Raw genomic sequence first — 57671 nt, 5'->3', positions numbered from 1 at the left:
CGGTTTCTATCGATCGGTGAATGCATGGTGGAACTCTCGCAGGCAGGTGACGGCCTGCTGCGCAAAGGTTTCGCCGGCGATACGTTCAACACCGCTTGGTATGCCCGCGCCTGCCTTGCCGCCGACTGGTCGGTCGATTATTTCACCGCCCTCGGCGAGGACGCCATGTCGGATGAGATGGTGGCCTTCATCGACAAGGCAGGCATCGGCACCAGCCTTATTCACCGCATCAAGGGCAAGACGCCCGGCCTTTACATGATCAACCTGAAAAACGGCGAGCGCTCCTTCAGCTACTGGCGCGATAATTCGGCTGCCCGCAGCCTCGCGGCCGACCCGGATCGCCTGCGTGAGGCGGTGGAAAGCGCTGATGTCGTCTATTTCTCCGGCATCACCCTTGCCATCCTGCCGCCGGAGGATGCCACGACGCTGCTCGCCGAAATCCGCCGCGCCAAGGCCGCCGGCAAGCTGGTGGTGTTCGACCCGAACATCCGCCCCCGCCTGTGGTCGAGCTATGACATCATGCACACGACGATCAGCGAGGGCGCTCGCTCGTCCGTGCTCGTGATGCCGAGCTTCGACGACGAGGCCGCCCATTTCGGTGATGATTCCATCGAGGCGACGATCCACCGCTATCACGGACTCGGCGCCGCCGACGTCGTCGTCAAGAACGGCGCGGATGGGGTGAGATTGAACTTTGCCGGCGAAGAGAGCTTCGTTCCGGCCGAAAAGGTGGAGAAGGTGGTCGATACCACCAGCGCGGGCGACAGTTTTAACGGCGCCTTCCTCGCACACTATCTTGAAACAGAGGACGCAACCGCAGCAGCCGGCTTCGCCGCAGGCGTTGCAGCCCACGTCGTCAGTGAACACGGCGCGCTGGTGGCAAAGGACAAGCTTGGATTGAAGGGCGGCTGACCCGCACGCGCAAGCGCGCTCGCCTGTTGAAGTTTTTGCCCCGGGTTGCGGGGATAAAAAATCAGGACTTCGTCGGCCGATCGGACTCGCGAACCGCCTCGTCATGATACCAGCAGCTGTCAAGCGCTGCGTCGCAGACGTCGGCTGCCTCGCGTTCCATCAGTCGGGCGCGTTCGAACCGATTGGCGGTCCGCGTCGGCTTAACGGGAAACTGGTAGATCGTTGCAGATTCACGGTGGAAACCGGTGGGCATGAGATCGCCTCCATTCAGTTCGGCGCATCAACATTCAAGGCTACGACCATAACACGGTGCCCATAGTTTATGCAAATTGCACAAATTATATGCATCAATATATTATGATTGATCGATATGCTGTCTGCGCCGAGAGCGTCCGCCTATTTGTTCAACACTTCATCACTCCCAAGCTAACGCCGAAATTTTCATCCGGTTCCGCAGCGAAAAACTCGGTTTCCTGCTGATGATACGGCCTTCCCCCGTCAAAACGGGGTGGTTTCGGCAAAAGAAAACGCATGTTGGCCTGCCGATTTGCGATTTTTTCTTCTCCCTCAGCCAAACTGGCACGCTACGTGCTTTTAAAGTGTCATCCCCTGGCGGTCGGATGCGCTTTACGCGCCGAAATCGCTTCCGGATTTGCTCACCTTTGTCGCATTGAGAGAGTCACGATGACAAAATATAAGCTCGAGTATATTTGGCTCGATGGGTACACTCCGGTACCGAACCTGCGTGGCAAGACGCAGATCAAGGAATTCGACGTATTCCCGACGCTGGAACAGCTTCCGCTCTGGGGCTTCGACGGTTCGTCGACCATGCAGGCCGAAGGCCGCAGTTCCGATTGCGTGCTGAAGCCCGTCGCCATCTATCCCGACCCGGCCCGCACCAACGGCGCGCTCGTCATGTGCGAAGTCATGATGCCCGATGGCGTCACGCCGCACTCGAGCAACGCTCGCGCAACCATTCTCGACGATGAAGATGCCTGGTTCGGTTTCGAGCAGGAATACTTCTTCTACCAGAACGGCCGTCCGCTTGGCTTCCCCGAGCAGGGCTACCCGGCTCCGCAGGGTCCATATTACACCGGCGTCGGCTATTCGAACGTCGGCGACGTCGCCCGTGAAATCGTCGAAGAACATCTCGACCTCTGCCTCGCTGCCGGCATCAACCACGAAGGCATCAATGCCGAAGTGGCCAAGGGCCAGTGGGAATTCCAGATTTTCGGCAAGGGCTCCAAGAAAGCCGCCGACCAGATCTGGATGGCTCGCTACCTGCTGCAGCGCCTGACCGAAAAGTACGGCATCGACATCGAGTATCACTGCAAGCCGCTCGGCGACACCGACTGGAACGGTTCGGGCATGCATTGCAACTTCTCGACCAAGTTCATGCGCGAAGTCGGCGGCAAGGCCTATTTCGAAGCGCTGATGGCGCAGTTCGAAACGAACCTGATGGACCACATCGAAGTCTACGGTCCCGACAACGACAAGCGCCTGACCGGCAAGCACGAAACGGCACCGTGGAACAAGTTCTCCTACGGCGTTGCCGACCGTGGCGCTTCGATCCGCGTCCCGCACTCCTTCGTCAAGAACGATTACAAGGGCTATCTGGAAGACCGCCGTCCGAACTCTCAGGGCTGCCCCTACCAGATCGCTTCGCAGGTTCTGAAGACGATTTCGGAAGTTCCGACTGCAAGCTCGGCTTCCGCCGCCGCTTAACCTTCCAAACGGCGCCGGTCCACGACCGGCGCCGTCGTTCGTTCCGCACGAAAGCCGCGATCGACCGCTGACATAATCGCGGGAATCCGGCGGCTGAAAGCCCTGCAACCGCTGGCATGCGGCTGTAATATTTCCATCATGATCATGCCTCAAAATAGGCAGGCGGGAATCGCCGTTCCGGAACCCCGCTTTGGGGCTAAGCGTTGCATATCGAGGCAACGCGGATGGAAATTGTGACATGCTGCAACGTCCAGCAAACACTCATCATGGCGAGAGCTGGGCCAATGCTACAGCCGCCGGCAACCTGCCCGAACGTCTGGTGATCGTCACAGATGCCTGGCATCCGCAGGTCAACGGCGTCGTGCGCTCGATCGAGAACACCAACCGCGAATTGGCGACGATGGGCGTTGCGGTTTCGATGGTCACGCCGGAGCGCTTCAACAGCATCCCCTGCCCGACCTATCCCGAAATCCGCCTGTCGATCGCCAATTACCGCCGCATCGCCCGCGAGATCGAAAAACACAATCCTTCCTATGTGCATATCGCCACCGAAGGCCCGCTGGGGCTGACCGCTCGCCGCTGGTGCCTGCGTAAGGGCATGCCCTTCTCCACCAGCTATCACACGCGCTTTCCCGAATATGTTTCCGCCCGCTTGCCGATACCGCAGAGCTGGCTTTATGCCTTCGTACGCTGGTTCCATAATGGCGGCGCTGGGTGCATGGTCGCGACGCCGAGCCTTGCTCGCGAGCTTGCTGCACGCGGCATCAAGAACCTCATGCCCTGGACCCGGGGCATTGACGCCACGCAATTCCATCCGATGCCTCTTGAAGAGAAGCCATTCGGCCTTCCTCGCCCGATCTTCATGACGGTCGGCCGCGTGGCCCTGGAAAAGAACCTGCCGGCCTTTCTTGATCTCGACCTGCCGGGTTCGAAGGTTGTGGTGGGCGAAGGCCCGGCACGCGCCGAGCTGGAGCAGCGGTATCCCGAGGCGCACTTTACCGGCGTGAAATTCGGCGAGGATCTGGCGAACGCCTATGCCCAGGCCGATGTCTTTGTCTTTCCCTCGCTCACCGACACTTTCGGCAACACCATCCTCGAAGCGCTGGCATCGGGCGTGCCGGTCGCAGCCTATCCGGTCACCGGCCCGCTCGATATCATCGGCGAAGACAAAGACGTCGGCGCGCTGGACCAGGACCTTCAGGCCGCTTGCCTTGCCGCGCTTTCCGCCTCGCGCGGCAAGGCGCGCGAGCTTGCCATGCAATATTCCTGGGAAGCGGCGACGCTGCAGTTCATCAACAACATCCGCGCTGCCAACGGCGTCATCACGCCGAAATGGAAGAAGGCTTGGCAATTTGCCAAGTCACTTCCAAGAAGCAGAAAGCCCGGCGAAACCGCCGGGCCTCTCCCCTCCGCGGACTAATCCGTCCTACTTGTGCAAAGCGTTGCGAAGCGTGTCGTTCGCAACCGCAATCGCGCTGCGTGCAGCAGGCGTTTCGGCAATGGCGTTCAAGAGCACGAAATCGTGGATCGTGCCGTTGTAACGCATTGACGTGACTCGGACGCCAGCCTGGCTGAGTTTGCGGGCATAGGCCTCGCCCTCGTCGCGCAGCACGTCGTTCTCGTCGACGATGACGAGCGCCGGCGGCAGGCCGTTCAACTGCTCCAACGAGGCTTGCAGCGGCGAAGCCGTCGGCTCCTTGCGCTTGGCTTCGTCGGGCAGGTAGGCGTTCCAGAACCACTTCATCGCTTCCTTGGTCAGCCACGGGCCATTGGCGAACTGGTTATAGGAACCGTTGTCGAAATTGGCGTCCGTGACCGGGTAGAACAGCACTTGCTGGTCGATGGCGGGACCGCCGCGCTCCTTGGCAAGCAGCGTCACCACCGCCGCCATGTTGCCACCGACGCTGTCGCCTGCGACCGCGAGCCTGCCGGTATCGACGTTGAGCTCCTTGGAATGCTCGGCGACATATTTGGTTGCGGCATAGGCCTGCTCGATGGCAACGGGATAACGGGCCTCCGGCGAGCGTTCGTAATCGACGAAGACGACGGCGGCATTGGCGCCGTTGGCGATCTCGCGCACCAGCCGGTCATGCGTATCCGCATCGCCGAGCACCCAGCCGCCGCCATGGAAATAGAGGATGACCGGCAGCGTGCCATTGGCCTGTTCCGGGCGGACGATACGCAGCTTGATGCTGCCGGTCGGGCCTGTTTTGATGACCTTATCCTCTTCCTGCGCCGCAGGCTTCTTCACATCGCCCTTCTGCGCGCCGGCCAGAACATTGCGGGCATCGGTCGGCGATAGCGTATAGATCGGCTTGCCGCCGGCAAGGCCATCGATGAACTTCTGCGTTGTCGGCTCGAGTACCGGATCAGCAAGCGCGCCGGCGGCGGAGGCTGCCAGGAGTGCTGCTGCGGAAACTGCGGTCTTGATGGTCGACATTGTCTTGTCCTCTCGGTTCCGTGTTCGGCGTAAACACGGCTTTTGTATCGCGCACGACTATTTATTACACAATCTACATATCCGCATATCTGCCATGCCAAAAAGACGCTTGCGATTATTTATCGTACGATATAAACTCGCTCAGTTCTGGAGATGACCATGCAGGATCAGCTGAAGCTCGACGATTTCATCTGCTTCGCCGTCTATACGGCAAGCCATGCGCTGAACCGCGTTTACAAGCCGCTTCTCGACGCACTCGGCCTCACCTATCCGCAATATCTGGCCATGGTCGCGCTGTGGGGACAGGACGGCCAGACCGTCGGCGGCCTCGGCGAAAAGCTCTTCTTGGAATCGAGCACGCTGACCCCTCTGCTCAAACGCCTGGAAAGCGCCGGCTATATCAGGCGCGAACGCAGCCGCGAGGACGAGCGCGTCGTCGTCATCCGCCTCAGCGAAGAAGGCAAGCGGCTGAAGGAAAAAGCGACTGGCATACCGGGCTGCATCGCCGAGGCCAGCGGTCGCGATGCAGCGGATCTTACTCGGCTACAGGCTGAGATCGTGGCGCTACGCGAGGCGCTGAATAAGAGCGTGGCTTAGGTTCAAGACGATCGAGATAGGTCGTACCTGGGGTTACCCCCTCTGCCCTGCCGGGCATCTCCCCCACAAGGGGGGAGATCGACTCGCGGATAGCATCTCCCCAAACAATTGATGCTGGAGCGAGCGGGTCCGCCCAGCCGATCTCCCCACCTGTGGGGGAGATGCCCGGCAGGGGTAACCCCAGGCACGACGCGAACGGATATTCCACAAACGCCAACTGGCGCCCCAAGAACCCCTACGTCCGCCTCTTCTTGCCTTCAAACGGATTCTCAGCCGAACGGAAATGAATACGGATCGGCACGCTCGGCATGTCGAAATCGGCACGCAGCCCGTTAATCAGATAACGCGTATAGGATTCCGGCAGCGCGTCGGAGCGCGTGCAGGAAATCATGAAGGCCGGCGGGCGAGCCTTGACCTGCGTCATGTACTTCAGCTTGATGCGGCGGCCGGAAACGGCCGGTGGCGGATGCTGGATCTGTTGCGTTTCCAGCCAGCGATTGAGCTTCGCCGTCGAAATGCGCTTGTTCCAGATCATGTCGGTGTCGATGATCGACTGCATCAGCTTGTCGAGGCCCCAGCCGGTCTGGCCGGAGATCGGCACCGCGCGGATGCCCCGTGCCTGCGGCAGCAGCCGATCGGTCTTTTCGCGAAGGTCCGCAAGCACCGCCTGCCGGTCCTCGATCATATCCCACTTGTTGAAAGCGAGAACGGCCGCGCGGCCCTCGCGCAGCACCAGGTCGACGATCTGCAGATCCTGCTTCTCGAAGGGGATCGTCGCATCGAAGACGATCACCACTGTCTCAGCGAAACGGATGGCGCGCAACGCGTCGGCGACAGAGAGCTTTTCCAGCTTCTCGATCACCCTGGCCTTGCGTCGCATGCCTGCCGTATCGAACATCTTGATGGTGCGGCCGCGCCAATCCCATTCGACCGAGATGGAATCGCGAGTGATGCCCGCCTCCGGCCCGGTCAAAAGCCGGTCCTCACCGAGGAAACGGTTGATCAGCGTCGACTTGCCGGCATTCGGCCGCCCGACGATCGCCACGCGCAAAGGCTTGGTGTCGTCATAGGCAGGCTCTTCGTCCTCATCGCTGCCCTCGCCTTCAGACTGAGGAATGTCGACGTTGGTGACGGCGACCTCCTCCTTCGCCGGATAAGCCCGGTCCTTGCCGATAGCCTCGACGATCGCATCACGCAGATCGAGCATGCCCTCGCCGTGTTCGGCCGAAATCGGCGTCGGCTCGCCAAGCCCGAGCGTGTAGGCGTCGTAGAAGCCGCTGTCGGAGCCGCGCGCCTCGGATTTGTTGGCGACGAGAACCACCGGCTTGCCGCGCCGGCGCAGCATTTCGGCAAGATCGGTATCGACGGGCGTCAATCCGCTCTTAGCGTCGACGATGAAAAGCGAAAGATCCGCCTCGTCGATCGCCGCTTCCGTCTGGGCGCGCATCCGGCCCTGCAGGCTTTCCGCGTCGGCCTCTTCCAGACCGGCCGTGTCGATAATGGTGAAGGTCAGGCCCATCAGCCGCGCATCACCCGGACGGCGGTCGCGGGTCACACCCGGCGTGTCATCGACGAGCGCCAGCTTCTTACCCACCAGGCGGTTAAAAAGGGTCGACTTGCCGACATTCGGACGACCGACGATCGCGACCGTGAAACTCATTCTTTTTCCTTAAAACTCAGCCCTGCGCGGCGGGCGCCTTGCCGGATGCGGTGATGAGATCAAGCATCATGTGGGCGCGATTGGCAACATTGCGCGGGCTGTCGGTATCATCGACGATCGACTGGAACCACTGCCGAGCCTGCGCCATGTTGCCGCCCTTAAAGGAAGCAAGGCCGAGCGCTTCGCGTGCCGAATGGCGGAAAGCGTTGCCTGGGACGGCCATTTCCTCGATCGCGGCCGAAACCTGTTCGTAAGAGCCGTTTTCGATGAGCAGCCAGCCGGCCCGCATTTTGGCGGCATCGCGCACGGCGGCCGGAACACCATTGTCCTTGCCGATCTCGTTGAAGGAAGCGATCGCCGCAGCGGTATCGCCCTTCTGGACTTCGACAGTCGCGGCCCGCATGCGCGCCAGCACCGGATAAGCGCCGTGGCCTTCCTTTTCGAGCTTGTCGAGCGCGGCCAGCGCCTCGTCATTCTTGTTCTCGTCGGCAAGCTTCATCGCCGCCAGGAACTGGTCACCGGCGCCCGAGGAGCGGGTATCGTCCCAATATTCGAAGAGAACCTTGCCGGCGGTGCCGGCGACGATCAGGATGGCGACGACGATGATATAGCGGCCGAACCGGCGCCAGACGCCCTTCATCTGGTCGGAGCGCAATTCCTCATTGACTTCACGGATGAAGCTGTCGTCGTTGAATGCCATTCTCGTCTCCGGCCGCGGAAATACCTATACGTTGTGCAAAACGCACATTGTCGGGCCTTCTACTCCATTTTGCCGCCGTTGTAAGGGGGATATGAAAGATTAGAGCGCCGCGCGTCTTTTCAGACGCGCCAAGGACGCTCTAACACTTTGAATCCGCGTATAATCCTTTCCAAAAATCGGAATCGATTTTCGGGGGTATGCGCAGGTCACATGGCGAGCGGCGAAACGCCGATCAGCCATTCGTGCAGCTTCCAGATGATCAGCGCCCAGACGACGATGCCGATGATAACGGCATAGAGGTCGTATTTGGCCGAGACGAAGGGCCGAAGCACGATCTCGCCCGCCCGCTGCCGTCTTTTCAGCGAGATGCGCAGGATGACGCCCCAGGCGAGGAAGGCCGCAAACAACAGCACCGACGACGTCTCACCATTGGCGAGCAGATGGGCAAGCGCCCAGATTTTCACCGACAGCACCATCGGATGTTTGGTCTTGGTGGCGATATGCCCCGCCGGCAATAGCGAGGCGACGAGACAGATCATTGCGATCAGCATCAGCGTGATCGTGATATGCGCCATCCAGACCGGCGGATTGTAAAGCATTCCGGTTACTTCACGCGCCCGCCCGAAGCCGTAGATCAATAGGATCAGCGTCGCCAGACTCGCGATGGAATAGGCCGCCCGCCACCCCTTTTCGCCGAGGCTTGCGATCATCGAACGGCGGAAGCCGGGCGATACCACCCGCACCAAATGCACCCCGAGGAAAAGTATAATGCCGACGATAAGCAAAGTCATTGCGGGTCCCTTCCGTGCCGTTTGTCATGGCTTACCGGCTGGCGTGAAAAAATGCCAGTAAGACCGCAGCTTCGCCGCAATTCTATCGGAGGGAAATCGCGAACAAATTGTCGCGGTGTCCATGTCTCGTCATCTCCTCTCCACCTGTCTGGCTGTGTCGTTCCTCCTGCCGACGATGGCAGAGGCGGCCGACCGGCCGAAACAGCTGGTCATCATTTCGTTCGACGGCGCCCACGACAATGCGCTCTGGCTGAAGAGCCGCGAGATGGCCGCGAAGAACGGCGCCCACTTTACCTATTTCCTCTCCTGCACTTTCCTGATGAACGAGGCGGCGAAGAAGGCCTACCAGGCGCCGCATCAGAAGCGCGGCAAATCCAATGTCGGCTTCGCCCAGAGCGACGACGAGATCCGCGAAAGGCTCGGCAATATCTGGCACGCCCATCTCGAAGGCCACGACATATCGAGCCATGCCTGCGGCCATTTCGATGGCCGTCTCTGGAGCGAGGCCGACTGGTCGGCCGAATACGCCACCTTCCACGCGACTTTGAAAAATGCCTGGACAAGCGTCGGCCTCCAGGAGCCGGCCGGCTGGCGGGATCTGGTCGACCATGGCATCAAGGGTTTTCGCGCACCCTATCTTTCCGCAACGGCGGGCGCCGATATGATCGCCGCCGAAAAGAAGGCGGGTTTCAGCTATGACGCAAGCCTCGTCACCAAAGGTCCGGCCATGCCGGTCGAGGAAGACGGCATCATCCGCTTCGGCCTGCCGCTGATCCCCGAGGGCCCGAGCGAAAAGCCGATCATCGGCATGGACTACAATCTCTTCGTCCGCCATTCCAAGGGTGAAGAAGACAGAGTGGACAGCGCTGCCTTCGAGGAGCGCGCCTATTCGGCCTTCAAAGAAGCTTTCGACAAACAATATGCCGGCGGCCGCACCCCCCTCCAGCTCGGCTTCCACTTCGTCGAAATGAACGGCGGCGCCTACTGGCGCGCCCTCGACCGGTTGGTCGGCGACGTCTGCCATCGCGCCGACGTCGCCTGCGTCAGCTATTCCGAAGCGATCTCGCTGATCGAGGCCCGCGGGAAATTGCAGCAGTCGTCAGGGCTGTAATAAGTTATTTTTGGAATGAGGTGTGGTGCCGTGTGGGGCCCTCATCCGGCTGCCGCCACCTTCTCCCCGAGGGGAGAAGAGACAAGCAGCGGCGCCTCGACTCCCTCTTCTCCCCGGCGGGGAGAAGAGGGCCCGCAGGGTCGGATGAGGGGCCGCACGGCATGCCGTCATCGAATGCCCACGTGCCCTTCCCCATCCAGGCAGCCCCACTCATCAACCGTCGGCGTGCACGACACCAGCATCACGCTCCAGATAACGCTGGTCGATATCCGGCAGCGGCTCATCGTCGATTGCTGCCTCGAAGGCCTTGAGGCGTTTGTGGATGGAGAGCAGTTCGATGATCGTTGTCCAGGAGTTGACGAGATACTGGAACGAGTTGCTGACCTGCCCGAAGGCGGTAGAGATCTGCTGGAAGATACCGTAGGTGATAGTGCCCGCCACGATCGTCGGCACCAGCATGAAGACCACGAAGAGTGCGTCGGCCTGGATATAGAAATAGCGGGCGACATTGAAATACATGTAGTGGAAATACATGCGGTAGTAGTTGCGGCGAACGTTGCCGAAGAGTTCGGTGACGGTCAGCGGCTGAGCCCGTTCCGCATGGTCCTCGCCATAGACCAGTTCTTTACGATAGGCCGCTTCGACGCGCTGGTTGCGGAAGTTCAGGCCCGGCAGCTTGACACCCGCGACCGCCAGCAAAACCGTTCCGAACGCCGACCAGAAGAGCGCCAGCCAGAAGAGCGAATTCGCCACCGGCCCAATGAACGGTAGTTCCGTCACATAATGCGACAGCGCCAGAAGGATCGGAAGGAATACCACGAGCGTCATCACCGAGTTGATGAGGCTGATGCCGAGACCTTCGAGCGTGCTCGAAAAGCGCATCGTGTCTTCCTGAACGCGCTGCGAGGCGCCTTCGATGTGCCGCAGCTTTTCCCACTTCGACATGTAGAAATTGTTCATCGCCGTGCGCCAGCGGAAGATATAGTGGCTGGTGAAAAAGTCGGTCATGATCGACACGAACATGCTGAGGAACGCGATCTGACAGAAGACCCACATTAAGCTATAAAAATTGTCGACGGAAATGCCTGGCTGCTTCGACAATGCGTTCTGCAGCAGGTCGCCGAATGGCCGGCGCCAGTTGTTGATCACGACGCTGATCTGGACGCCGAAATAGGTGACGAAAATAATCAGCGCCGAACCCCAGATCGACCACAGCTTCCAAGGGTGGTGCAGCGCCTTCAGATGCCATGCGCCGCAGAAGATCACCGCCGTAAGGAAGAAATAGCTGTAGAACCAGACATTTTCGGGCAGCAGGAAGAACGACAGGTCGATCGGCTGCTGTTCCTCGGCGACCGGCGCATAGCCGAGCGATGCACCGAGATTAGCGGCAAAGAGATACCAGCCGGCGATGGAAATCAGCGTCCAAACAACAAGCGAGGTAAAGAACGCCTTCGGCTGCGGAAAAAAGGAATGAAACACGGGGAGCTTTGCTTTCCTGAACTGTGAGTCTCGGGAGTGTCACGGAACACTGATTTTGCCGGAAACTAAGGCAGTTCGAAGGAAGCAGCAATGGGTTCGGCCCATTGTTACGGAGATGTAACGGGTTAGAGCAATTCCAGGAAAAGTGGGAAGCGGTTTTCCGTCCGGAATTGCGTAGAGACAAAATTATGGAGCAGTTCTGCGAAGCTGAATCGCTCTATGCGATTTTCTTGATCACCGGCATCACCAACGCTGCGCAGGCAACAAGGGCGATGGCGGCGATCACTGTTGGGGCGGTGAAATTGCCACTGCGCTCGGCGATCCAGCCGGCAACAACAGGCCCGACGATCTGGCCGACACCGAAGGCAGCCGTCATCATCGCCAGTATCCGCCGCGGGCTTTCCGGCGAAAGCTTGCGGCCGATCTGCAGCCCGTAAGCCGTGATCGCCAGGAAGGTCGCCCCGAACAGCGCACCGCCGACCAGCGGCGCGGCGGAATGCGGCAATGCCACAGTCGCAAGCACGCCGGCCGCCTCGATCAGAAGGGCTGCGACATAAACGCCGCCAAGCCCGAGCCGCCTGACAAGCGGCTTCCAGGCAAACAGCGCCACCGCCGACGTCAGCCCGGCGATGAACCAGCAAAGGAATTCGACCAAGGGTCCTGTCGCCGAAAGGCGCGCGATGGTGACGAGGAAGGTCGCGGTGATGACGTAGCCGAAGCCGAACAGGCCGTAGGACAACGTTAGCAGCACCATCGGTCGGCTCCAGACAAGCGCCGGCTCCTTGCCCGATTGCGCCGATTGCGCCGGGGCTGACGGCAGCAACAGGAAGACGACGACGAGGCTTGCCGCGCAATAGAGCGCTCCGCCGATCCAGTCGGCCCGCCAGCCGCCCGGCCCGTCGTGATAACCAAGGCCGATGAGAAACACCATGACCGAGGATAGTGCGATACCCGCCCCCGGCCCGCCGAAATGCGCCGCCTGCACATGGTCATTACCGGCAGCAGCCCCGTGGCTGAGCACGATCGACGAGGTGAAGACCATCGCAAAGGCGCTGGCAAGGCCGGCGAGGAACCGGATGACAGCAAAGACCGCGACGGATTGGGTGGCGGCCATGGCCGCAAGCAGGATCGCGGTCGCCAGCAGCGACAAAAGCGCCACCAGTCGTTCGCGCCCCGCAGCCCAGCCATAGGCGGCAAGCACAGCGCCGACGAGATAACCGAGGAAATTCGCCGACGCGATGAAGCCTGCATCCGCAGCCGAAAGCGGCACGCCGCTGATCATGCCGGGCAGGATCGGCGTGTAGGAGAAGCGCCCGAAGCCCATGGCGGCGGCCATAGCGACGGCGCCGGCAGCGGCGGTGGAAACGAGGTTCGGCGGGGAGTGACGGATGCGCTCGAGCATGCAGCGCTTATCGCGCCGCAGCATCTGCATCACAATCAAGTAATTCTGATCGATCGATCAATTTCCGGAAACATGAAAAATTCCTCGCTTCCCTTGAAAAAGGCTATCTTACGATATATGTTTTACGACATAACCAACGATATATCTGCTGATGAAAGGAAAACTCATGAGAGGTTTTAAAGGCGGCATGTTCGGCGAAGCTTTCCGCATGGGCCGCAAGTTCGCTGCCGGCGATCTGCAGCTCGTCATCCTGGCGCTGCTCGCTGAGCAACCGCGCCACGGTTATGAATTGATAAAGTTGCTGGAGGAGCGCTCTGGCGGCTTCTATGTACCGAGCCCCGGCGTCATTTATCCCGCGCTCACCTATCTCGAGGAAACCGGTCTTGCCGAAGTGGAGGCCGAGGGCACCAAGAAGCTCTATCGTATCACCGAGGCCGGCCGTCGCCGCGTCGAGGAAAACCGCGACATGATCCTGCACACGCTCGCCAAGCTCGAGCGCATCGGCGAGAAGATGGCCTATGTGAAGCGTGTGTTCGAAACCGACCGCCACGGCGCCGACGAGGGTGATGACGGCGATTTCATGCAGGACGGCGGCGATATTCGCGCTGCCCGCATGCTACTGCGCTCGGCCCTGCGCATGCGTTATCCCTGGTCGAAACCCGAAGCCGCCCGCATCGCCGGCATATTGGAACGCGCCGCCACCGAAATCCTGCAGGGCGGCAAGCCGGAAACGCGCGGTTGAGGACGAGGTTGGTGCTCGGCCCGTCCGATGAATGCAAGGAGCAGCGTTGCGGCGTGCTTCGAGGCTCCGCACTATGGGCTGCGCACCAGCTGCGCCCTACGCCCGCCCATCCGGCAAGGTCAGCACCACCGGCCCGTAGCGCGTTGCAACCACCGTATGTTCATATTGCACCGTTGGCGCCTTTGGATCGGCATAGAGCGTCCACGCATCGTCGCCGCCTTCCGCCCATGTCGCGCCGAGCGACAGGAACGGTTCGACGGTGAAGACCAGACCTTCCGTCATCATGCGTTTTTCTGAAGGGTCCGGCCAGGTCGAGAGCTCGGCCGGCTCCTCGTGCAGAGAGCGGCCGACGCCATGGCTCGCCAGATTGGCGACCAGGGTGTAGCGGTTCTTCTGCGCGAACGCGCCGACGGCGGTGCCGATCTTTGCGAGCGGCTCGCCCGATTTCACCTGGTTGAGGCCGGCCCAGAGCGCCCGCTTGCCGTCGCGGCAGAGCCGCTCGATCTTTTGCTTGACGGGCGGCATCGCGAAGGAGGCACCGGTATCGGCGAAGAAGCCGTCCTTCTCGGCCGAAACGTCGATATTGATGAGGTCGCCGGCGCGGATGACGCGTGGGCCGGGAATGCCATGGGCGATTTCCTCATTAATGCTGATGCAGGTGGCGCCGGGAAACTGGTAGCAGAACTCCGGCGCCGAGCGCGCGCCCGAATCCTCGAGTACCTTGCGGCCGATCCGGTCGAGTTCCAGCGTCGTCATGCCGGGCTCCATCGTCGCCGCCATCACCTGGATGGCGTTGGCGCAGATGCGGCCGATCTCCTTGAGCTTCGCCAGTTCGTCGTCGTTTGCGATAACCATTCGTCTGTTCCGGCCTTGCGCAGAACGGCCACGGCCGCCTCAAGCTGTGGCTTTCGCCCCTTCGCCGCTTTCAGTCAACGCCTTTCTGACGATCGGCGCGACTTTCGTCCCGTAGAGCTCGATGCCGCGCATGATCTGCGCATGCGGCATCAGCCCGATCGCCATCTGCAGCAGGAAGCGGTCGTTTTTGAAGAGTGCATGATGGGCGATGATCTTTTCCGCGACCGCCTCGGCATCGCCGACGAAGAGCGCCCCGCTCGGCCCGCGCGACATGTCGAACTGCGCCCGACTCGTCGCCCCCCAGCCGCGCTCGCGCCCGATGCGGTTCATCACTTCGGCCTGCGGCCCGTAAAACTGGTCGGCCGCAGCCTGCGTCGTATCGGCGACGAAGCCATGAACGTTGATGCTGGTCTTCAGCTTTGCCTGGTCCTGCCCTGCCCGGCGCGCCGCCTCGCGATAGAGATCGAGGAGCGGCGCAAAACGGCGCGGCTCGCCGCCGATGATCGCCAGCGCTACCGGCAAGCCGAGCGCGCCGGCGCGCGCCACCGACTGCGGCGTGCCACCGACCGCGACCCAGAGCGGCAGCCGATCCTGCAACGGCCTGGGATAGACACCGCGCCCGTTAATCGCAGCGCGAAGCTCGCCCTTCCACTCCACCACTTCGCTATCGCGCAACGCCAGCAGCAGATCGAGCTTCTCTTCGAAAAGCTGGTCGTAGTCCTCGAGGTTGTAGCCGAATAGCGGGAAGGACTCGATGAAGGAGCCGCGCCCCGCCATGATCTCGGCCCGGCCGTTGGAAATCAGATCGAGCGTCGAAAACTGCTGGAAGACGCGCACCGGATCATCGGAAGAAAGCACGGTGACCGCACTTGTCAGCCGGATATTCCTCGTCCTGACGGCCGCCGCCGCCAGCACGACCGCGGGAGCCGACGCCGCGTAATCCGGCCGATGATGTTCGCCGAGTCCGAAGACGTCGAGCCCCACCTGATCGGCAAGCTCGACCTCCTCGATCAGATGCTTAAGCCGCTCGGCCCCTTCCGCGCCCTTGCTGCGGGACGGGTTGGGATTGACGTCGGCGAATGTATAAAGGCCCAGTTCCATTGTCGGCATCCTGTTGAATTCTGCCCGGAGATAAGGATCGCCGAGACGGAGCGCAAATACAAACTCTGGAACGGAATGTTCGAAAAATTCGATAGTGGCATGATGTCTTTGCCCTGCTTCGGCAGACATCAAGGGACAGAACCCACCCACAAATTCGAATCTGAATTCAACGACTTCGAAGCCACGGCGGAATCATTTTCCAAGCTGCTTCATGCCGCGCTTGAGTAGCGCCAACGCCCGCGCCGTTCACATCTTCGCCAACAGCTCCGCCAGTTGCTCAGCAGCCTTGCCCCATCCCTCGTGGAAGCCCATCTTCTCGTGCGTTTCCTTATCCTCGGCGCGCCAATGCAGCGCCTTCGCCGTATATTTCGTGCGCCCATTGCCGAGATCTTCGAGCAGGATGACGCCGGTGAAGAAAGGTTTCTCGGCAGGCACCCAGGCGCTGGTATAGGCATCGGTGAAGACGATCTTCTCGTTCTCGACGATCTCGAGATAGACGCCACGGTTCGGATACTGATTGCCCTCGGGATCTTGCATGACGATGACACTGGACCCGCCGGGGCGGACGTCGAGCGTCGCTTCCGCCACACCCCAGGGGCGCGGCACGAACCACTGTTTCATGAGGTCGGGATCGGTCCATGCCTTGTAGATCTTCTCGCGCGGCGCGTCGAATTCGCGAACGAGGACGAGTTCATGTTGCGTGCTGGCGGTCATTCGGCATCTCTCCAATTGAATGAAACCTGCTTCCCAGGTTGTAGCAAGGACGTATCGAAGTTTGCCTTTCCGACAGCGTGCCGATTTTTCCTGATTATTTTGCGGTCGGCTGCGTCGCCTCTTCCTGCATCTTGTCGATCTGCCGGCGGATATGAGCCGCTTCAGCCGCCGAATGGGCAAGCGCAATGGCGCGGTCGAAGGCTTCGCGCGCCTGGCAGGTCAAGCCAAGCTGCTTCAGCAGCCCGCCGCGCAGGCCGTGATAGTAGAAATAGCCGCCGAGTTTTTCGCCAAGCGGATCGATGAGATCGAGCGCATCCTGCGGTCCGCGCAGTTTGGAAACCACGACAGCGCGATTGAGCGTCACGACAGGAGACGGCTGGAGACGCTCCAGCGCGCGGTAGAGCAGATCGATCTCCACCCAGTCGGTATCCCCGGCACGTTTTGCCCGAGAATGGATCGCGGCGATGGCCGCCTGTAGCTGATAGGGGCCGGGTTGGCGGTGTCGCAGCGCCTTGTCGAGCAGCGCCAAAGCCTCGTTGATGAGGGGCTGGTTCCAGCGCGCGCGGTCCTGATCTTCGAGCAGCACGATCTCGTCCTCGGCGCTGAAGCGCGCCGGGCGGCGCGAGATCTGCAGAAGCATCAGTGCAAGCAGCCCCATCAACTCCGGTTCGGACGGGAAGATATACAGCATCAGGCGTGCCAACCGGATCGCCTCGTCGCTGAAGGCCGCAGCCTCATGCTTCGGGTCGGCCTGGCTATAGCCCTCGTTGAAGATGAGATAGATCATCGTGCTGACGATCGACAGCCGTTCGGCCCTTTCCCCAGGGCTTGGCGTTTCGAAAGGCACGCCGGCCTTCGCCACCCGTGCCTTGGCCCGGGTGATGCGCTGCTCCATGGCGCTTTCCGACACCAGGAAGGCACGGGCGATCTGCGGCACCGAAAGCCCGGAGACGATGCGCAGCGCCAGCGCGATCTGCTGGGTCGCCGGCAGATCCGGATGGCAGCAGATGAACAGCAGCCGCAGGATATCGTCGCGATAGTGGGAATCGTCCAGTCGCTCGGCGATGTCGCTTTCGGCATCCTCGGTATCGGAGATGACGTCCTCATCCGGCAAGGCCTGGAGCTTCGTCCGCTTACGCACCGCATCGATCCCGCTGTTTCGGCCGACGAAGATGAGCCAGGCCGCGGGATCACGCGGCGGCCCTTTCTCCGGCCATGTCCGGATCGCCCTCAGGCATGCCTCTTGAAACGCCTCTTCCGCAGTATCGAGAGTACGGAAATAGCGCAGCAGGGCGCCAAGGGCTTTCGGGCGGGCCGAGGCAAGTGCAAGGTCGATCCAGGCAATATCGGTCATGATGAAGCATCTCCCGGCCTGAAGACGTAGAAAGGCCGAATTTCGTAAGAGGTGGAACCTGGATTGACCGACGAAAGCTGTTTCGAGAAGGCGATCGCCTCATCGAGCGTTTCGAAGTCGACCACGTAGAAGCCGAGAAGCGCCTCTTTCGTTTCTGCAAATGGGCCGTCGATGACCAAAGCCTCGTCCTTGCCCTTGCGCACCGTCGTCGCCGCCGTCGTCGGCATCAACCTGCCGACGGGGCCGAGCTTGCCGGCTGCGGCAAGCGGCTCCTGCACGGCATAGAGCTTCTCCATGACGGCAGCCTCCTCCTCCTTGGTCCAGGCAAAGACGGTTTCCTCATGGGCGTAACAAAGGATTGCATAAAGCATCGGGTCACTCCTCTTTCCGAATGACGAAGGAGTAACCGCTTAGCCGACAGGCCGCATCAAAATTATTGGGGGAAATTCGTGATCTTGCAGAGCACGGCGATGCCGCAGCTGGGCATTTTGCCGGAGCGAACGAAGCTATATTGCGGCGCTGATTGCCCTCACCCTTCGCTCAGCGTTCGCTTGACCGCATTCTTCCAACCCTTGAGCTTTGCCGCCCGTACCTTCTCCTCCATGGCGGGTTCGAATCGCCGGTCCCGCTTCCACGTCGCCGAAAAGCCGTCTCTGTCCGGCCACACCCCTGCCCGGCTGCCGGCAAGCCATGCGGCACCCAGCGCCGTCGTCTCCAGGATCACCGGGCGGTCGACCGGGGCATCGAGCAGGTCGGCAAGACGCTGCATTGTCCAGTCGGAGGCGACCATGCCGCCGTCGACGCGCAGCACGGTGTCGTCGCCGCCATTCTTCCAGTCCTTCTGCATGGCATCGAGCAGGTCGCGGGTCTGGTAACAGACCGCTTCGAGCGCTGCCCGCGAGAGTTCCGCCGGACCGCTGTTGCGCGTCAGTCCGAAGATCGCGCCACGCGCATTGGCATCCCAATGCGGCGCGCCAAGCCCGGTGAAGGCGGGCACGAGATAGACCTCCTGGGTCGGATCGGCTCGTTCGGCAAGCCCGTTGGTCTCGGCGGCGCTGCCGATGATGCGAAGCCCGTCACGCAGCCATTGCACCGCCGCGCCAGCGATGAAGATCGACCCCTCAAGCGCATAGGTCGTCTGGCCGTTCAGGCGATAGGCGATGGTGGTCAGCAGCCGGTTTTTCGAGCGCACCATATCGGCGCCGGTGTTAAGCAGCGCGAAACAGCCGGTGCCGTAGGTCGATTTCAGCATGCCCGGCTGAAAACACGCCTGGCCGATGGTGGCCGCCTGCTGGTCGCCGGCGACACCGAGGATAGGGATTGCAGCACCGAAGATCGCGGGATCGACCGTGCCGAAATCGGCGGCACAATCCTTGACCTCCGGCAGCATGGCGGCGGGCACCCTCAGAATATCGAGCAGATCCTCGTCCCACGCGTTTTCAGCAATGTTGAACATCAGCGTGCGCGAGGCGTTGGTGGCATCGGTGACGAAACTCTTGCCATTAGTCAGCCGCCAGATCAGGAAGGTGTCGATCGTGCCGAAGCAGAGGTCGCCCCTTGCAGCACGGGCCCGTGCGCCCTTCACATTGGCGAGCATCCAGGAAAGCTTGGTGCCGGAAAAATAGGGATCGAGGATCAGGCCGGTCTTCTTCGTGAAAAGCCGCTCCAGATCCTGTCGTTTAAGATTATCGCAATAGCTTGCCGTGCGCCGGTCCTGCCAGACAATGGCATTCTGGATCGGCCGGCCCGTCTCGCGCTCCCAGACGACGACAGTCTCGCGCTGGTTGGTAATGCCGAGCGCCGAAATATCCTTGGCGGTAATCCCCGCATCGCGCAGTGCCATATTGACGGTGGAGACAACCGAATCCCAGATTTCCTCAGGATCGTGCTCGACCCAGCCGGAGCGCGGATAGATCTGGGTGAATTCCTTCTGGCCCTTGCCGGCGACATGCATGTCGCGATCGAAGACGATCGCCCGCGTCGATGTCGTTCCCTGATCGATCGCCAGTACAAATCCACCCATGAAAATCCCCCCGCTAAAGCAATTCCAGCAAAAGTGTGCAGCGGTTTTGCGTCCGGAATTGCGTGAAAAAAGAGATAGAGCATTTCCGTGATTCGAAGAAAAACGGAAATGCTCCGGCATATGATTATCGTGACAAATCAATAGGACACCGATGCGGGCGAGAAAAGCGAATAAAGCGGAATTGCCAGCCCGCCGGCTTTGGGCATAACCTCGCCACTAACGTTGCAACGCAGCATCGCGCCTTTCACGGGAGAACAGCATGAGCAGAACAGTCGTCGTCACCGGGTCCACCAGCGGCATCGGCCTTGCGATCGCCACTGCATTCGCCGACACGGGCGACAACGTCGTCATCAACGGTTTCGGAAAGACTGATGAAATCAAGGCGATCGTCGAGCGGCTTGAATCATTGTCTAAAGGCCGGGCGCTCTATCATCCGGCCGACATGACCAAGCCCGCCGAGATCGCCGACCTGATTGAAACGGCGGCGAAGTCCTTCGGCACCGTCGATATCCTCGTCAACAATGCCGGCATTCAGCATGTTGAGAAGATCGAGGATTTCCCGATCGACAAATGGGACCAGATCATCGCCATCAACCTGTCGAGTTCCTTTCACACCATGCGCGCCGCCATCCCGCTGATGAAGGCGAAAAAACACGGCCGCATCATCAACATCGCCTCGGCCCACGGCCTGGTCGCCTCTCCCTTCAAATCCGCCTATGTCGCGGCAAAACATGGTATATTGGGCCTCACCAAAACCGCGGCACTGGAGCTTGCCGAATTCGGCGTGACGGTGAACGCCATCTGCCCCGGTTACGTGCTGACGCCGCTCGTCGAAAAGCAGATACCGGATACCGCCAAGGCCCGCGGCATGACCGAGGAACAGGTGAAGAGCGAGGTCATCCTCAAGGCGCAGCCGACCCGTGAATTCGTCAAGGCCGAGGAAATCGGTGCGCTGTCGCTTTACCTCGCCAGCGACGCCGCCCGCCAAGTGACCGGAACGCACATCTCGATTGACGGTGGCTGGACGGCGGCTTAACCATTTGGAAAAAACAACCGGGAATATCATGAACGACAGCATCCGCTTCATCCTGAATGGCCAGGACATCGCACTCACCGATGTCGGGCCGACCGAGACGCTTCTCGATTTTCTGCGGGTGAGGCAACGGCTGACGGGCACCAAGGAAGGATGCGCCGAAGGCGATTGCGGCGCCTGCACCGTGCTCGTCGGGCGGCTCGCGGACGGCAAGCTCGCCTATGAATCGGTCAATGCCTGCATCCGTTTCTTAGGTTCGCTGCATGCCACACACGTGGTGACCGTCGAGCATCTGGCCGGCCGGGACGGCGCACTGCACCCGGTGCAGCAGGCGCTGGTCGACTGCCACGGCTCGCAATGCGGCTTCTGCACCCCGGGCTTTGTCATGTCGCTCTATGGTCTGTGGTTGACGAAGGAAAAGCCTGGCCGCCAGGAAATCGAAAAGGCCTTGCAAGGCAATCTCTGTCGCTGCACCGGCTACGAGCCGATCGTCAAGGCTGCCGAGCAGGTGAGCCTGATGCGGCCGAGCGCGCTCTTCGACCCGCTGGAGCGGACACGTTCGGAAATCGTCGCGCGGCTCTGGGCCATGCAGGCGAGCGGCACCATCAGGATTACCAGTGGCGAAGACCGGCTGATCGTGCCTGCTTCCATCCAGGCGCTGGCCGAAGTCCTCTCGCAGGAGCCCGACGCGATCGTCGTCGCCGGCGCGACCGATGTCGGCCTCTGGGTGACGAAGCAGATGCGACGGCTGAACCCGGTCGTCTTCATCAATCATCTGAGCGAATTGCAGTCGGTCACGGAAGGCGAGGACGGCGTCACCATCGGCGCCGGCGTTAGCTACAGCAGGGCCTTCGCGGCGATTTCCAAGAAAATCCCGGCGCTTGGGCGGCTGATCGACCGCATCGGCGGCGAGCAGGTGCGCAACATGGGGACGATCGGCGGCAATATCGCCAACGGCTCGCCGATCGGTGACAGCCCGCCGCCGCTGATCGCGCTCGGCGCGACGCTGACGCTGCGGTCGCTGCAAGGCCAGCGCAGAATGCCGCTCGAGGATTTCTTCATCGGCTATGGCAAACAGGACCGCGAGCCGGGCGAATTCGTCGAGAGCATCTTCGTGCCCTATCCCGCCGATACGAGCCATTTTGCTGCCTACAAGATCACCAAGCGCCGCGACGAGGATATCACCGCCGTGCTCGGCGCCTTCTTGCTGACGCTCGACGAGGCCGAGATGATCACCGAGATCCGCATCGCCTTCGGCGGCATGGCGGCAACACCGAAACGCGCCAGCACGGTCGAGGCCGCGCTGATCGGTAAACCCTGGACCGAGGCGACCATCGAGGCCGCCCGCCCCGCCTTCGACACCGACTACCAACCGTTGACCGACTGGCGCGCCACGGCAGAATACCGCCAGCTGACGGCAAAGAACCTGCTGACGCGGTTCTACCTGGAAACGGTGGGCGCGCCGGCTGAGCTGAAGCGGTTCGAGGAGGTGGCGTGATGGATACACTGATTAGCACGCCCGGAATGCAAGCTTTGATGGGAACAGCCGCGATCTCCTCCCCTCCCTCATTCCGTGTGGCTACGCTTGGAGGGCTGATCTAATGGATAAGTCCACCTTCGAAGATCGCAAGGTCATCATTTCAGGCCCGATGCACGGCTCGCTGCGGCATGATTCGGCACATAAGCATGTCACCGGAACCGCCGATTATATCGACGATATCCCCGAACCCGCCGGCCTGCTGCACGGCGCCCTCGGCCTCTCGGACCGGGCGCATGCCGAAATCGCCGGCATCGATCTGTCCGCGGTCGCCGCCTATCCCGGCGTCGTCTGGGTCCTCACCGGCAAGGACGTGCCAGGCGTCAACGACGTCAGCTCCAACGGCAGCCATGACGAGCCGCTGCTCGCCGAAACCAAGGTCGAATTTCACGGCCAGCCGATCTTTGCCGTCATCGCCGAAACGCGCGAAGCTGCCCGCCGGGCCGCACGGCTGGCGAAGATAGACTATCGCGACCTGCCGCACTGGAGCGATATCGACGGCGCGCTCGCCAACGGCAGCCCGCTGGTCATCACCCCGATGACGCTCCAGCGCGGCGAGCCTGAAGTGGAAATGCCGAATGCCCCCATGCGGCTGAAGGGCCGGATGCGCATCGGCGGCCAGGAGCATTTCTACCTCGAAGGCCATATTGCCATGGCCATCCCCGGCGAAGATGATGAGGTCACCGTCTGGTCATCGACGCAGCATCCGAGCGAGATCCAGCACATCGTCGGCCACGTGCTCGATATCCCTTCCAACGCCGTAACCGTCAACGTCCGCCGCATGGGCGGCGGCTTCGGCGGCAAGGAGACGCAGGGCAATCAGTTCGCAGCGCTCGCGGCGATCGCCGCCAAGAAGCTCGGCCGCGCCATCAAATTCCGCCCCGACCGCGACGAGGACATGAGCGCCACCGGCAAGCGCCACGATTTCCTCGTCGATTATGAGGTGGGCTTCGATGCCGAAGGCCGCATCCATGCGGTTGACGCCACTTACGCGGCGCGCTGTGGTTTCTCCTCGGATCTCTCGGGACCGGTGACCGACCGCGCCCTCTTCCATGCCGATTCCAGCTATTTCTATCCGCATGTGCATCTCCAGTCGAAACCGCTGAAAACCCACACCGTCTCCAACACCGCCTTCCGCGGCTTCGGCGGACCGCAGGGCATGCTCGGCGCCGAGCGCTTCATCGAGGAGATCGCCTATGCCCTCGGCAAGGATCCGCTCGATATCCGCAAGCTGAATTTCTACGGCCAGCCGGGCTCCGGCCGCACGCTCACGCCCTACCATCAGGAGGTCGAGGACAATATCATCGCCCGCATCGTTGAGGAGCTGGAGGAAACGGCCGAATACCGGGCGCGCCGCAACGCCATCATCGCCTTCAACCGCGACAGCCGTTACATCAGAAAGGGCATCGCGCTGACGCCGGTCAAATTCGGCATCTCCTTCACCATGACCGCCTTCAACCAGGCCGGCGCCCTCGTCCATATCTATCAGGACGGCTCGATCCACTTGAACCATGGCGGCACCGAAATGGGCCAGGGCCTCTATACCAAGGTGGCGCAGGTGCTGGCCGACAGCTTCCAGGTCGACATCGACCGGGTGAAAATCACCGCGACGACGACGGCCAAGGTGCCGAACACCTCCGCCACCGCCGCCTCCTCCGGCTCGGACCTCAATGGCATGGCGGCCTTCGACGCCGCCCGTCAGATCAAGGAACGGCTGGTGGCGTTTGCCGCCGACAAATGGGATGTTGGACCCGCCGATGTCGTCTTCCTGCCGAGCCGCGTGCGCGTCGGCGAAATCGAGATCCCCTTTCCCGATTTCATCAAGCAGGCCTATTTCGCCCGCGTCCAACTTTCCGCCGCCGGTTTCTACAAGACGCCGAAGATCCACTGGGACCGCAAGGCCGGCCGCGGCACGCCCTTCTATTATTTCGCCTACGGCGCCGCCTGCACCGAAGTCTCGATCGACACGCTGACCGGCGAATACCTGATCGACCGCACCGACATCCTCCACGATGTCGGCCGCTCGCTGAACCCGGCAATCGACATGGGCCAGGTCGAGGGCGCCTTCGTGCAGGGCCTGGGCTGGCTGACGACGGAAGAGCTCTGGTGGGACGAAAAGGGCCGCCTGCGCACCCATGCTCCCTCGACCTACAAGATCCCGCTCGCCTCCGACCGGCCGAAGATCTTCAACGTCCGCCTCGCCGAATGGTCGGAGAACACTGAGGCCACCATCGGCCGCTCCAAGGCCGTCGGCGAACCACCCTTCATGCTGGCGATCTCTGTGCTGGAAGCGCTGTCGATGGCGGTCGCAAGTGTGGCGAATTACAAGGTCTGCCCAAGACTCGACGCCCCGGCGACGCCGGAGCGGGTGCTGATGGCGGTGGAGCGGATGAAGCGGGTGTAGGATGGGTCCGGCTGGTTTGTTGTTTAAACAGGACGGACGGAGTCAATGTTACCCCCCTCTGTCCTGCCGGACATCTCCCCCACAAGGGGGGAGATCGGTAAAAGGTTGGAGCATCGCTCCCCATCTGCCCCGTTGGAGTAGCAGCGCTTTAGTTGTTTGGCGAAGCCGTCAACCCCATCCAATCTCCCCCCTTGTGGGGGAGATGTCCGGCAGGACAGAGGGGGGTAACACAGCCACTTACCTATCGGCCATCTCCCTATGACCGACCTCCCCACATTCCTCGCCGCCCATCCCGACAGCATCCTCATCGACATCACCGGCACACAAGGCTCCACCCCGCGTGAGGCCGGCGCCTTCATGCTCGTCTCGCAAACAGCTCTATGGGGCACGATCGGCGGCGGGCAGTTCGAGTTCATGGCGATCGCGAATGCGCGGGAGATGCTGGCTGGCTCGGGCGGAAAGGCCATCATGGATATCCCGCTCGGCCCCGAGATCGGCCAATGCTGCGGCGGCCGCACGCAGTTGCGGTTTCGCAGACTGACGCAGGCGGTGAAAGGTGAGTTGGAGGCAAAACTTTTGGGCGAGATCGAGCGTCTACCCGAAGTCTATCTCTTCGGTGCCGGCCATGTCGGCCGGGCGCTGGCCGCAGCCCTTGCGCCATTGCCGTTCTCGGTCACCGTCGTCGAAACGCGGCAGGAGGAACTCGCCAACCTGCCTGCTCGGACGAAGACCCGCCTCGTCCCGATGCCGGAAGCACTGGTGAACGAGATTGCGGCTGGCGGCGCGGCCGTCATCCTGACGCATGATCATGCGCTCGACTTTCTCATCGCCCGCGAAGCGCTGGCAAGGAGCGACCTTGCCTATACCGGCATGATCGGCTCGGCGACCAAGCGCGCCACTTTCGCAGGCTGGCTTTCCCGTGAAGGCGGCGGGGAGCGCGACTGGATCGAGCGGCTGACGCTGCCGATCGGCGGCGCCGTGGTTAGGGACAAACGACCCGAAGTGATCGCCGCCATGACCGCCGCCGAGATCCTGACGGCGCTTGGCGCCTACCGCATACGCTCGTCCTCGTAGTAGGGATCGCGTCCGTCGAGGAAACCGAGGTCGCGTTTGACGCGGTCTGGCGTGGCGGAAAGATCCAGCCGGGGCAGACGGCGGAAACGGTCGGCACCACCCGCCAACCAGTCGGCAAGGCGCCGGAAAATCTGGATTCTCTGCTGCGGCCGGCGCTCTTCGATAGCATGGCAGTCCATGGCATCACCTCGGTGGATTGATGGTATGAGTTGCAGTTTGCCGCCGAAAATGCTGCAATTCCAATCGAACAACCGTCTGCCTGCATCAAGAGAACTTATCCATGAAGCTTTCGAAGCAATTTCCGTTGAATGCGCTGCGCGTCTTCGAGGCCGCGGCCCGGCTCGGGAGTTTCACCAAGGCGGGCGACGAGCTCGGCATGACGCAGACAGCCGTCAGCTACCAGATCAAGTTGCTGGAGGAGAATGTCGGCGAGCCGCTCTTCCTGCGCCGCCCCCGTCAGATCACGCTGACGGAAACCGGCGAGCGGCTGGCGCCGAAGGTGACCGAGGCCTTCGCCATGCTGCACGACGCGATGGCGACGGCACGCGACAGCGTCGAAGGCACGCTGGCCATCAGCTCAACCCACACTTTCGCCTCGAAATGGCTGGCGCCGCGCCTCGGCTCTTTCCACTTGAAACATCCGGCGATCGCGGTGCGCTTTCAGGCGAGCTCGGATATCATCGATTTCGCCCGTGAGCAGATCGATGTCGGCATCCGCTGGGGCGACGGCAACTGGCCGGGGCTGACGCTGCACCGGCTGATGGGGCTGGAGTTCACGCCGATGCTGAGCCCGAAGCTGGCGGAATCGGCAGGCGGCATCAAGGAGCCGCGTGATCTGTTGAAGCTCGATCTCTTCGACGCCGGCGACATCTGGTGGAAACAATGGTTCGAGGCAGCCGGCATCACCGAGACGGACCTCGATCGCCGCCCGCGCAACCAGCTCGGCTCCCAGGCGGTGGAAGCCGATGCGGCGATCGCCGGTCACGGCGTCGCCATCCTTCACCCGGCCTTTTACGCAGCCGAAATCGCACTCGGCCGGCTCTATCAGCCCTTCGAACTGACCCGCAGCGACGGCAAGGCCTATTGGCTCGTCTATCCCGAAAACCGCCGCAACGTGCCGAAGATCAAGGCCTTCCGCAACTGGATCCTCGAAGAGATGAAGGCAGCCGGAAACTGAGGCACATGTATGGCTTCAATATCCCATCTCCGGCGCATAGAAACAGCGCGGCGTATCCTCGTTTGGAAACAGACAGAGATGATAGTCGTTGTCACCCGATTGCATCGCCTTCGTCATCGGCAGTAGAAAGACGTGAGCATGCGTGACCAGCCGGTGGTCGCCCGGCAGCAGCGTCACTCGATATCCGCCCGGCGTCACCGCCACGCTTTTCGAAGGGATCATCTGGCAGTCGCCATTATGACTGTCGCCGTTGCAACAATAGGGGTCATAACTCCACCCCGTAGGTGCGTCATGAGCCGTCGCCAGCGACGCATACGCAATCATCACACACGTCAGAATGCTGCGCATGGGCATCTTCTCCGTCGATGAATGCGCCGCCGATGATCTAACGGTCCTTATTTTATCCCGGCGGCCTGCAAATAACTGTAATCGAACCGTCGTAGTTTCAAGGTCTGCTGAATTAGCGTATTCCGTATTAGAGGCAGATAATGCACAGCCTTCTCGGCAGCTTTTAGGCACGCGACCGCAGATCTGCGATGCGGCCGCGGTCGACGGCTTCGGCAAAACCGAATCTCCTCTTCCCTCCCCGCCAAAATTTCAGCAATGTCACGAGTCGGAGGAAGACAGGGGAACTCGATGTATGAATATGCCATAGCATGGGAATGGCTCGCCTTCGCGGCGCGCTGGTTCCATGTCGTCACCGCGATCGCCTGGATCGGATCGTCCTTCTATTTCATCGCGCTCGATCTTGGGCTGGTGAAACGCCCGCATCTGCCGCCCGGCGCCTACGGCGAGGAATGGCAGGTCCACGGCGGCGGCTTTTATCATATCCAGAAGTATCTGGTGGCGCCCGCTCAGATGCCGGAGCACCTGACCTGGTTCAAATACGAAAGTTATTTCACCTGGATTTCCGGCTTCCTGATGCTCTGCATCGTCTATTACGGCGGCGCCGACCTCTTCCTCATCGATCGCCATGTGCTCGATATCAGCCCGCCCGTCGCGATCCTGATCTCGCTAGCGTCGCTTGGCCTCGGCTGGATCGTCTACGACCTGCTCTGCAAATCGCCGCTCGGGAAGAATACCTGGGGATTGATGGCGGTGCTCTATGTCGTGCTGGTCGTCATGGCCTGGGGCTATACGCAGCTTTTCACCGGCCGCGCCGCCTTCCTTCATCTCGGCGCCTTTACCGCGACGATCATGTCGGCCAACGTCTTCATGATCATCATCCCGAACCAGAAGATCGTCGTCGCCGATCTCATCGCCGGGCGGACGCCCGATCCCAAATACGGACAGATCGCCAAACAGCGCTCGCTGCACAACAACTACCTGACCCTGCCGGTCATCTTCTTCATGCTGTCGAACCACTATCCGTTGGCTTTCGGAACACAATTCAACTGGGTGATCGCGGCCTTGGTGTTCCTGATGGGCGTCACCATCCGCCATTGGTTCAACACCACGCATGCCAGGAAGGGCCGGCCAACCTGGACTTGGATCGTCACCGTCATCCTTTTCATCCTGATCATGTGGCTTTCCACAGTGCCGAAACTGCTGACCGGCGAAACGGATGCGGCAGCCGTAGCACCGGCCTTCCAGCAATTCGCCGGTGATCCGCATTTCCCCGCCGTCAAGCAGCTGGTTTCGACGCGCTGCTCGATGTGCCACGCGGCCGAGCCCGTCTATGAGGGCATCGTCCGCCCGCCAAAGGGTGTGGTGCTCGAAAACGACGCAGAAATCGCCGCCCATGCCCGCGAAATCTATATACAGGCGGGCCGCAGCCATGCCATGCCGCCCGGCAACATCACCGACGTCACGCCGGACGAACGCAAGCTGCTGGTCGCCTGGTTCGAGAGCACAGTCGAAGGCAAGAAACAATGACGACGACACTCCTGCGCGGCCGCTTGCTTTCCTTCCATCGCGCGCCGCTAAGCCTCGCCGACAGCCAAAGCTATCGCTACGAGGAGGACGGCGGCCTGCTGGTCGAAGACGGGCTGATCGCTGCGGTCGACTCCTATGCCGACGTCAAGGCAAAGGCAGCCGAGGGCACGGCCGAGATCGACCACCGCCCGCATCTGATCCTGCCCGGCTTCATCGACATGCACCTGCATTTTCCACAGATGCAGGTGATCGCCTCATATGCCGCCAACCTGCTCGAATGGTTGAACACCTATACCTTTCCCGAGGAATGCCGCTTCGTCGAAACCGCGCATGCTGAAAGGATCGCCACGCATTTCTACGACGAGCTGATCCGCCATGGCACGACGACGGCGGTCGCGTATTGCTCCGTGCACAAGACCTCGGCAGACGCCTTCTTCGCCGAGGCGATAAAGCGCAATATGCGCATGGTCGGCGGCAAAGTGATGATGGACCGCAATGCCCCCCAGGGCCTGCTCGACACGCCCGAGATGGGCTATGACGAAACCCGCCAGGTGATAGCGGACTGGCACGGCAAGGGCCGCAACCACGTCGCCATCACCCCGCGCTTCGCCATCACCTCGACGCCGGCGCAGATGGAAGCGACCTCAGCCCTTGCCCGCGAATTTCCCGACCTGCACATCCAGACGCATCTTTCGGAAAACCACGACGAGATCAAATTCACCTGCGAACTCTATCCCGATGCGATTGACTATACCGACATCTATGCCCGTTACGGCCTGCTCGGGCCGAAAAGCCTCTTCGGCCATGCCATTCACCTGTCCGAGCGCGAAGCCGATGTCATGAGCGAAGCGGGGGCCGTTGCCGTCCACTGCCCGACCTCGAACCTCTTCCTAGGCTCGGGCCTGTTTCCATTGAAGGCGCTTGTCCGGCGGGAAAAGCCGGTCCGCATCGGCGTCGCGACGGATATTGGCGGCGGCTCCAGCTATTCGATGCTGAAGACGATGGACGAGGCCTACAAGATCCAGCAATTGCTCGGCGAGCGGCTGAACCCGCTCGAAAGTTACTACCTGATGACCCGCGGCAATGCCGAAGCCCTGTCGCTGGCAAACAGGATCGGCACTCTGGAGCCCGGCACCGAAGCCGATCTCGTCGTCCTCGACGCGGCGGCGACCCCGGCCATGGCGCTGAAGATGGAGGTGGTAAAGACACTGCCCGAGGAACTCTTCCTGCTGCAGACCATGGGCGACGACCGGGCGATTGCCGAGACCTATGTGGCAGGTGTCGCCTTGAAGGCGGCGCTTCGCTGACACACCCATTGCCCCGTGCGAAGCTGCCTCACCCGCCCATTTCCCACAATACTGCTGCGAAACCATGTTACCACCGACAGCTGGAATCAGATTGAAGGTTCAATTCATGGCCACTCCGCTCACCATCGCCGACCTGAAGAAACTCGCACGGCGCCGTGTGCCGAAGATGTTTTTCGATTACGCGGATTCGGGCGCCTGGACGGAATCCACATATCAGGCGAATGAGAGCGACTTCAGCCAGATCAAGCTGCGCCAGCGGGTGATGGTCGACATGACCGACCGCACGCTGGAAACGACGATGATCGGTCAGAAAGTGTCGATGCCGGTGGCACTCGCCCCAACCGGCCTGACCGGCATGCAGCATGCCGATGGTGAGATGCTGGCGGCGCGCGCGGCGGAAGAATTCGGCGTTCCCTTCACGCTCTCCACGATGAGCATCTGCTCGATCGAGGATGTCGCGTCGGTGACGACGCGCCCGTTCTGGTTCCAGCTCTACGTGATGAGGGACAAGGATTTCGTCCTCGACCTCATCAACCGTGCCAAGGCCGCCAAATGCTCGGCGCTGGTGCTGACGGCGGATCTGCAGATCCTCGGCCAGCGCCACAAGGACCTGCGCAACGGCCTGTCGGCGCCGCCGAGATTCACCCCGAAGCACATCTGGCAAATGGCGACCCGGCCCTTCTGGTGCCTGGATATGCTGCAGACCAGGCGCCGCACCTTCGGTAACATCATCGGCCACGCGAAAAATGTCTCCAATATCACTTCGTTGGCCGCATGGACGCACGAGCAGTTCGACCCCCGGCTCTCCTGGGCCGATGTCGCCTGGATCAAGGAGCAATGGGGCGGCCCGCTGATCATCAAGGGCGTGCTCGATCCGGAGGATGCGAAGGCCGCCGCCGACACCGGCGCCGATGCGATCGTCGTTTCCAACCACGGCGGCCGCCAGCTTGACGGCGCCCCCTCCTCGATCAGCATGCTGCCGAGGATCCTCGATGCCGTCGGCGACCGCATCGAGATCCATCTCGACGGCGGCATCCGCTCCGGCCAGGACGTGCTGAAGGCGGTGGCACTCGGCGCCAAGGGCACCTATATCGGCCGCCCCTTCCTTTACGGCCTCGGCGCCATGGGCAAGGAAGGCGTGACGCTGGCGCTCGGCATCATCCGCAAGGAGATGGACCTCACCATGGCGCTCTGCGGCAGGCGCGATATCAACGATGTGAATTCGTCGATTATATCGGGGCGGCAGTGACCTGCTTGAGAAGCCAGCTTAGAAGACACGAATCCCGGAATTGCCGTCGCGATTGCTGAGTCATTGAGTACAAGACCTGCCAGACACGTGCCGGAGAGCGTTTGCATCAATCGCCTGCGGTCGTATTCAGCAGAGCGGCTGCCCATCGGTCGCATCGAGCAGAAGGATCGCGAAAATCGCGAGACAGATGGCGAGCGCAAAACGCTGCTGCCAGACGATGCGACGCGATCCGGCAATCCGCCTCTCGAGGCCAGGCGGTGTCCTGTCAAGCTTGCGAAGCTGCATGCGGGACAACAGGTCGTCGACGGCTGCAAGACCGGCCGTCTCGGTGTCGTAGGTCGATGCGAGGCGAAACAACAGCGCATCGAAAAGGAGATGGATCGCCAGCGCAAGAACAATGACGCAGAAAACGAGCATCAAGAGCCAGCCAAGCGGTGGAGCGAAGCCTCGATATTCCGCGGTGATCGGGCCGACAATCAGTGGCAACAGCGCTGTCAGCCCGCAGAAGATTGAATTGCGGCCGAGATTTCGCGCAGCCGCCGAGGCTGTGGCATTCCACTGCGTCATTGTAAGCCCTCCGCCACGGAATGGAGACTTTCCACGGGCAGATAAACACGCCACCCCGCCCGTTCGATCAGCCGCAGCGCTTCAGCTGGATTTTCACAACGTCGGCTGATGAGCAGCCAGCGCACGATGACGCCTGCGCTCCGCTGGAAACCCAGCGCACAGCAGACGAGGACCGGTCCCTGCTGGCGCGCAACCTCGATAAGGTTCGCCGCAGCTCGGGTCTGGATCTTGTCGAGGCCAGTCAGATCAAGGGTCGGAAAGCTGGACCAGCCCGCCAGCGTCCCTTTCGGCCGCTGAAGTTCGCCGGTGATGTCGATCACCGTGGCAAAACGGTTGGCCTCGTGGCAACGCGGAAAACGACCAAGATGGACACCATCAGCGATCGCCACGGATGCCGGCATTCTGCGGGTCCAGAGCCAAACGTTGATGACAGCGCCGAGCCGGTAGGGCGCCAGTAGCCAGCGACTGGCAAGCGTGGCCCGGCCATCGACGCGTTTCTGGAATATCTGCGGGCCGGCGCCGAAATATCCGACTGCGACGATCGCCAGCGCAACAGCCGGCCAGAGCAACAGAAGCGCTGCGGCCGATAGAGGAGTGCAGAGCGCTCCAAGGCCGAGTAATGCGACGGCACCGCACAGATAATAGATGCCGAGACGGCGCGACCTTGGGTCGCCGCTCATCGCAAAGTTCGCGAGAGGCGAACCGGCATCGCGCGGGAAAAGCCAGGCGGCAAACAGACCGAGCAGCATGCCGGTCGGTATGTCCATGATCTGATGCTGCCACGTCGTCAGCACGGAGGCTCCAATCAGGAAGCACCAGAAGTGCCAGAGAAGCCGTGCCTTCCGTGGCAGCCGGCCGCGCAGATGATCCCAGATCACCACCAGGAGCGCGATATGCAGCGACGGCGCCTGGTTGAACGGCTTATCGAAGCCACCGAGGACGGCGAACATGAAACCAGGCAGGCCGCTCGTTGCCGGCCGCACGAAGATCGCTTCGAGCGGAAACACGACGAAGCAGGCGACGGCTACTATCTGGATCGTCAGATAACGTCTCGCGAGCATATCCACATCGCGCGGCGTCGTGTTGATGAACAGGCAGAGCGCATAGAACAGATTGATCGACCAATATGGAATGATGGTCCATCCGAGGAACGGAATGGCGCTTTCCCATGCGAAGGCAACGTTTGGCACATGAGCGCGTTGCGATGCCAGCCAATTGGCGCCGCCATAGCTCAGATAGAAGAACGGCGCCAGGAAGACGAGCCAGAGCGCCGCCCGCTTCGGGACCGGTGCTGCCCGGGAAAAAGTAGAACGTGCCTTGTCCACGGTTTGCCCTCAGACTCTCTCGGCCAGCGAGACGGTGAAAATGCCCCACTGATCGATGCGCTGTTCGATCTTGCGGAAACCGGCTGCGGCGACCAGCTGGTCCATTTCCTCTTGCGTCCGCCGCCGCATCACCCACGCCTCGCCGCCGCGGTGGGAGGTCAATGCGCGGGCGATCATCTCCAGTTGTGGATGCCATGGCTGGTTGGTGTAGACAAGCAGACCACCGGGCCGCATCGCCCGGGCGATCCCGTTGAGCGATGCGGCGATCATCGCATTGTCGGAAAACAGCTCGTAAAGGCCGGAGACGATCGCGAGATCCGGGGCCGGCGTGATTGCAGCCAGCCCCTCGCCGTCAAAGGCATCCTGCTGGCGGAAGCTCACGAAATCACTCAGTCCCCGCGCGGCAATGCTGTTGCGGCCGGCATCGACGTTGATGGAGGAATAGTCCTGCAACCGCGCACTATCGGGACGCACGGCAGCCGTCTCGATCGCATCAAGGACATAACGGCCGTGCCCGGCCGCTATGTCGAGCAGGTGGGTATTGCGGCCGGCTGCTTTCAGGCGCTGCAGCGCGCGGTCGATCAGATCCTGCAAGTGCAGCTTGCGCTGCCTGATGCCGCGCCAACCGATCGCCTCGAGGAACACCTTGTCGATCAAACGCCCGCCGGGACCGAGCCCGCGCGGCATGTTCTCGTAGACGTAATCGAGCGTCGAGCCGGAATCAAAACCGGTCTTGACCCCCGTCTTTATGCCTTCGGACACCAGGGCGCCAATCTTGATGTTGAGGCGGCTGAGCGCCCAGTAGATGCCGCGTGGGGATGTGGCGTCCAACGGGCTCGCGAGCCGGTCGGCCTCGTCCTTTGTATAGCCCTGGATATGGGCGGTGCGAAGGTCGGCAGGCGCCCGGGGCTCGGCAAAACGCGCGTCTATAAAACGGCGAACCTCGGCGAGGGCAATCGCGCGGTCCTTTTCGCCAAGCGTGTCATGGTAGAAGCCGGCAAGCACATGCCGTTCCTTGATACGGCTGCCGAGGTTTTCGTAAAACCGGTGCTGCGGGGCGTGTCGCACCACCCAGTCGCTGCCGGAGATAAGCAGTTGGGTCGGGACGGTGATGGCGCGGGCGTCACCGACGACGCGGGCTGCCGCCTCATAAAGCTGCAACAGGATGTTGGAGGCAATTGGCCGGGTGATCAATGGGTCGGATTCGTAGGAGGCGATGCGCTCGGGGTCATGCGTCAGGAACCTCGCCTTGACATAGGAATTGACGAAGAATGTCCCCTTAAGCTTTTCCCAGAGCGCAATGCCTTCTTTGGCAAAAGGCACGTAGAGCTTGACGCTGAAGGCCGGCGAGGCAAGCACGAGCGCACGGATCGGCGGCGCATAGTCGTGCACCCAGGTGGTGGCGAGGACCGCGCCGACGCTCTGCGCAATGACGGCGATGTCTTCGACGGCAGTACCGCTTGTCTCGCTGACATGGCGCACGAAGCAATCGAGATCATGCGCCGAGGCAGCAAAGGATGGCGAATAGCCGCGCTCTCCCGGTGAACGCCCGTGGCCGCGTGCGTCCCAGGCGTAGAAGGAAAAATCATCGAGGCCGAGTTCGGTGGCGAGATGGGCGACACGGCCGCTATGCTCGTGGCCGCGATGGAGAAGAATGATTACGCCCTTCGGTGCAGCCCCCGTCGCAGGCCACGCCCGATAAAAAAGCCGTGTGCCATCATGCGATGCGAATTCGGATTCATGCATTGGTCTGGCCGTCGAGGACGGTTGCCCGCTATCGGCAGTTTGCAGCACGGTCTTCTCCAATTCTGATTGGTGGGTGGATTGCAACCACTGGCGGGAACAGTGATTTGTCTTCATTGCAAAAGTCTAGTCGCAAATGTAAGCCCTTTGCGAGAACCGATATGAAGTGTGGCCTTCCTCAAAAATACAACGATCTGCACCGCCAAAGCCGGGATAGACCTTTCCGATGCCACGAAATTCCACTGAGGTAGCATGTCTGTCTATCAATTGAAGTCCCGATTTCAGAATATTCTTCGCCCTCTGGTGCGCTCCCTCGCCGCGCGAGGCGTCACCGCCAATCAGGTGACTTCAGTTGCCGCCGCCGTCTCGGTTGCATTGGGCGTTTTTCTGAGCGTTGTTCCGCTTCCGCATTGGTTCCTGCTGGTGCCCGTATGGTTTCTCCTGCGCATGGGCCTCAACGCCATCGACGGCATGCTCGCGCGCGAACATGGGCAGAAGAGCATTTTAGGCGCGTATCTGAACGAGATCGGTGATGTCGTGTCGGATACCGCCTTGTATTTGCCGTTTGCGCTCATCGATCCGAACGGCTTGGTGCCGGCGATGGCCGTCATATTCCTCTCGGCGCTGACGGAATTTACCGGCGTTCTGGGTCAAACGGTCGGGGCAAACCGGCGTTACGACGGGCCGCTGGGCAAGAGCGACCGCGCGGTGCTTTTTGGCGCGCTCGGCACCTTTGTCGCGGTTGGTGGTACGTTTGCAGCATGGACTTCGTGGCTTTGGGCGGTGGTGGCTCTACTTCTCATATGGACCATCATCAACCGTATCAACGCCGGTATTCGCGAGGCGCACACGGCCGCCCGATAGGAAGCGGAGCCGATCTGTCGCCTATGCTTCCATCGGCAAATGTGATCCGACAATCGACGCTGCCTCCGTCCTCCTAACGGTATGTTAAGCTTATACCGCTCCCCATGATTAGTGCTCATCTGCCCACTTCAGGCTGCGGGTCCAGTAGCTTCAGAAAGCCGTCGGCGGCTCTCGACCGCGAGCGGCGGCGGGTCCGCTTTGCGCACACGCCTAAGACGGCCCGCGCCGGTTCCATTGGGATGGGAGGCCCGGAACTTGTCAGCCGGGCGGCGGCCGAGTCTTTTCAGGCGGGAATCAGGCCGTGCCGCAGCATGATCTCTGTAAGCCGCGCCGGATCAGGCTCGCCAGGACCGCTCACAGCCTTCGCGATTTCCTCGAAATAGGCGCGGCCAATCGAACCTGGGTTCAACACGATTAGGGCGCGCGGCCTCGCTGTGCAGATTTTCGGCGTGATGGGCGGCGCTCGATGACACGATAGTCGCCTATCGCAGGATGATCGACATCCTGATCGAGCTCGCCGAGGCGGTCAAGCCGATCGAGAAAATCTCTGACATCAGGATCTTCGACACCGGCGGCATGCTGGGCCGCGGGGGCGCGAACGGCGAAAGCGGCATCGGCCTCGGCGAAGGCTTGGCCGGCCAGCTCCTCTCCTATCAGGCAAACAAGCCGATCCTCGACAAATTGCTGAAAGAGGCCGGCTTCGACGGCGACAACGCCATCTCATCCCTCCTTGGAAATCTCGATGGCGCGAAACCGGCAAAGCTGGTTCCGGCTCCGGTAAAGCCGGCAATACCGGCCGCGCCTCCGGTAGCGCCGGCAGCGGCCGCAGCCCCGGCAAAGACGATCGCCCCTGCGGCGCCGAAGAAGGAATGATCGCGTGCAGGCGGGTCTGGGCTATCTCACCCAACCCGCCGCCAGCGCGCTCTCCCAGTCGCCACGGCCCCTTTCGGCGGCCAGTGCCGACATCGCCATATGGTCGTAGGCGACATTCCTGAACTGCCACGTCCATCCCGCCGCCGTCTTTTCCAGAATGGCATAGCCGGCCAGCGGATGGCCGGCTTCGATCTTGTGGTAATAGGGCCGGTCGTCGTCATAGGCGGGGCAGCCGACGCTGCCGGGATTAACGATCAGGCGGCCGTCGGAGAGACGGACGGCGCGGGGAAGGTGGCTGTGGCCGCAGAGGATCAGCGGCAGGTCTATGCCCTCGGCCAGCGCCTCGATCGCTTCGACCGGCTTCAGGAAGACGACGCCATCCGCCGAGACCGATTCCAACCAATAGAGATTATCGTCCTTCGGCGTCGCATGGCAGAGATACACCTCGCCGCGATAGACGGTTTTGAACGGCAGGCTGCGAATCCAGTCGAGATGGGACGACGTCAATTGCCGATGGGCTGAAGCATCCGAGGCATGCATGGAGGCCGGATCCTGCTCGATCAGATAGCGATCGTGATTGCCGCGAACCGAGGTCAGGCCAAGCGGCATCAGCAAATCAGCGGTCCGACCGGCTTCCAGCGGCCCGCTGAAGAAATCGCCGAGATTGACGATGTCCTCGATGCCCTCAGCGCGAATATCCGTAAGCACGGCTTCAAGCGCCAGATGGTTGCCGTGAATGTCGGCGATCGCGGCAAAACGCATTTCTAACTCCCTCGATAGGTGGAATAGCCGTAGGGCGAAATCAGCAGTGGCACATGATAATGCGCCGTTACATCGGCAATGCCGAAGCGGATCGGCACCAGATCGAGAAAGGACGGATGCGGCAGCGGCGTGCCGCTGGCCCTCAGATAATCGCCGGCGTGGAAGACCAGTTCATAGGTGCCGGCTCGGAAATGTTCGCCAGCGAGGATGGGACCGCCGTCGACTCGGCCGTCGGCATTGGTCTCGACCGTCTTCAGATGCCTGCGGATCTCGCCGTCGAGCTGGAAAAGATCGATCCTAAGGCGTTCGGCCGGCTTGCCGAGGGCGGTGTCGAGAACATGGGTGGTCAGTCCGGTCATGGGGCTGGCTCTTTGATGATGTAGGGGGTTTCGAAGAAGAACTCTTCCAGATTGTTGCCCGGCCCGTCGCGGTCGACGACCAGGAAATCGGAGACTTGGCCAAGCGCCATCAGCGGATGATGCCAGACATTTTGGCGGTAGTTCACTCCCTGGTCCCCGCGCGCGCAAAACACTTGCGGTCTGCCCGGGCGTCCGCCCTCGTCCTCGGAGACGACGACGAGGAAGGGACGGCCGGAGACTGGCGAGAAGCTCTGGCTGCCGAAGGGATGGCGCTCCATCATGTCGATGTCATAGGGAAAGCTGCGCGGCTGGCCGCGAAAGAGATTGATGATGACGCGTGCGCCTTCGCCCGTCGCTTGCGCCGCGGCCAGCGCATGGAAACGCTCCGTCGTGCCGCCATTGATGAGCCGCATCGCGGCCGGATCGGCTTCGATCACCTCACCGAAGAGAGCGAAGGCGGAGTTGGTGAGAGGACGAATGTCGAGAAACCGAGACATCGCGTCACTCGCCTTGGGCATGCCAGTATCGGACGGCATCGATCTCCCGAAGCAGCTCCGGCAGCGTCCGATACGTCGCCTCCCAGATTTCGGAGGGATCGAGATCGAAGACGTCGTCGAGGATGCGATTACCGGTGCCGCAGATCCTGGTCCACGGCAGATTGGGATGCTCGGTGGCAAATTCCGGATGGGACACCAGCAGACGGGATGCCGCAGCACCGATGGTGAAGTGGCAAAAGGCAACGGCCTTGAAGGTAAGCTGGTCCTCGGCGAAAGCCGCCTCATCCATTCCGCCGATGAAGGACAACGCTTGGGATGCCGCCTTTTGCATGTCATTGAGATAGTCGATAGCGCGCCTCTCCTTCATTCAGCCTCCGGCAACATCGATGTCAGACGCAGCAGCGCGATCTTTTCGACCTGTGCCGTCGCGGTCGAAAACTCCTCGTCCCGGCCGTTGCCGATCCGTGTTTCGAAAGCTTCCAGGATATCCTCCTTGCCGAGCCCCTTGACGGCGATGATGAAGGGAAAGCCATATTTTTCGACATAGGCCGAATTGAGTTCTGTGAAGCGGGCGTGCTCGGCAGGGCTCAGGCGGTCGAGACCGGCGCCGGACTGCTCCTTGCGGCTGTCTTCGGTAAGTTCACCCGATATGGCGAGGCGCCCGGCAAGGTCGGGGTGGGCGCTGAGCACCCCGAGACGCTCCTGTCGGCTTGCCGCGCGGAAGACGGCGGCAAGCGCCGCATGTACGCCGGCCGCCGTCAGAGGCTCGTTCACGCTGCCGGCGTCATAGGCGCGCTCGGCGATGAAAGGCGAATGTTCGAAGACGCCGCCGAAGCGGGAAACGAAATCCTCGCGCGACAGCATCAGATCGCGTCCGGCTGATGGTGCTTGTGCCAGTGCTCGGCAATCTCGATGCGGCGCGGAATCCAGACCTTGTCATGCTTCAGCACATATTCGATGAAGCGCTTCAGCGCCGCCGCCCGGCCCGGGCGCCCGACGAGGCGGCAATGCAGGCCGACCGACATCATCTTCGGGCTGCCCGCCTTGCCTTCCTCATAGAGCGTATCGAAGGCATCCTTCAGATAGGTGAAGAACTGATCGCCGGTATTGAAGCCCTGCGGTGTGGCAAAGCGCATGTCGTTGGTTTCGAGCGTATAGGGGATGATCAGGAAGGGTTTCCCATCGACGCCCTTCACCCAGTAAGGCAGATCGTCGGCATAGGAATCGGAGGAATAGAGGAAGCCGCCCTCCTCCTGCACCAGCCGAAGCGTCTTGTCGGAAGGCTTGCCCTGATACATGCCGTATGGCCGCTCGCCGGTAAGCTCGGCGTGCAGGCGCACCGCTTCGAGGATGTGCTTGCGCTCCAGATCTTCCGGAAAATCCTTGTATTCCAGCCAGCGGTAACCGTGGCTGGCGATCTCCCAGCCGGCATCCTTCATCGCAGCGACCGCTTCAGGATTGCGCGCCATCGCTAGCGTTACGCCGTAGACGGTCGCCTGCACCTTGAGATCGGTGAACATCCGCCAGAGCCGCCAGAAGCCCGCGCGCGAACCGTATTCGTAGATCGATTCCATGTTGAGATTGCGCTGTCCGGGCCAGGCGGCCGCGCCAACGATCTCCGACAGCAGATTTTCAGAAGCCGGATCGCCGTCGAGGATCGAGCTTTCGCCGCCCTCCTCATAATTGATGACGAACTGCACGGCGACGCGCGCCTCGCCCGGCCACTTCGGATCGGGCGTCTGTCGCCCGTAGCCGACGAGATTGCGCGGATAAGTCTCGGATACCATCAAATCACCTTCTGAAAAGACGGCGAACGGTAGCATCCGCAGCCGGAATGTCGAGAAGGAAACTGCTCAATCCGATTTTGCCTTTGCAGTACAATGGCTTAGCCCATCGGCACGCTCAGGCGATCTTGCGCGCGCTGACCTTGCCCATCGGGTGCAGCGAATGAACGCGGAAGGGACCGCCCGTGCCCTCCTCGATCATCAGCGCCACGTTTGAAACCGTCACCGGGTCACTGAGGGCAGGCGCGAAAATCGTCCGCAGGGCCGGCTCGATGCGCGCCATGTCGATCGCGTTGACGGGTCCTGTCACCGGCATATGAAAGCGGAACTCTTCCATCACATAAGGATTGCCCCAGCGATGCAGGTTTGAAAACTGCGCTGCCGACAGCCCGTCCGGATCGCTGCGCTCGATCTCGGCTTCGCTGAGCGGCGCGCGGAAACGATCGAATTCCTGGACGATCGCCGAAGCGAGATACTGGATCCGCTCGCAGGGGGCGCTCGGCAGCAAGCTGTAGAAATTGCCGAGCCGTGCGACTTCGATGCGCGGAATCTGGAAGGGGACGAAGGTCCCGGAAAAACGCATCAGATCGCGCAGGAGTTGCGCTTCGGACATATTGTGACCCAGGTGAAACGGCGCCTTCAGAACGCCGTGAAAACCATAGCGCCGCGGCACGGCGGTATGGAAGGCGATCTCGTGAATGCCAAGGCCACGAACTGCCGGCGGCTCCACCATATCGCCCGAAAACACGTTTCGGCCAAGCCAACTGGCAGCCACAAGCGACAGCGGGTCGCTCGCCGGAGGCGTGAAGCAAATGGCATAGCGCATGCAATTTCCTCCATCAAGGAACTGAGCGCCGATCAAATCCGGCGCTGTCGATGCGCAAGCAGATAGGTGATTTGCATGACAGAATAACGAAACGAAGCGGCGTCGAATTCACGTTTAACGTGAAGCTGCCGCGATATGGCTTGAAATTGCGAAGCTTTCCGGCAGCAAAAATCCGCAATCCGTATCGCCTGCGATACATATCGCCGCTTCCGCCAGCCGGTGGGCCAGGCCGAAGCTGACCTTAAAGCCGCCGGTCAGCGCGATCAGGCGCGGATGATCGGGGTGGCGGCCGATCATCGGATCGCGGTCGATCGCCTTCGGGCGAAGCCCCGCCCAGCGCTCGACGATAGGGGCGTCGCGCAGCGCCGGCACGATCTCCCGCGCCGCGGCGATCAGCGTATCGAGCTGAGCGTCGGTCGATGTGGAATCGTCGAAGCGGTTTTCGCTGGTGCTGCCGATCGCCACATGCCCGCCCTCGTGCGCGACGACATAGAGCCCGTCGAGGAAGATCGTCGGCAGCGCGGGGTCGAGATCGGCTTTCAACAGCGCCGCCTGCCCCTTGACCGGTTGACCGAGCGGTCGCTTCAGCCCGGCGGTCAGCGCCTGCAGCAACGGAAAAGACTGGTGACCGGCGGCCAGGATGCAGTCGCTGAAAGTGATGGTTTCGCCCCCTATGTCGGCCGTGCCGCAGTCGGGATCGACACCGGTCACCGCCGCGTGTTCCATGATCCGCACATGTTTTGCCTGTCGCAAGAAGGCAATGAGCCCCGCAGTCAGTGAGCGGGGCGCAACGCGGGCGGCGAGCGTATCATGCACGAAACCGCTCTCGCCGGCGGATGCCTCGATCCAGCCGTCGACCGGCGGGCTGTCGAGCACGTGCCAATGGAAGCGGCGCTCGCCTGCGCACCAGTGGCGCTCGGCATCCTCGGAGTGAGCGCGCGCTATCTTGTTGAGATGCGGCTTCGGCAGCGGGATCAGCCGCCCGGAACGGCGGTAACCGGCCGAAAGCCCGGTTTCGGCTTCCAGCATGGCGATCTCGGCTTCGAGCGAGACCAGCGCATCGAACTGGAACTGCTTTTTCTCAGACCACCGATCCGGCATATGCGGCATCAGCGCGCCGAGCAGGCCGCCGCTCGCACCTCCACCCAATTTGCCGGCGTCGACGATAAGGGTAGCGATGCCACGGCGCTCGGCATGGACGGCCGCCCAGAGACCCATGATGCCGCCGCCGACGATCAGCAATTCGCAGGACGATTGACCTGAGACCGGCTGAGGATTATCGGCTTTTTCCATGACAGACGTGAACCCCGATCAGATTGGCGCGGGCGCGCCGCAGCCGCTCGAATGGCGCGACGGCGATATGCCCTATTCCCTCGCCTTTGGCGACCATTTTTATTGCCAGACCGATGGGCGGCTGGAATGCGGCCACGTCTTTCTCGCCGGCAACGGCCTGCCGGAGCGTTGGAACGGGCGGCAGGAATTCGTGATCGGCGAACTCGGCTTCGGCACCGGCCTGAACTTCGCCGAGACCTGGCGGCGATGGAAGCTGTACAGCGTGCCCGGCCAGCAGCTGCATTTCATCTCCTTCGAGCTCCACCCGATGCGCGGCGAAGAAATCGGCCGTGCGCTCTCCCACTGGCCGGAGATCGATGCCGAACGCGAGGCGCTGACGGCGGCCTGGCCGCCAACGCCTGCCGATACCGTCTCGCTCGACCTCGACGACCAGATGAGGCTCAGCGTCGTCTGCGGCGCAGCACTCGACGGCGTCGCAGCCGCAAAGCGCGGCTTCGACGCCTGGTATCTCGACGGCTTCGCCCCCTCGCGCAACGGCGACATGTGGTCGGAAGAACTGATGCGACGTGTCCACGAAAAGACCGCGCCCGGCGGCACTTTCGCCACCTATGCCGCGGCCGGTTTCGTACGCCGCAACCTCATCGCCGCAGGCTTTACCGTCGAGCGCCGCCAGGGCTTCGCCGGCAAACGCGAAATGCTCTGCGGCATCAAGGCGCCCGACAGGTAACGTTTGCTGCTTCCAGTCCACTGTTGCTAACGATTATATGGCAAGGACAATCCGTAGCGGGCGGTAAGCTTTATTCATGACCTGATGGAACGAAGCGAACGTCTGGCGGAAACGCCGAACGGTTTTTCACTGGTCCCGCGCTATGAACACGGCGTCCGCCGCCCTTACGGGAATTATCTGATCTTTGATCGGGCGGCAAGGATCGCATCGAGGTCCTGCATATCTTGAACGGAGTTCAGGATTTCGAGAGCATCCTGTTTTCCGACTGAGATCCGTAGCTGGTGCGCCCCGGCTGCTGCTCGTCCTTGAGGAGCCATTGCCGAATCTTCTCTTCCAACAATTCGGGGCTGATCGGTTTCGACATATAGTCGTCCATGCCGGCGTCGAGACAGAGGTCGCGGTCGCTTTCGAGCGCATGGGCGGTGACACCGATGATCGGCACGCGATGCCCCTGCCCTTTTTCGCGCGCGCGGATCGTCCGGGTCGCCTCATGGCCGTTCATGACGGGCATCGAGACGTCCATCATAATGATCCGCGGCGTGTGTCGCTCCCAGGCGGCAACCGCCTGCTCGCCATTGTCGACGACGAGGAAGGAGAGGCCCGTTCCTTGCAGGATCTGGGTGAAGACGATCTGGTTCACCTCGTTGTCCTCGGCGACGAGCACATCAACGAATTCAGGCGCCCGCTGCTGCGGCATCGGCTCAGGCGGCGGTGCCGGCACCACCGCCTGCGCCTGCAGCCGGGCGATCTCGCCTTCTGAAACCTGCTTCACGCGGCCGGCGCGGACGACCTCGACGACGGTATTGCGCAGCACGTTGGCGCGCGCCGGCTTCATCAGATGCGCATGACCGTTCAGTGCCGCGAATTCCTTTTCTGTGCCTGAAATATCCATCGACGTCAGAAAGATGATCGGAAGCTCGACGAAGCGGGGATCGGCGCGCAGCCGGCGCGCGACATCGGCGCCGTTCATATCGGGCATGTGATAATCAAGCACGACGGCATCGACGGTAATGCCGAGATCCGCCGCCGCCTCCAGGATCGCAAGACCGGTGCCCCCGCCCTCGGCGGCCACGCCGTCAAAGCCCCAGAGCGAAAGCTGCTCGGTGAGGATGCGCCGGTTCACATCATTGTCGTCGACCACGAGGACGCGCGCGCCCTGCACATTGATTGGCAGCGGTTTCGGCTCGAGGCGGGCTGCAGCCACCGCAAAGGGGAGATTGACGGTGAAGACCGAGCCCCTGCCCCATTCGCTCTCGACATTGAGATACCCGCCGAAGAGATCGACAAGGCCGGCGGTGATCGCAAGCCCGAGACCCGTTCCCTCATGCCGGCGGGTCGAGGAGGCGTCGACCTGCGAGAACTTATCGAAGACCGATTCGAGCTTTTCGCGCGGGATGCCGATACCGGTATCCTCGATGCGGACGCTCGCCAGGATCTCGCCGCCGGCAACCGTCTGGAAGCCGACATCGACGAAAACGTGGCCGCGCTCGGTGAATTTGACGGCATTGCCGACGAGATTGGTGACGATCTGGCGAAAACGCCCGGCATCGCCGATCACCGCGGCGGGCAGATCCGGTGCGGCCCGCACCAGGAGCTCGATGTTCTTCTCGGCAGCATGCGAGGATAGGAGCGTCGCCACGTCCTCCACCGCTTCGGTGATGTCGAAGGCGGCTTTGCGCAGTTTCATCTGCCCCGCATCGATCTTCGAGAAGTCGAGGATATCGTTGATGATCGTCAACAGCGCATTGCCCGACTTGACGATGATGTCGATGAAGGTTTTCTGGCGCGTGTCGAGATTGGTCTTGGCAAGCAGTTCCGCCATGCCGAGCACACCGTTCATCGGCGTGCGGATCTCGTGGCTCATATTGGCGAGGAATTCGGATTTGGCCCGGTCGGCGGCTTCGGCGCGCGACAAGAGCTGGCGCAAGTCCTCCTCGCGGCTCTTGAGCTCGGTGACGTCGGTGAAAAGCGCCACCCAATGCTGCCCCTCGCTGACCGTCGCCTCCATGTTCACCCAGCGTTCGCCTGCTACATGGAAGACCGTGGAGATCGGTTGCTTCGATGCGATGTTGGCGCGCCAACCCTGCAGGATCTCGGCGGCTGCATCATGGAAATCGCCGCGCGCCGCGCAGAAATCGAAGAGCCCGATCCAGCCCTCGCCTGGCTCGATATGGGAAGCTGGTATGCGCAGTATCTCTGAAAGCGACTCGTTGGACAGCTTGATGATGCCATCCTGGACGATGGCGAGCCCTTGCGACATGGCATGCGTCGCATCGCGCATCATCTCGCCGAGCCGCTCCAGCGCGGCGCGGGCCTCGTGGATTTCCTTCTCCCGCTCGCGAACAGCCGTGATGTCGGCATAGGAGAGCAAGATACGGTCGTTGGAAATACGGCGACTGTCGAAGATGACGGATTTACCGCCTGCCCAATCGAGCTCGATCGGCTCGGGCGCATCGGTCTCGAACAGGTGCTTGCGGAAAGCGTAGATCTCATCCGGCGTCTGCGTGCCGTCGTAGCGGCCGAGCTCGGAATTGCGGCGGATGACGTCGATGAAGGGGCGGCCGTCGAAGGGATCGTCGGGTGGCAGATCCCAAATGCTGTAGAATTCGTCGTTGACGTAGAGAATCCGATGGTCGTTGTCGAGGATCAGCACGCCGACCGGCAGCGAGCGAAGGATGCTTTCGATATCCCGATGCAGCACCTCTTCCTGCTTCTTCGCCTCGATCAGTGCCGTCTCCCGCTCCTTGAGCGGCGAGATATCGGAAAAGGAGCCGACGACATAGGTGCGCCCATCCGGCGTCACGACGCGGTTGACCCGCGAGATGAGCGGATGAATGCGGCCATCCTTGCTCGGCATCTGGCTTTCGATCTCTTTCGACAGGCCGTCTTCCAACGCCAGGCGGTTTTCCTGGTAGATCGCCTCGCCGTCCTCTGGCCCGAACATTTCGTGCTCGGTCATCCCCAGCACCTGCGAGCGGTCATAGCCACCGAAGGTCTCGTAATACTGATTGGCATAGACGAGGCGGTGCCTATCGTCGCGTACGAAAACCGCGACCGGCAGGTCCTCCATGATGATGCGCAACAGATCGCGTTCGTTGACGCTTTCGTGCCAGCCCGTATCGCTGGGAGCAGCCGGCTTTGCGCTGTTGCGATAGGCGGCGTTGACGATCAGGGGTCGCCCATCCCCGGCAAAGATGCCGATCGGATGGTCGAGCTTTTCCAGCGCCTCGCGCACGCGGGCAAAATCGGCCGAAATCCCAGGATCGCCAGCGATCCTGGGATCGCTAGCAACCCGCCCGCCGTCAACCGCGCGACGCGCCGTCTCGCGCACTTCGAAGATACCGAGCACATAGGCCCGCTCAGGCGACGGTGAGAAGCTTTCGATCTGGATGCGCTCATGGCCGAGACCGGCTGCATCGAAGCAGATGGCGTTTTCCTCGCTACCGAACACCAACGCGCGGCGTTCCCTATCCTCGCGCTCCTCTTCCTCGGGACGGTCGAACAGCTCGCGGCTGCGCCGGCCGATGAAATCGGAAATCTCGCGGCCCAGGAAATCGGCATAGGCCTCGTTGACGGCGACATAGCGCAGCTCGCTGTTCTTGACATAGGCCGGGGTGTCCAGATCAGCGATCCGGCGGCAAGCCAATTCCAATAGATCCCCGGCTGATTTCAAGAAATTGTCGCTCCCGCAATGAATGAAATATCAACTACAAAGACTGTAACACCAAGGCTTTTAACAAGGTTTTAACCATAAATTTTAGCGGGGGAATTTTACGAGCCCGCTCACCAGGCTGAAACTGCCTCACATTGGGAGCCCGGACTTGCACGAGACTGAAAAGCGAGATATCGGCGGCAATGCCACCCTATGCATCATTCCACCCCCTGCCGAGACCCGTTGGAATCATGACGAAAATTTAATGCGGGAAGCGCTTGCGCGGCCATTTCGCCGCCGCGATCCGGGCGGAGTCTGGACATGGCTTTATCGAAGCCAGTCTAAATCAAGGAAAACAGCATGTCCGTTCTTCATAAGACCATGGCGACGGGCCTGATCGCGCTGACCCTTGTCAGCGCCTCGCTCGCCACCGCCACCACCGCCGATGCCCGTCCACGCGATGCCTTCTGGGGCGGCCTTGCCGCCGGCGTCGTCGGCGGCGCTCTGCTGTCCGAGGCCGCACGCCCGGCCTATCCCGCTTATCCTGCCTACCCCGCCTCTCCCGCTTATCGCCCCTATCCGGTCTACCGGACCTACTACCGGCCGTCGTATTGCCACCTCGAATGGCGGCGCGACGATTGGGGCGATCCCTACCGCGTCAAAGTCTGCACCGAATAGCTGAAACCGCAACCGGCGCCACTTGACCTCCCGGCGGCGCCGGGCCAACAGCAGCTTCGGCATCAATGCCGATGGCGCAGTGTCCGCAACATCGCTCGATCCGATGAAGCGCTTTGGCTCCACAGTATCGGAGCACCAATTGCGCGCTGCATCCTCGATAAGCGATCTATTCGTCACTCTGTTAAATATCGCAAAAGGCAGCTAGTAATCCCCTCGAAGCGTTCGTGCTTTTCGCTTTCGCTATCGATCGAATTTCGAGCATCAGCCGGATATTTAACATGCGGAGGGCAGAGGCGGAATGGCCTTGAAAATCCCGGCTGCCGGTTGGGCGGCAGACGTAGTCGACTTCCTATCCCGAAACATCCCGCGCGGCGATGGGGAAGAGGGCTGGAACCATATGTTCCTGACGGCCTATCAGATCGGTTGCGAAGCTCTGGTGGCACTCGGACAGGCCGATGAAACCCGCGGGGGCACAATCCCGCGTAAGAATGCTCAGCTACCTCTCGAACTGCCACGCTGGGACGATCTGTGCGTCTCGGTGCTTCGGCTGGCGGCACAACAGAGGCTGCTATCTTATCGCCTGCCTGATGGCAGCGTGCCTCTATCGACGGGCGGCTTTCTCGTTTACCGGTTAGGCGCACCACCTCCGCCTCCGCCGAATATCGCGGCTGCAAACGGTCTTGGTCCTGCGTTCGCAACATCCGAGTCTTGCCTGTCATTCGGGCATTGGGGCTGCTTGCCGAAGGCCGTTGGACGGAGATTGCTGAAACCGTGTTCTGGCGGGACTGGCCAGAGGAATGGGAAATGAGTTTCACCTCCGATCCCCGTTTCTCTAACGCATTGGAGCAAGCTCTTGTCAGGATACCGGCTGATATCCGCGCCGAAATGGACAAACTTGTCACCATCACCGATGCGCAGGTGACAGCCGAGATGCAACGAAGTGCGGCAGCTTTAGAGGAGTCACGCGCCAAATATGGGCCGAACGCCAACATGATAAGTTCATCCGACACTCCGGAACGGGCACGAAGTAGCTTGGAGTTTATATCCCGGCACGAGCTTGACTGGCTGTTCTTCCGTCGCTGGCGCCTGACTGACGGGTGGCTCAAGCCGAAAGACGCAGGCAAAGCGCTCGAAATCTTTCACGACGATCTCGCTATCGCCATGCGGTGCGCCGTCATTGAACGGCTCTATCCGAACTTGGTGTTTGCGGCCGCCAGATAGGTAGGAGAATCAGCATGCCGGAACCGCTCAAGAACCTGCTGCATCAGGCGCTGGTCGGCGACATGGCCGATCGCATCGCCGCCCATGCGCCCGCCTTCGACAAGGGCCGTTTCGTGACGCTGGCGACCGATGGCCTCGGGGCGATGGAGTTGATGGAACGCTCGGCCCTGATCCGCGACGCGCTGTTTGCCACGCTTCCCGATGATTTTCCTGGGGCGGCCGCTATCCTGAAGGCGAGCCTCCCTGCATCAGGCAGGCCCGGTCTATCAGGCTGGATGCTGCTGCCGGTCAACCAGTTCATCGCCACACGCGGCCTTGATCATTTCGAACTCGGTCTCGATCTCCTGAAGGCGCTGACGCCGTATTTCACCGCCGAATTCGGCATCCGCCCGTTCATCCACCGCGACCAGCAGCGTGCGCTTGCCATCATTTCCGGCTGGGTCGACGATCCCGATCGGCATGTGCGCCGGCTGGCGAGCGAGGGAACGCGGCCACGTCTGCCTTGGGCGATGCGCCTGTCGCAACTCGTGAAGGATCCGGCGCCGATCCTGCCGATCCTGACCGAATTGATCGACGATCCGGAGGATTATGTTCGCCGCTCCGTCGCCAACAGCCTGAACGATATCGCCAAGGATCATCCGGACATGGTCGCCGCCTTCATCGCCGGCCACATCGAAAACGCCACCCGCGAACGCCGTTGGCTGCTGAAGCACGCCTCCCGCACGCTTTTGAAGAAGGGCCATACGCAGGCGCTCGCCAATTTCGGCTTCGGCGCGGCTGCCTCGCTCGCATGCGAATTGCGGCTCGCAAACAGCGAGGTGCTCTTCGGCGAAGGGCTGGATTTCGAAATCCGCGTGACGAATGCCGGCGAGACCCCGCAATCGCTGATGATCGACTACGCCATCCACCACGTGAAGGGTGACGGTTCGCTCTCGCCCAAGGTCTTCAAGTGCAAGACGATCATGCTCGCGCCGGGCCAAAGCCACGCGATCGAGCGCCGCCACGCCATGCGGCCGATTACCACGCGGCGCTATTATCCCGGTAAACATCGCATCGCCATCCTCGTCAACGGCGCGGAGACCGCATCGGAAAGCTTCGTCCTCGTCATGCCTTCTCTTGAGCCTGGCGGAGGCTTTCTTGTGCACTGCACTTGACTTTGTGAGAGAACTAGCCCAAATGCGGCTCAGCTTTCACCCTTCCGGCCGCCGCGTGAGCGTGCCCCTGCTAGAAAATACGGACGCAGGAAGAAGGGACAAAAGCGCATTTCGATAGAGCGCCGCACTCCCATGAGCGGCCAGAAGCGCTGGAAAGCTTTTTCCAACTCACAAGTTCCCACTTCACGCGGGGTTCTTGACGCCAGAATGAAACCGGATCGCATGGTGCGTTCCGGCGATAGTCGTTGTGGCGCCCCGAAAGGTTATGCCTTGACTAATTTTGAATCGCTTGGTGTCTCCAAGCCGATCGTCGCTACTTTGTTCCAGCTCGGCATCGAAACGCCGACGCCGATCCAGGAACATGCCATTCCCCTCCTTCTCGAAGGCCGCGACCTGATCGGTCTTGCCCAGACCGGCACCGGCAAGACGGCCGCTTTCGGCCTGCCGCTCATCGAGAAGCTGCTTGCCGACGAACGTCGCCCCGACAACCGCACGACGCGGACGCTGATCCTGGCGCCGACCCGCGAACTGGTGAACCAGATCGCCGAGAGCCTGAAGAAGTTCATCCGCAAGTCGCATCTGCGCATCAACGTCGTCGTCGGCGGGGTTTCGATCAACAAGCAGCAGCTTCAGCTCGAAAAGGGCACCGATATCCTCGTCGCCACGCCCGGCCGCCTGCTCGACCTCATCAATCGCCGGGCGATCTCGCTGACCACAGTCCGCTATCTCGTGCTTGATGAAGCCGATCAGATGCTCGACCTCGGCTTCGTTCACGATCTGCGCAAGATCGCCAAGATGGTGCCGAAGAAGCGCCAGACCATGCTTTTCTCGGCCACCATGCCGAAGGCAATCGCCGATCTCGCCGGTGACTACCTCGTCGATCCCGTCAAGGTCGAAGTCACACCGCCCGGCAAGGCTGCCGACAAGGTCGAGCAATACGTCCATTTCGTCGGCGGCAAGAACGACAAGACGGAACTGCTCCGCAAGTCGCTGACCGAAAACCCCGATGGCCGCGCCATCGTCTTCCTGCGCACCAAGCACGGTGCGGAGAAGCTGATGAAGCATCTCGAAAACATCGGCTATTCCGTCGCCTCGATCCACGGCAACAAGAGCCAGGGGCAACGTGAGCGAGCGCTGAAGGCCTTCCGCGACGGCAGCATCAAGACACTGATCGCCACCGACGTTGCCGCCCGCGGCATCGACATCCCGGCCGTCAGCCATGTCTACAACTACGACCTGCCCGAAGTGCCCGACGCCTACGTTCACCGCATCGGCCGCACGGCGCGCGCCGGTCGCGACGGCATCGCGATTGCCTTCTGCGCCCCCGACGAAGCCAAGTTGCTGCGTGACATCGAGCGCCTGATGGGCATCGACATCGCAGTCGCAAGCGGCGAGCCGCCGGCAAATATCAGTGGCGGCCCCCGCCGCGCTAACGGCAATGGCAACAACCGCAATCGTGGTGGCGGCCAAGGTCAGGCGCGCGAAGGTCAGGGTCGTGGCGAAGGCCGTGGCGATCAGAACCGTTCGGAGCATCGCGGCAGCCACCAGGAGCGCCGTCCGCGTCCCGAACGCACCGCTCGCAACGAGGATTTCCGCGGCCAGCGCCGCGGCGAAGCCACCCCGAATCTTGGTCCCGACAACGATCTGGCCTCGACCTCCGACTTCCGCCCCTCGGCAAAGCCGCAGCGTCCCGCCCATGGCGGCCATGCCAATGGCGAGCCGAGCGGTCATCATCGCGGCAACGGCCGCCACGCCCACGGCCGCCCGGCTCGCAAGCACGGTGAAGACCGCGGCCCACAGCAGGCCCAGGGCGGGGAACCCCGTCGCGACGGCAACGGCGGCGACCGTCGCGGTGGCTCCGGCTCCCGCAATGGCGGCGGCCAGCGCCGCGAACGCGCCTAAGCATCGATAGACTGAAAAGCAGAAAGGCCGGGATTTCCCGGCCTTTCTGCTATCTACGCTTCCGCAGGCTCGCTGAATGCCCTGCGGTTCGTCAGGTAGACCCCCATCACGACCACCACGGTGCCGACGATCAACGGCAGCGTCAGCGGTTCCCCAAAAGCGATGAAGGCCTCAAGGGCGACGGCCGGCGGCATCAGGTAGATCAGCGAGGCAGCTCGTGAAACCTGGCCGCGGCGGATCAGATGAAGCAGCAACCCGACGCCACCCATCGACAGCCCGAAGACCGACCAGGCGAGCGCGCCATAGGCCTGCGCGGAGCCATCGAAATGCTGTTGCTCGAAAATGAGCGAAAGCGGCAGCGTGAGCATCAGCGCGCCGATATATTGCAGCGTCGCGATGGTCCTGAGGTCGCCCGATTGCAGGTGCTTCTTCTGGTAAAGCGTGCCGTAGGTAACGGACCCCATGGCAATGAGGTTGATCGCCAGCGGCAGAGCGGCATGTGTGAGATCGGCGGTTGCCGGATCGAGGAGCTTCGGCGAAATGGCGATGGCAATGCCGATGAAGCCGAGGCCAAGCCCGAATTTCTGTGCCTGTTGCAGCCGCTCGCCGACCAAGAAGGGAGCTGCCATTGCCGTCAAAAGCGGCTGCAGCGCCGCGATGATTCCCGATATGCCGGCCGGCACGCCGTTGGCAATCGCCCACCAGAGGCCGGCGAGATAGAAACCATGCAGGAAGAAACCGGAATAGATGGCGCGTAGCCACGTCGCCCGGCTTGTCGGCCATCGCGCCCGCGCCGCCAGGCAGAGCCCCAGGAAGGCCGCCGCCGACAGCGCGTAGCGGATCGAAAGAAAGGTGAAGGGCTCGGAATGCAGCGAGGCGTATTTCGCCACCACCCAGCCCGTTGACCAGAGCAGGACGAAAACGGCGGGGGCAAGGCGATCGAGGGACATGGGGATGCTCGCGAGAGAAGGGCTGGTCGCGCTGATAGCCGCACCCGGCCGTTCAGTCAAAGTCGAAGCGTTGATGCTTATTTGTAATTGCGCTGATGGTTGGGATTGCAGGACGAATCTGCCGGCTTTCCCCACTCTTCTCATCCCAGTGACAGGCACAGGATGAGGAGAGTGGGGTTCTGTCGGCGCCCAACAAACCACGGCGACCGAACGAAAAACGATCAAATGCTCAGATTTTGCGCAAGCCTGCAGATCGATTATCCGGCATGCCGCACCGCACCACTTTAAATGCCCGGATTTTCACCCGTTTCCCGCAGCGCAAAATCTTTTCCTCGAACTGCGCATGGTTCTTGCATTGCCATTTGCGTTGTATTCAAATGAACGAAAAGGGGAGCTGCACTTTTGGCATTTGATGAAATGATTACCGGGGACGAAAATCCTCGCCCGCCTTATGAAAAATACTTCGAGTGGTACAACAGCCAAGACCGGGCGCATCTGATTGCCAAGTCCCGCGATGCGGAAAACATTTTCCGGAAGACCGGCATCACCTTCGCGGTCTATGGCCATGCCGATAGCTCCGAAAAGCTCATCCCCTTCGATATCATTCCCCGCATCATCTCCGCCCGCGAATGGCGCAGGCTCGCCCAGGGCATCGAGCAGCGGGTGATCGCACTCAACGCCTTTCTCGACGATATCTACCATAAGCAGGAGATTATTCGCGCCGGCCGCATCCCGCGCGAGCTGATCGAGAACAACGTTACCTTCATCCCCGAGATGGTCGGCTTCCGCCCGCCCGGCGGCGTCTACACCCACATCGTCGGCACCGACATCGTGCGCACCGGCGAGGACCAGTTCTACGTGCTCGAGGACAATGCGCGTACGCCTTCCGGCGTCAGCTACATGCTGGAAAACCGGGAAACCATGATGCAGATGTTCCCCGAGCTCTTTCATGAGAACAAGGTGCAGCGCGTCGAGGACTATCCCTACCTGCTGCGCCAGAGCCTCGCGTCCCTCGCTCCTCCCGGCTGCGCCGGCAAGCCGCGCGTCGCGGTACTGACGCCCGGCATCTACAATTCGGCCTATTACGAGCATTCCTTCCTCGCCGACATGATGGGCGTCGAACTGGTCGAGGGCTCGGATTTGCGCGTCATCGACGGCAAGGTGAAGATGCGGACGACCCGCGGTTACGAGGCGATCGACGTGCTCTACCGCCGCGTCGACGACGACTTCCTCGACCCCCTCACCTTCCGAGCTGATTCCGCGCTCGGCATTCCCGGCATCATGGACGTCTACCGCTCCGGCAATATCACCATCGCCAACGCACCTGGTACCGGCATTTGCGACGACAAGGCGATCTATTCCTATATGCCGGAGATCGTCGAATTCTACACCGGCAGCAAGGCGCTGCTGGAAAACGTGCCGACCTGGCGCTGTTCGGAGGCGAGCAGCCTGAAATACGTGCTGGAGCATCTGGAAGAGTTGGTGGTCAAGGAAGTGCACGGCTCGGGCGGCTACGGCATGCTGGTCGGCCCGACGGCTTCGAAGAAGGAGCGCGCCGATTTCGCTGAGAAGCTGAAGGCCAAGCCGAACAACTACATCGCCCAGCCGACGCTGTCGCTCTCCACCGTGCCAATCCTCGTCAACAAAGGGATTGCGCCGCGCCATGTCGACCTTCGCCCCTATGTGCTCGTATCTGACAAGGTTCAGATCATTCCGGGCGGGCTCACCCGCGTGGCGTTGAAGCAGGGATCGCTGGTGGTCAATTCCAGCCAGGGCGGCGGCACCAAAGACACCTGGGTATTGGAGGACTGATGCTCGGAAGAACCGCAAACGGCCTCTACTGGATGTTCCGCTACATCGAGCGCGCCGAAAATATCGCCCGCCTTGTCGATGCCGGGCTACGCATGTCGCTGACCCGCAGCAGCGCCGGCGACGACAACTGGGATGGCGTGCTGCAAAGTGCCGGCGTACGCGAGGCCTATGACGAGGGCCATGCGAAGCTGACCAACGCCGACGCGATCGACTATCTCCTGCGCGATCGCGCCAACCCGTCGAGCGTCATGTCCTGCATCGACTCCGGCCGCAACAACGCCCGCATGGTGCGCACCGCGCTGACGCGGGAGACTTGGGAAGCGACCAACGAATGCTGGATCGACCTGAAGTCGCTCCTCGAAAAACGCGTCAAGCCGGCCGAAATGCCGGAGGTGATCGACGCCATCAAGCGCCGCGCCGGCCTGATCCGCGGCGCTTTCCATGGTTCGACGCTACGCAACGAACTCTATAATTTCGCCCGCATCGGCACCTTCATCGAGCGGGCCGACAATACCAGCCGTATCCTCGACGTGAAATATTACGTGCTGCTGCCCTCGGTCTCGGCCGTCGGCTCCTCTCTCGACAACGTGCAATGGGAATCGATCCTGCGCTCGGTCTCCGCCCACCGCGCCTATAGCTGGGCCTATGACGGCGAATACCGCGCCATGAACATTGCCGACTTCCTGACCCTGAACGTCCAGATGCCGCGCTCACTCGCCTATTGTTACGAGAAGATCGTCAGCAATCTCGGCTATCTCGCCCAGGATTACGAGGAGCGGCTGCCTGCCCACGATACCGCCGATGCGATCCGCACCACGCTGCAGACGCGGGCGATCCGCGATATCATGGATCAGGGCCTGCATGAGTTCCTGGAGGATTTCGTCTCGCGCAACAATCAGCTCGGCGCCGAGATTTCCAACGGCTACCGGTTCTACGTTTAAGCGGATCAGAACATGAGACTGAAAATCAGCCACCTCACCGAATATCGCTACGACGAACCGGCGCAGTTCTCGCTGCAGCGGCTCAGACTGACGCCGCCGACGAGCCCCGCCCAGAAGGTGCTCGGCTGGTCGCTGAACGTCGAGGGCGCCACCCCCGAGGTGGAATATGACGACCAGTACGGCAATCACGTCAACCTGGTCTCGCTGGAAGGCGAGCAGGACGTGACGCGCATTCTGGCCGAAGGTGAGGTCGAGACGGCGGATAACAACGGTGTCACCGGCCCGCATACCGGCTTCTGCCCACTTTGGCTTTTCCTGCGCGAAACGCCGCTGACCAAGGGCGGCAAGCTGGTCAAGGAACTGATCAAGGACGTCGGCGGCGATAATGCGCTGGCCCGCATGCATGCGCTCATGGAAGCAATCCACCAGACGGTCGATTATAAGCCCGGCACCAGCAACACCGAGACGACGGCCGAACAGGCCCTTGAGAAAAAGAGCGGCGTCTGCCAGGACCATGCCCACATCTTCATCGCCGCCGCCCGCGCCCTGCAGGTGCCGGCGCGTTATATCTCGGGCTATCTTATGATGGCGGAAAAGGTCGAACAGGCGGCGACCCATGCCTGGGCCGAGGCCCATATCCCCGGCCTCGGCTGGGTCGGTTTCGATCCAGCCAACGAAATCTGCCCGGATACGCGTTATGTCCGCGTCGCCTCCGGCCTCTGCTACCGCGACGCCGCGCCGATTTCAGGCATGCGCATCGGCACGCCGGGCGAAACGCTGTCGGTCACCGTGAAGGTCGAGAACGGCGGCCAGATGCAAAGCCAGAGCCAGAGCTGAGCGGCATCAGCCCACCCCGGCAGAATTTGTGCCGCAAGGCCCAAGCGAAGGTCACGCAAACAAGAAGTCCCACGACTGAAGGCTTGAAACAGCAACATTCTTCAGCGTTATGGTGTTGTCGGAATCGGCTGTAATAATTGCATCACTCCCAGACTGCTGGGTTGCCGCAAAAAGCGATGCCCAGTCGGCGAAAATGCTGTCATCGATCCAGATCGCGTCATGTGCGGAGCCGATTGCCACGAAGTTTGTGATCGTATCGTGGCCCCAGTTCGGCGAATAAACGAAGACGTCGGCTGCCGCTCCACCAGTGAGGATATCGTTGCCGGCGCCACCCGTTAGCGTATTGGAACCACTGCCGCCGACGATAACGTTGTTCAGCGCATTCCCTGTTCCGGCAAACACCCCAGTGCCGGCAAAGCTCAGGTTCTCGACATTGTCGGCAAGCGTATAGCTCGCCAGGTTCGTGCGAACCGTGTCGATCCCATTATCGGCGGCTTCGGTGACGAGGTCGCCGGCATTGTCGACGATATAAGTGTCGTTGCCCGCACCACCGATCAAGGTGTCAGCACCTGCCCCGCCATTCAGCGTGTCAGTGCCGGCGCCGCCGGTGATCGTGTTGGCGAGCGCATTGCCGGTGCCGGTGAAGCTGGCAGATCCCGTATAGGTCAGGTTCTCGACATTGTTGCCGAGCGTATAGCTTGCAAGCGCCGTCTGGACCGTGTCCGTCCCTTCGTTCACATTCTCGATCACGATGTCGGTCGCAATATCGACCACATAGATGTCGTCACCCGTCCCGCCCAACATCGTGTCGGCACCAGACCCGCCGATCAAAGTGTCGTTGCCGCCAGCCCCCATGAGCTTGTCGGCAGCAACACCGCCTATGATAATGTTGTCGAGCAGATTCCCTGTCCCGGCAAAGGCTGCCGTTCCGATGTAGGTGAGGTTCTCGACATTGGCCGCCAGTGTGTAGGCGGCCAGTGTCGTGCGAACCGTGTCGATCCCATTATCGGCGGCTTCGGTGACGAGGTCGCCGGCATTGTCGACGATATAAGTGTCGTTGCCCTCACCGCCGATCAAGCTGTCGGCGCCAGCCCCGCCATTCAGCGTATCGTTGCCGACACCGCCGGAAAGCGTATCGTTGGCAGCGCCGCCCATGATCGTGTTGTCGAGATCATTGCCTGTTCCGACAAAGGCTGCCGTGCCGATATAGGTGAGGTTCTCGAGGTCGCTGCCAAGCGTGTAGCTCGCCAGCGTCGTGCGAACCGTGTCGGTCCCCGCCGCTTCGGTGACGATGTCGCCGGCATTGTCGACGATATAGGTGTCGTCGCCTGCACCGCCGATCAAGGTGTCAGCACCTGCCCCACCGTTCAGCACATCATTGCCGGCGCCGCCGGTGATGGTGTTGGCCAGCGCATTGCCGGTACCGGTGAAGCTGGCGGATCCCGTATAGGTCAGGTTCTCGACATTGGCCAATGCGGCAAGCGAGTAGGCTGCAAGCGCCGTGCGGATTTCGTCGGTGCCGGCGCTGACCGCCTCGGTGATCACGTCGCTCGCACTGTCGACCACATAGATGTCGTTGCCGGCACCGCCGATCAGCGTGTCGTTGCCGGCGCCACCGTCAAGCGTGTCATTGCCGGCGCCG

The 57671-nt window shown here is 61.6% G+C and carries 52 protein-coding genes and 1 pseudogene (1 of these 53 cut by a window edge); 24 read left to right on the top strand and 29 right to left on the bottom strand.

What is annotated here, in order from left to right; genetic code table 11:
* Positions 1-912, top strand: partial view of a sugar kinase gene (locus HJB89_RS22660; RefSeq protein WP_221117878.1) — the 3' portion only. 9 nt of this gene lie to the left of the window's left edge; only the last 912 of its 921 coding nucleotides appear in the window; its start codon lies beyond the left edge, outside the window; the stop codon is at positions 910-912.
* A 61-nt stretch (positions 913-973) separates the two neighbouring features.
* Here the strand turns inward: HJB89_RS22660 and gstI are convergent, their stop codons facing one another.
* On the bottom strand, positions 974-1165 hold the full coding sequence (gstI, locus tag HJB89_RS22655; protein WP_003581258.1) for a glutamine synthetase translation inhibitor GstI: 192 nt from the start codon (positions 1163-1165) through the stop codon (positions 974-976).
* Positions 1166-1596: 431 nt separating this feature from the next.
* Between gstI and HJB89_RS22650 the strand changes: the two genes are divergently transcribed.
* Complete coding sequence (locus HJB89_RS22650) at positions 1597-2637, top strand: glutamine synthetase beta-grasp domain-containing protein (protein ID WP_207581354.1); 1041 nt, start codon at positions 1597-1599, stop codon at positions 2635-2637.
* A 238-nt stretch (positions 2638-2875) separates the two neighbouring features.
* A complete protein-coding gene (locus HJB89_RS22645) occupies positions 2876-4057 on the top strand; it encodes a glycosyltransferase family 1 protein (protein ID WP_221150545.1) in 1182 nt (393 codons plus the stop codon).
* Positions 4058-4063: 6 nt separating this feature from the next.
* Here the strand turns inward: HJB89_RS22645 and HJB89_RS22640 are convergent, their stop codons facing one another.
* Positions 4064-5077 (bottom strand): alpha/beta hydrolase, encoded by a 1014-nt coding sequence (locus HJB89_RS22640; protein WP_221150544.1) that lies wholly within the window; start codon positions 5075-5077, stop codon positions 4064-4066.
* Positions 5078-5236: 159 nt separating this feature from the next.
* Between HJB89_RS22640 and HJB89_RS22635 the strand changes: the two genes are divergently transcribed.
* Complete coding sequence (locus HJB89_RS22635) at positions 5237-5674, top strand: MarR family winged helix-turn-helix transcriptional regulator (protein WP_207581357.1); 438 nt, start codon at positions 5237-5239, stop codon at positions 5672-5674.
* A 235-nt stretch (positions 5675-5909) separates the two neighbouring features.
* On the opposite strand, the gene der is transcribed toward HJB89_RS22635, so the two are convergent.
* The 3 genes from der to HJB89_RS22620 all read right to left on the bottom strand — a co-directional run bounded on the left by der (position 5910) and on the right by HJB89_RS22620 (position 8825).
* Entirely contained in the window at positions 5910-7334 is a 1425-nt protein-coding gene (der, locus tag HJB89_RS22630; RefSeq protein ID WP_207581358.1) for a ribosome biogenesis GTPase Der, read from the bottom strand.
* Between the two features lie 16 nt (positions 7335-7350).
* Entirely contained in the window at positions 7351-8034 is a 684-nt protein-coding gene (locus HJB89_RS22625; RefSeq protein ID WP_221117879.1) for a tetratricopeptide repeat protein, read from the bottom strand.
* Between the two features lie 206 nt (positions 8035-8240).
* The gene (locus HJB89_RS22620; RefSeq protein ID WP_207581360.1) at positions 8241-8825 is read right to left on the bottom strand and encodes an NnrU family protein; all 585 of its coding nucleotides are present in this window, start codon (positions 8823-8825) and stop codon (positions 8241-8243) included.
* Between the two features lie 121 nt (positions 8826-8946).
* Here HJB89_RS22620 and HJB89_RS22615 point away from each other — a divergent pair, with 121 nt between their 5' ends.
* The gene (locus tag HJB89_RS22615) at positions 8947-9936 is read left to right on the top strand and encodes a polysaccharide deacetylase (RefSeq protein WP_207581361.1); all 990 of its coding nucleotides are present in this window, start codon (positions 8947-8949) and stop codon (positions 9934-9936) included.
* A 213-nt stretch (positions 9937-10149) separates the two neighbouring features.
* On the opposite strand, the gene sbmA is transcribed toward HJB89_RS22615, so the two are convergent.
* Positions 10150-11415, bottom strand: a complete 1266-nt coding sequence (gene sbmA / locus HJB89_RS22610; RefSeq protein WP_207581362.1) for a peptide antibiotic transporter SbmA — start codon at positions 11413-11415, stop codon at positions 10150-10152.
* Positions 11416-11632: 217 nt separating this feature from the next.
* Complete coding sequence (locus tag HJB89_RS22605) at positions 11633-12817, bottom strand: YbfB/YjiJ family MFS transporter (protein ID WP_221150579.1); 1185 nt, start codon at positions 12815-12817, stop codon at positions 11633-11635.
* A gap of 166 nt (positions 12818-12983) precedes the next feature.
* Here HJB89_RS22605 and HJB89_RS22600 point away from each other — a divergent pair, with 166 nt between their 5' ends.
* Positions 12984-13559, top strand: coding sequence for a PadR family transcriptional regulator (locus HJB89_RS22600; RefSeq protein ID WP_221132482.1), 576 nt, complete (start codon positions 12984-12986; stop codon positions 13557-13559).
* Between the two features lie 96 nt (positions 13560-13655).
* Here HJB89_RS22600 and map read toward each other — a convergent pair whose 3' ends face one another.
* The 6 genes from map to glpK form a co-directional block, all read right to left on the bottom strand.
* On the bottom strand, positions 13656-14414 hold the full coding sequence (map, locus tag HJB89_RS22595) for a type I methionyl aminopeptidase (RefSeq protein ID WP_221150543.1): 759 nt from the start codon (positions 14412-14414) through the stop codon (positions 13656-13658).
* A 39-nt stretch (positions 14415-14453) separates the two neighbouring features.
* Positions 14454-15515 carry an LLM class flavin-dependent oxidoreductase gene (locus HJB89_RS22590; protein WP_221117663.1) on the bottom strand — a complete coding sequence of 354 codons (1062 nt, stop codon included), beginning with the start codon at positions 15513-15515 and terminating at the stop codon, positions 14454-14456.
* A gap of 246 nt (positions 15516-15761) precedes the next feature.
* Positions 15762-16229 (bottom strand): SRPBCC family protein, encoded by a 468-nt coding sequence (locus tag HJB89_RS22585; protein WP_221117664.1) that lies wholly within the window; start codon positions 16227-16229, stop codon positions 15762-15764.
* A gap of 94 nt (positions 16230-16323) precedes the next feature.
* Entirely contained in the window at positions 16324-17583 is a 1260-nt protein-coding gene (locus HJB89_RS22580) for an RNA polymerase sigma factor (RefSeq protein ID WP_207581367.1), read from the bottom strand.
* On the bottom strand, positions 17580-17954 hold the full coding sequence (locus HJB89_RS22575) for a YciI family protein (RefSeq protein WP_207581368.1): 375 nt from the start codon (positions 17952-17954) through the stop codon (positions 17580-17582). The genes HJB89_RS22580 and HJB89_RS22575 overlap by 4 nt, the downstream gene beginning before the upstream one ends.
* 158 nt (positions 17955-18112) lie before the next feature.
* A complete protein-coding gene (gene glpK / locus HJB89_RS22570; RefSeq protein ID WP_207581369.1) occupies positions 18113-19606 on the bottom strand; it encodes a glycerol kinase GlpK in 1494 nt (497 codons plus the stop codon).
* A gap of 259 nt (positions 19607-19865) precedes the next feature.
* Between glpK and HJB89_RS22565 the strand changes: the two genes are divergently transcribed.
* From HJB89_RS22565 to xdhC, 4 genes are all read left to right on the top strand, one after another.
* Positions 19866-20642 (top strand): 3-hydroxybutyrate dehydrogenase, encoded by a 777-nt coding sequence (locus tag HJB89_RS22565; RefSeq protein ID WP_207581370.1) that lies wholly within the window; start codon positions 19866-19868, stop codon positions 20640-20642.
* 28 nt (positions 20643-20670) lie between these two features.
* Positions 20671-22137, top strand: a complete 1467-nt coding sequence (gene xdhA / locus HJB89_RS22560) for a xanthine dehydrogenase small subunit (RefSeq protein WP_221117666.1) — start codon at positions 20671-20673, stop codon at positions 22135-22137.
* 103 nt (positions 22138-22240) lie between these two features.
* Entirely contained in the window at positions 22241-24580 is a 2340-nt protein-coding gene (xdhB, locus tag HJB89_RS22555; RefSeq protein WP_221150542.1) for a xanthine dehydrogenase molybdopterin binding subunit, read from the top strand.
* Positions 24581-24838: 258 nt separating this feature from the next.
* A complete protein-coding gene (xdhC, locus tag HJB89_RS22550) occupies positions 24839-25654 on the top strand; it encodes a xanthine dehydrogenase accessory protein XdhC (protein ID WP_221141578.1) in 816 nt (271 codons plus the stop codon).
* Here the strand turns inward: xdhC and HJB89_RS22545 are convergent.
* Positions 25630-25833 carry a hypothetical protein gene (locus tag HJB89_RS22545; RefSeq protein ID WP_207581374.1) on the bottom strand — a complete coding sequence of 68 codons (204 nt, stop codon included), beginning with the start codon at positions 25831-25833 and terminating at the stop codon, positions 25630-25632. The genes xdhC and HJB89_RS22545 overlap by 25 nt on opposite strands.
* A 101-nt stretch (positions 25834-25934) precedes the next feature.
* Between HJB89_RS22545 and gcvA the strand changes: the two genes are divergently transcribed.
* Positions 25935-26831, top strand: coding sequence for a transcriptional regulator GcvA (gene gcvA / locus HJB89_RS22540; protein WP_221150541.1), 897 nt, complete (start codon positions 25935-25937; stop codon positions 26829-26831).
* 15 nt (positions 26832-26846) lie between these two features.
* Here the strand turns inward: gcvA and HJB89_RS22535 are convergent, their stop codons facing one another.
* Entirely contained in the window at positions 26847-27179 is a 333-nt protein-coding gene (locus HJB89_RS22535; protein WP_085738009.1) for a hypothetical protein, read from the bottom strand.
* A 288-nt stretch (positions 27180-27467) separates the two neighbouring features.
* Here HJB89_RS22535 and puuD point away from each other — a divergent pair, with 288 nt between their 5' ends.
* From puuD to HJB89_RS22520, 3 genes are all read left to right on the top strand, one after another.
* On the top strand, positions 27468-28706 hold the full coding sequence (gene puuD, locus HJB89_RS22530; RefSeq protein ID WP_221117669.1) for a urate hydroxylase PuuD: 1239 nt from the start codon (positions 27468-27470) through the stop codon (positions 28704-28706).
* Complete coding sequence (gene guaD / locus HJB89_RS22525) at positions 28703-30013, top strand: guanine deaminase (protein WP_221117670.1); 1311 nt, start codon at positions 28703-28705, stop codon at positions 30011-30013. Before puuD ends, guaD begins: the two co-directional genes overlap by 4 nt.
* A 106-nt stretch (positions 30014-30119) precedes the next feature.
* Entirely contained in the window at positions 30120-31262 is a 1143-nt protein-coding gene (locus HJB89_RS22520) for an alpha-hydroxy acid oxidase (RefSeq protein ID WP_221117671.1), read from the top strand.
* 126 nt (positions 31263-31388) lie between these two features.
* Here the strand turns inward: HJB89_RS22520 and HJB89_RS22515 are convergent, their stop codons facing one another.
* Genes HJB89_RS22515 through HJB89_RS22505 form a run of 3 tightly spaced genes read right to left on the bottom strand, consistent with a single transcriptional unit; the run spans position 31389 to position 34948 of the window.
* Positions 31389-31829: a hypothetical protein gene (locus tag HJB89_RS22515; protein WP_221117672.1), complete on the bottom strand. Its 441-nt coding sequence runs from the start codon at positions 31827-31829 to the stop codon at positions 31389-31391.
* Positions 31826-33154 carry a phosphatase PAP2/dual specificity phosphatase family protein gene (locus HJB89_RS22510; RefSeq protein ID WP_221117673.1) on the bottom strand — a complete coding sequence of 443 codons (1329 nt, stop codon included), beginning with the start codon at positions 33152-33154 and terminating at the stop codon, positions 31826-31828. The genes HJB89_RS22515 and HJB89_RS22510 overlap by 4 nt, the downstream gene beginning before the upstream one ends.
* Before the next feature lie 9 nt (positions 33155-33163).
* A complete protein-coding gene (locus HJB89_RS22505) occupies positions 33164-34948 on the bottom strand; it encodes a bifunctional alpha/beta hydrolase/class I SAM-dependent methyltransferase (RefSeq protein ID WP_221117674.1) in 1785 nt (594 codons plus the stop codon).
* A 201-nt stretch (positions 34949-35149) separates the two neighbouring features.
* On the opposite strand from HJB89_RS22505, the gene HJB89_RS22500 reads away from it, so the two are divergent.
* Together HJB89_RS22500 and HJB89_RS22495 are read left to right on the top strand one after the other, a co-directional pair.
* The gene (locus HJB89_RS22500; protein ID WP_207581381.1) at positions 35150-35761 is read left to right on the top strand and encodes a CDP-alcohol phosphatidyltransferase family protein; all 612 of its coding nucleotides are present in this window, start codon (positions 35150-35152) and stop codon (positions 35759-35761) included.
* 513 nt (positions 35762-36274) lie between these two features.
* Positions 36275-36634 (top strand): annotated as a pseudogene (locus HJB89_RS22495) (flotillin domain-containing protein); the annotation flags it as partial.
* 21 nt (positions 36635-36655) lie between these two features.
* Here HJB89_RS22495 and HJB89_RS22490 read toward each other — a convergent pair.
* The 8 genes from HJB89_RS22490 to HJB89_RS22455 form a co-directional block, all read right to left on the bottom strand.
* A complete protein-coding gene (locus HJB89_RS22490) occupies positions 36656-37396 on the bottom strand; it encodes a metallophosphoesterase (protein ID WP_207581382.1) in 741 nt (246 codons plus the stop codon).
* A 2-nt stretch (positions 37397-37398) separates the two neighbouring features.
* Entirely contained in the window at positions 37399-37755 is a 357-nt protein-coding gene (uraH, locus tag HJB89_RS22485; RefSeq protein ID WP_207581383.1) for a hydroxyisourate hydrolase, read from the bottom strand.
* Positions 37752-38252 (bottom strand): ureidoglycolate lyase, encoded by a 501-nt coding sequence (locus HJB89_RS22480; RefSeq protein ID WP_207581384.1) that lies wholly within the window; start codon positions 38250-38252, stop codon positions 37752-37754. Before HJB89_RS22480 ends, uraH begins: the two co-directional genes overlap by 4 nt.
* Positions 38253-38256: 4 nt before the next feature.
* Complete coding sequence (locus tag HJB89_RS22475; RefSeq protein WP_207581385.1) at positions 38257-38619, bottom strand: DUF86 domain-containing protein; 363 nt, start codon at positions 38617-38619, stop codon at positions 38257-38259.
* Positions 38616-39116 carry a 2-oxo-4-hydroxy-4-carboxy-5-ureidoimidazoline decarboxylase gene (uraD, locus tag HJB89_RS22470; protein ID WP_207581386.1) on the bottom strand — a complete coding sequence of 167 codons (501 nt, stop codon included), beginning with the start codon at positions 39114-39116 and terminating at the stop codon, positions 38616-38618. Before uraD ends, HJB89_RS22475 begins: the two co-directional genes overlap by 4 nt.
* Positions 39116-40039, bottom strand: coding sequence for an allantoinase PuuE (puuE, locus tag HJB89_RS22465; protein ID WP_207581387.1), 924 nt, complete (start codon positions 40037-40039; stop codon positions 39116-39118). The genes uraD and puuE overlap by 1 nt, the downstream gene beginning before the upstream one ends.
* Before the next feature lie 115 nt (positions 40040-40154).
* Positions 40155-40862, bottom strand: coding sequence for a DUF1045 domain-containing protein (locus HJB89_RS22460; RefSeq protein ID WP_207581388.1), 708 nt, complete (start codon positions 40860-40862; stop codon positions 40155-40157).
* A 114-nt stretch (positions 40863-40976) separates the two neighbouring features.
* Positions 40977-42155: an FAD-binding oxidoreductase gene (locus HJB89_RS22455; RefSeq protein WP_221117679.1), complete on the bottom strand. Its 1179-nt coding sequence runs from the start codon at positions 42153-42155 to the stop codon at positions 40977-40979.
* Here HJB89_RS22455 and mnmD point away from each other — a divergent pair.
* Positions 42154-42882, top strand: coding sequence for a tRNA (5-methylaminomethyl-2-thiouridine)(34)-methyltransferase MnmD (gene mnmD, locus HJB89_RS22450; protein WP_221141590.1), 729 nt, complete (start codon positions 42154-42156; stop codon positions 42880-42882). The two genes, HJB89_RS22455 and mnmD, sit on opposite strands and share 2 nt — an antisense overlap.
* 235 nt (positions 42883-43117) lie before the next feature.
* Here the strand turns inward: mnmD and HJB89_RS22445 are convergent, their stop codons facing one another.
* Complete coding sequence (locus HJB89_RS22445; protein WP_221150540.1) at positions 43118-46555, bottom strand: response regulator; 3438 nt, start codon at positions 46553-46555, stop codon at positions 43118-43120.
* Between the two features lie 339 nt (positions 46556-46894).
* On the opposite strand from HJB89_RS22445, the gene HJB89_RS22440 reads away from it, so the two are divergent.
* The 4 genes from HJB89_RS22440 (at position 46895) to HJB89_RS22425 (ending at position 51489) form a co-directional block, all read left to right on the top strand.
* Complete coding sequence (locus tag HJB89_RS22440) at positions 46895-47212, top strand: hypothetical protein (protein ID WP_221150539.1); 318 nt, start codon at positions 46895-46897, stop codon at positions 47210-47212.
* Between the two features lie 804 nt (positions 47213-48016).
* Positions 48017-48433: a hypothetical protein gene (locus HJB89_RS33370; protein WP_259672099.1), complete on the top strand. Its 417-nt coding sequence runs from the start codon at positions 48017-48019 to the stop codon at positions 48431-48433.
* 14 nt (positions 48434-48447) lie between these two features.
* Complete coding sequence (locus HJB89_RS22430) at positions 48448-49587, top strand: DNA alkylation repair protein (RefSeq protein ID WP_221132468.1); 1140 nt, start codon at positions 48448-48450, stop codon at positions 49585-49587.
* A gap of 222 nt (positions 49588-49809) precedes the next feature.
* Positions 49810-51489: a DEAD/DEAH box helicase gene (locus HJB89_RS22425; RefSeq protein WP_207584351.1), complete on the top strand. Its 1680-nt coding sequence runs from the start codon at positions 49810-49812 to the stop codon at positions 51487-51489.
* Positions 51490-51542: 53 nt separating this feature from the next.
* Here the strand turns inward: HJB89_RS22425 and HJB89_RS22420 are convergent, their stop codons facing one another.
* A complete protein-coding gene (locus HJB89_RS22420) occupies positions 51543-52439 on the bottom strand; it encodes a DMT family transporter (RefSeq protein ID WP_221117683.1) in 897 nt (298 codons plus the stop codon).
* A gap of 402 nt (positions 52440-52841) precedes the next feature.
* Between HJB89_RS22420 and HJB89_RS22415 the strand changes: the two genes are divergently transcribed.
* Genes HJB89_RS22415 through HJB89_RS22405 form a run of 3 tightly spaced genes read left to right on the top strand, consistent with a single transcriptional unit; the run spans position 52842 to position 56029 of the window.
* Complete coding sequence (locus HJB89_RS22415) at positions 52842-54251, top strand: circularly permuted type 2 ATP-grasp protein (protein WP_207581396.1); 1410 nt, start codon at positions 52842-52844, stop codon at positions 54249-54251.
* Positions 54251-55192 (top strand): alpha-E domain-containing protein, encoded by a 942-nt coding sequence (locus tag HJB89_RS22410; RefSeq protein ID WP_207581397.1) that lies wholly within the window; start codon positions 54251-54253, stop codon positions 55190-55192. The genes HJB89_RS22415 and HJB89_RS22410 overlap by 1 nt, the downstream gene beginning before the upstream one ends.
* A 12-nt stretch (positions 55193-55204) precedes the next feature.
* The gene (locus HJB89_RS22405) at positions 55205-56029 is read left to right on the top strand and encodes a transglutaminase family protein (RefSeq protein WP_207581398.1); all 825 of its coding nucleotides are present in this window, start codon (positions 55205-55207) and stop codon (positions 56027-56029) included.
* 51 nt (positions 56030-56080) lie between these two features.
* Here HJB89_RS22405 and HJB89_RS33365 read toward each other — a convergent pair.
* Positions 56081-57671, bottom strand: a 1591-nt coding sequence (locus tag HJB89_RS33365; protein ID WP_311044379.1) for a calcium-binding protein, incomplete at its 5' end; no start/stop codon positions are given.

The sequence above is a fragment of the Rhizobium sp. NZLR8 genome, from assembly GCF_019685025.1.
Classification (GTDB): Bacteria; Pseudomonadota; Alphaproteobacteria; order Rhizobiales; family Rhizobiaceae; genus Rhizobium.
This window is presented reverse-complemented; position numbering and strand designations above follow the sequence as displayed.

Excerpts from the sequence above, each read along its gene's own strand:
- gstI (WP_003581258.1), bottom strand. The coding sequence starts at position 1,165 with ATGCCCACCGGTTTCCACCGTGAATCTGCAACGATCTACCAGTTTCCC.
- HJB89_RS22650 (WP_207581354.1), top strand. The coding sequence starts at position 1,597 with ATGACAAAATATAAGCTCGAGTATATTTGGCTCGATGGGTACACTCCG.
- HJB89_RS22645 (WP_221150545.1), top strand. The coding sequence starts at position 2,876 with ATGCTGCAACGTCCAGCAAACACTCATCATGGCGAGAGCTGGGCCAAT.
- HJB89_RS22640 (WP_221150544.1), bottom strand. The coding sequence starts at position 5,077 with ATGTCGACCATCAAGACCGCAGTTTCCGCAGCAGCACTCCTGGCAGCC.
- HJB89_RS22635 (WP_207581357.1), top strand. The coding sequence starts at position 5,237 with ATGCAGGATCAGCTGAAGCTCGACGATTTCATCTGCTTCGCCGTCTAT.
- der (WP_207581358.1), bottom strand. The coding sequence starts at position 7,334 with ATGAGTTTCACGGTCGCGATCGTCGGTCGTCCGAATGTCGGCAAGTCG.
- HJB89_RS22625 (WP_221117879.1), bottom strand. The coding sequence starts at position 8,034 with ATGGCATTCAACGACGACAGCTTCATCCGTGAAGTCAATGAGGAATTG.
- HJB89_RS22620 (WP_207581360.1), bottom strand. The coding sequence starts at position 8,825 with ATGACTTTGCTTATCGTCGGCATTATACTTTTCCTCGGGGTGCATTTG.
- HJB89_RS22615 (WP_207581361.1), top strand. The coding sequence starts at position 8,947 with ATGTCTCGTCATCTCCTCTCCACCTGTCTGGCTGTGTCGTTCCTCCTG.
- HJB89_RS22605 (WP_221150579.1), bottom strand. The coding sequence starts at position 12,817 with ATGCTCGAGCGCATCCGTCACTCCCCGCCGAACCTCGTTTCCACCGCC.
- HJB89_RS22600 (WP_221132482.1), top strand. The coding sequence starts at position 12,984 with ATGAGAGGTTTTAAAGGCGGCATGTTCGGCGAAGCTTTCCGCATGGGC.
- map (WP_221150543.1), bottom strand. The coding sequence starts at position 14,414 with ATGGTTATCGCAAACGACGACGAACTGGCGAAGCTCAAGGAGATCGGC.
- HJB89_RS22590 (WP_221117663.1), bottom strand. The coding sequence starts at position 15,515 with ATGGAACTGGGCCTTTATACATTCGCCGACGTCAATCCCAACCCGTCC.
- HJB89_RS22585 (WP_221117664.1), bottom strand. The coding sequence starts at position 16,229 with ATGACCGCCAGCACGCAACATGAACTCGTCCTCGTTCGCGAATTCGAC.
- HJB89_RS22580 (WP_207581367.1), bottom strand. The coding sequence starts at position 17,583 with ATGACCGATATTGCCTGGATCGACCTTGCACTTGCCTCGGCCCGCCCG.
- HJB89_RS22575 (WP_207581368.1), bottom strand. The coding sequence starts at position 17,954 with ATGCTTTATGCAATCCTTTGTTACGCCCATGAGGAAACCGTCTTTGCC.
- glpK (WP_207581369.1), bottom strand. The coding sequence starts at position 19,606 with ATGGGTGGATTTGTACTGGCGATCGATCAGGGAACGACATCGACGCGG.
- HJB89_RS22565 (WP_207581370.1), top strand. The coding sequence starts at position 19,866 with ATGAGCAGAACAGTCGTCGTCACCGGGTCCACCAGCGGCATCGGCCTT.
- xdhA (WP_221117666.1), top strand. The coding sequence starts at position 20,671 with ATGAACGACAGCATCCGCTTCATCCTGAATGGCCAGGACATCGCACTC.
- xdhB (WP_221150542.1), top strand. The coding sequence starts at position 22,241 with ATGGATAAGTCCACCTTCGAAGATCGCAAGGTCATCATTTCAGGCCCG.
- xdhC (WP_221141578.1), top strand. The coding sequence starts at position 24,839 with ATGACCGACCTCCCCACATTCCTCGCCGCCCATCCCGACAGCATCCTC.
- HJB89_RS22545 (WP_207581374.1), bottom strand. The coding sequence starts at position 25,833 with ATGGACTGCCATGCTATCGAAGAGCGCCGGCCGCAGCAGAGAATCCAG.
- gcvA (WP_221150541.1), top strand. The coding sequence starts at position 25,935 with ATGAAGCTTTCGAAGCAATTTCCGTTGAATGCGCTGCGCGTCTTCGAG.
- HJB89_RS22535 (WP_085738009.1), bottom strand. The coding sequence starts at position 27,179 with ATGCGCAGCATTCTGACGTGTGTGATGATTGCGTATGCGTCGCTGGCG.
- puuD (WP_221117669.1), top strand. The coding sequence starts at position 27,468 with ATGTATGAATATGCCATAGCATGGGAATGGCTCGCCTTCGCGGCGCGC.
- guaD (WP_221117670.1), top strand. The coding sequence starts at position 28,703 with ATGACGACGACACTCCTGCGCGGCCGCTTGCTTTCCTTCCATCGCGCG.
- HJB89_RS22520 (WP_221117671.1), top strand. The coding sequence starts at position 30,120 with ATGGCCACTCCGCTCACCATCGCCGACCTGAAGAAACTCGCACGGCGC.
- HJB89_RS22515 (WP_221117672.1), bottom strand. The coding sequence starts at position 31,829 with ATGACGCAGTGGAATGCCACAGCCTCGGCGGCTGCGCGAAATCTCGGC.
- HJB89_RS22500 (WP_207581381.1), top strand. The coding sequence starts at position 35,150 with ATGTCTGTCTATCAATTGAAGTCCCGATTTCAGAATATTCTTCGCCCT.
- HJB89_RS22490 (WP_207581382.1), bottom strand. The coding sequence starts at position 37,396 with ATGCGTTTTGCCGCGATCGCCGACATTCACGGCAACCATCTGGCGCTT.
- uraH (WP_207581383.1), bottom strand. The coding sequence starts at position 37,755 with ATGACCGGACTGACCACCCATGTTCTCGACACCGCCCTCGGCAAGCCG.
- HJB89_RS22480 (WP_207581384.1), bottom strand. The coding sequence starts at position 38,252 with ATGTCTCGGTTTCTCGACATTCGTCCTCTCACCAACTCCGCCTTCGCT.
- HJB89_RS22475 (WP_207581385.1), bottom strand. The coding sequence starts at position 38,619 with ATGAAGGAGAGGCGCGCTATCGACTATCTCAATGACATGCAAAAGGCG.
- uraD (WP_207581386.1), bottom strand. The coding sequence starts at position 39,116 with ATGCTGTCGCGCGAGGATTTCGTTTCCCGCTTCGGCGGCGTCTTCGAA.
- puuE (WP_207581387.1), bottom strand. The coding sequence starts at position 40,039 with ATGGTATCCGAGACTTATCCGCGCAATCTCGTCGGCTACGGGCGACAG.
- HJB89_RS22460 (WP_207581388.1), bottom strand. The coding sequence starts at position 40,862 with ATGCGCTATGCCATTTGCTTCACGCCTCCGGCGAGCGACCCGCTGTCG.
- mnmD (WP_221141590.1), top strand. The coding sequence starts at position 42,154 with ATGACAGACGTGAACCCCGATCAGATTGGCGCGGGCGCGCCGCAGCCG.
- HJB89_RS22455 (WP_221117679.1), bottom strand. The coding sequence starts at position 42,155 with ATGGAAAAAGCCGATAATCCTCAGCCGGTCTCAGGTCAATCGTCCTGC.
- HJB89_RS22440 (WP_221150539.1), top strand. The coding sequence starts at position 46,895 with ATGTCCGTTCTTCATAAGACCATGGCGACGGGCCTGATCGCGCTGACC.
- HJB89_RS33370 (WP_259672099.1), top strand. The coding sequence starts at position 48,017 with ATGAGTTTCACCTCCGATCCCCGTTTCTCTAACGCATTGGAGCAAGCT.
- HJB89_RS22430 (WP_221132468.1), top strand. The coding sequence starts at position 48,448 with ATGCCGGAACCGCTCAAGAACCTGCTGCATCAGGCGCTGGTCGGCGAC.
- HJB89_RS22425 (WP_207584351.1), top strand. The coding sequence starts at position 49,810 with ATGGTGCGTTCCGGCGATAGTCGTTGTGGCGCCCCGAAAGGTTATGCC.
- HJB89_RS22420 (WP_221117683.1), bottom strand. The coding sequence starts at position 52,439 with ATGTCCCTCGATCGCCTTGCCCCCGCCGTTTTCGTCCTGCTCTGGTCA.
- HJB89_RS22410 (WP_207581397.1), top strand. The coding sequence starts at position 54,251 with ATGCTCGGAAGAACCGCAAACGGCCTCTACTGGATGTTCCGCTACATC.
- HJB89_RS22405 (WP_207581398.1), top strand. The coding sequence starts at position 55,205 with ATGAGACTGAAAATCAGCCACCTCACCGAATATCGCTACGACGAACCG.